At 64.4% G+C, this 57,671-nt stretch carries 42 protein-coding genes, 1 tRNA gene and 2 pseudogenes (1 of these 45 running past the window's edge); 31 read left to right on the top strand and 14 right to left on the bottom strand.

The window, feature by feature from the left end:
- The 19 genes from rsmH to AWC27_RS15300 form a co-directional block, all read left to right on the top strand.
- Positions 1-95, top strand: partial view of a 16S rRNA (cytosine(1402)-N(4))-methyltransferase RsmH gene (rsmH, locus tag AWC27_RS15390; RefSeq protein WP_139837031.1) — the 3' end only. Its footprint begins 1,012 nt before the window's first position; the window shows 95 of its 1,107 coding nt (coding positions 1,013-1,107); its start codon lies off the left edge, out of view; it ends in the stop codon at positions 93-95.
- Positions 95-1,369 (top strand): cell division protein FtsL, encoded by a 1,275-nt coding sequence (ftsL, locus tag AWC27_RS15385; protein ID WP_085671269.1) that lies wholly within the window; start codon positions 95-97, stop codon positions 1,367-1,369. Before rsmH ends, ftsL begins: the two co-directional genes overlap by 1 nt.
- Positions 1,370-1,497: 128 nt before the next feature.
- Positions 1,498-3,414, top strand: coding sequence for a peptidoglycan D,D-transpeptidase FtsI family protein (locus tag AWC27_RS15380; protein WP_264079429.1), 1,917 nt, complete (start codon positions 1,498-1,500; stop codon positions 3,412-3,414).
- 108 nt (positions 3,415-3,522) lie between these two features.
- A complete protein-coding gene (locus AWC27_RS15375) occupies positions 3,523-6,777 on the top strand; it encodes a helix-turn-helix transcriptional regulator (RefSeq protein WP_085671297.1) in 3,255 nt (1,084 codons plus the stop codon).
- Positions 6,778-6,850: 73 nt separating this feature from the next.
- Positions 6,851-8,410, top strand: a complete 1,560-nt coding sequence (locus tag AWC27_RS15370) for a UDP-N-acetylmuramoyl-L-alanyl-D-glutamate--2,6-diaminopimelate ligase (RefSeq protein ID WP_139837030.1) — start codon at positions 6,851-6,853, stop codon at positions 8,408-8,410.
- On the top strand, positions 8,407-9,909 hold the full coding sequence (locus tag AWC27_RS15365; RefSeq protein WP_085671267.1) for a UDP-N-acetylmuramoyl-tripeptide--D-alanyl-D-alanine ligase: 1,503 nt from the start codon (positions 8,407-8,409) through the stop codon (positions 9,907-9,909). Before AWC27_RS15370 ends, AWC27_RS15365 begins: the two co-directional genes overlap by 4 nt.
- Positions 9,906-10,985: a phospho-N-acetylmuramoyl-pentapeptide-transferase gene (gene mraY, locus AWC27_RS15360; RefSeq protein WP_085671266.1), complete on the top strand. Its 1,080-nt coding sequence runs from the start codon at positions 9,906-9,908 to the stop codon at positions 10,983-10,985. The genes AWC27_RS15365 and mraY overlap by 4 nt, the downstream gene beginning before the upstream one ends.
- Position 10,986: 1 nt before the next feature.
- Positions 10,987-12,438: a UDP-N-acetylmuramoyl-L-alanine--D-glutamate ligase gene (gene murD / locus AWC27_RS15355; RefSeq protein ID WP_085671265.1), complete on the top strand. Its 1,452-nt coding sequence runs from the start codon at positions 10,987-10,989 to the stop codon at positions 12,436-12,438.
- A gap of 55 nt (positions 12,439-12,493) precedes the next feature.
- The gene (ftsW, locus tag AWC27_RS15350; protein ID WP_276075991.1) at positions 12,494-14,077 is read left to right on the top strand and encodes a putative lipid II flippase FtsW; all 1,584 of its coding nucleotides are present in this window, start codon (positions 12,494-12,496) and stop codon (positions 14,075-14,077) included.
- Positions 14,074-15,249, top strand: a complete 1,176-nt coding sequence (gene murG, locus AWC27_RS15345) for an undecaprenyldiphospho-muramoylpentapeptide beta-N-acetylglucosaminyltransferase (RefSeq protein WP_085671263.1) — start codon at positions 14,074-14,076, stop codon at positions 15,247-15,249. The genes ftsW and murG overlap by 4 nt, the downstream gene beginning before the upstream one ends.
- Positions 15,246-16,724: a UDP-N-acetylmuramate--L-alanine ligase gene (gene murC, locus AWC27_RS15340; RefSeq protein WP_085671262.1), complete on the top strand. Its 1,479-nt coding sequence runs from the start codon at positions 15,246-15,248 to the stop codon at positions 16,722-16,724. The genes murG and murC overlap by 4 nt, the downstream gene beginning before the upstream one ends.
- Positions 16,721-17,680: a cell division protein FtsQ/DivIB gene (locus AWC27_RS15335; RefSeq protein WP_085671261.1), complete on the top strand. Its 960-nt coding sequence runs from the start codon at positions 16,721-16,723 to the stop codon at positions 17,678-17,680. Before murC ends, AWC27_RS15335 begins: the two co-directional genes overlap by 4 nt.
- 252 nt (positions 17,681-17,932) lie before the next feature.
- On the top strand, positions 17,933-19,078 hold the full coding sequence (ftsZ, locus tag AWC27_RS15330; RefSeq protein WP_085671260.1) for a cell division protein FtsZ: 1,146 nt from the start codon (positions 17,933-17,935) through the stop codon (positions 19,076-19,078).
- Between the two features lie 90 nt (positions 19,079-19,168).
- Complete coding sequence (gene pgeF / locus AWC27_RS15325; RefSeq protein ID WP_085671259.1) at positions 19,169-19,876, top strand: peptidoglycan editing factor PgeF; 708 nt, start codon at positions 19,169-19,171, stop codon at positions 19,874-19,876.
- Positions 19,877-19,881: 5 nt separating this feature from the next.
- Positions 19,882-20,658 (top strand): YggS family pyridoxal phosphate-dependent enzyme, encoded by a 777-nt coding sequence (locus AWC27_RS15320; protein ID WP_085671295.1) that lies wholly within the window; start codon positions 19,882-19,884, stop codon positions 20,656-20,658.
- Positions 20,659-20,722: 64 nt separating this feature from the next.
- Positions 20,723-21,403: a cell division protein SepF gene (locus AWC27_RS15315; protein WP_085671258.1), complete on the top strand. Its 681-nt coding sequence runs from the start codon at positions 20,723-20,725 to the stop codon at positions 21,401-21,403.
- 195 nt (positions 21,404-21,598) lie between these two features.
- Positions 21,599-21,898, top strand: a complete 300-nt coding sequence (locus AWC27_RS15310; protein WP_085671294.1) for a YggT family protein — start codon at positions 21,599-21,601, stop codon at positions 21,896-21,898.
- Positions 21,899-22,143: 245 nt separating this feature from the next.
- Positions 22,144-22,932, top strand: coding sequence for a DivIVA-like cell division protein Wag31 (wag31, locus tag AWC27_RS15305; RefSeq protein ID WP_085671257.1), 789 nt, complete (start codon positions 22,144-22,146; stop codon positions 22,930-22,932).
- A 104-nt stretch (positions 22,933-23,036) separates the two neighbouring features.
- Positions 23,037-23,366, top strand: a complete 330-nt coding sequence (locus tag AWC27_RS15300) for an SUR7/PalI family protein (protein WP_085671256.1) — start codon at positions 23,037-23,039, stop codon at positions 23,364-23,366.
- 6 nt (positions 23,367-23,372) lie between these two features.
- Here the strand turns inward: AWC27_RS15300 and AWC27_RS15295 are convergent.
- The 3 genes and pseudogenes from AWC27_RS15295 to AWC27_RS15285 form a co-directional block, all read right to left on the bottom strand.
- Positions 23,373-24,077, bottom strand: a pseudogene (locus AWC27_RS15295) (phosphoribosyltransferase); the annotation flags it as partial.
- A gap of 406 nt (positions 24,078-24,483) precedes the next feature.
- The gene (locus tag AWC27_RS15290) at positions 24,484-26,016 is read right to left on the bottom strand and encodes an AlbA family DNA-binding domain-containing protein (RefSeq protein WP_085671254.1); all 1,533 of its coding nucleotides are present in this window, start codon (positions 26,014-26,016) and stop codon (positions 24,484-24,486) included.
- Positions 26,017-26,499: 483 nt separating this feature from the next.
- Entirely contained in the window at positions 26,500-27,183 is a 684-nt protein-coding gene (locus AWC27_RS15285) for a hypothetical protein (protein WP_245847150.1), read from the bottom strand.
- A gap of 72 nt (positions 27,184-27,255) precedes the next feature.
- Between AWC27_RS15285 and AWC27_RS15280 the strand changes: the two genes are divergently transcribed.
- Positions 27,256-27,465, top strand: a complete 210-nt coding sequence (locus tag AWC27_RS15280) for a hypothetical protein (protein ID WP_085671253.1) — start codon at positions 27,256-27,258, stop codon at positions 27,463-27,465.
- Positions 27,466-27,617: 152 nt separating this feature from the next.
- On the opposite strand, the gene AWC27_RS15275 is transcribed toward AWC27_RS15280, so the two are convergent.
- The 6 genes from AWC27_RS15275 to AWC27_RS15250 form a co-directional block, all read right to left on the bottom strand.
- Positions 27,618-28,163: a hypothetical protein gene (locus AWC27_RS15275; RefSeq protein WP_085671252.1), complete on the bottom strand. Its 546-nt coding sequence runs from the start codon at positions 28,161-28,163 to the stop codon at positions 27,618-27,620.
- 47 nt (positions 28,164-28,210) lie between these two features.
- Complete coding sequence (locus AWC27_RS15270; protein ID WP_085671251.1) at positions 28,211-29,095, bottom strand: hypothetical protein; 885 nt, start codon at positions 29,093-29,095, stop codon at positions 28,211-28,213.
- Positions 29,092-29,670, bottom strand: a complete 579-nt coding sequence (locus tag AWC27_RS15265) for a DUF6036 family nucleotidyltransferase (RefSeq protein WP_085671293.1) — start codon at positions 29,668-29,670, stop codon at positions 29,092-29,094. Before AWC27_RS15265 ends, AWC27_RS15270 begins: the two co-directional genes overlap by 4 nt.
- The gene (locus AWC27_RS15260; protein WP_085671250.1) at positions 29,670-30,182 is read right to left on the bottom strand and encodes a helix-turn-helix domain-containing protein; all 513 of its coding nucleotides are present in this window, start codon (positions 30,180-30,182) and stop codon (positions 29,670-29,672) included. Before AWC27_RS15260 ends, AWC27_RS15265 begins: the two co-directional genes overlap by 1 nt.
- A gap of 644 nt (positions 30,183-30,826) precedes the next feature.
- Complete coding sequence (locus tag AWC27_RS15255) at positions 30,827-32,224, bottom strand: hypothetical protein (RefSeq protein WP_139837026.1); 1,398 nt, start codon at positions 32,222-32,224, stop codon at positions 30,827-30,829.
- Positions 32,225-32,738: 514 nt separating this feature from the next.
- On the bottom strand, positions 32,739-33,998 hold the full coding sequence (locus tag AWC27_RS15250; protein WP_245847147.1) for a hypothetical protein: 1,260 nt from the start codon (positions 33,996-33,998) through the stop codon (positions 32,739-32,741).
- A gap of 332 nt (positions 33,999-34,330) precedes the next feature.
- On the opposite strand from AWC27_RS15250, the gene AWC27_RS15245 reads away from it, so the two are divergent.
- The 4 genes from AWC27_RS15245 to AWC27_RS15230 all read left to right on the top strand — a co-directional run bounded on the left by AWC27_RS15245 (position 34,331) and on the right by AWC27_RS15230 (position 37,194).
- A complete protein-coding gene (locus tag AWC27_RS15245; RefSeq protein ID WP_085671248.1) occupies positions 34,331-35,404 on the top strand; it encodes a DUF3644 domain-containing protein in 1,074 nt (357 codons plus the stop codon).
- Between the two features lie 70 nt (positions 35,405-35,474).
- Entirely contained in the window at positions 35,475-36,146 is a 672-nt protein-coding gene (locus AWC27_RS15240; RefSeq protein WP_139837025.1) for a dual OB domain-containing protein, read from the top strand.
- Positions 36,143-36,757 carry a DUF488 domain-containing protein gene (locus AWC27_RS15235; protein WP_211281636.1) on the top strand — a complete coding sequence of 205 codons (615 nt, stop codon included), beginning with the start codon at positions 36,143-36,145 and terminating at the stop codon, positions 36,755-36,757. Before AWC27_RS15240 ends, AWC27_RS15235 begins: the two co-directional genes overlap by 4 nt.
- Positions 36,754-37,194, top strand: a complete 441-nt coding sequence (locus AWC27_RS15230) for a DUF488 domain-containing protein (protein ID WP_085671245.1) — start codon at positions 36,754-36,756, stop codon at positions 37,192-37,194. Before AWC27_RS15235 ends, AWC27_RS15230 begins: the two co-directional genes overlap by 4 nt.
- Before the next feature lie 222 nt (positions 37,195-37,416).
- Here the strand turns inward: AWC27_RS15230 and AWC27_RS15225 are convergent, their stop codons facing one another.
- Positions 37,417-38,535 (bottom strand): three-Cys-motif partner protein TcmP, encoded by a 1,119-nt coding sequence (locus AWC27_RS15225; RefSeq protein ID WP_085671244.1) that lies wholly within the window; start codon positions 38,533-38,535, stop codon positions 37,417-37,419.
- Between the two features lie 100 nt (positions 38,536-38,635).
- Positions 38,636-39,379, bottom strand: a complete 744-nt coding sequence (locus AWC27_RS15220) for a DUF5131 family protein (RefSeq protein ID WP_085671243.1) — start codon at positions 39,377-39,379, stop codon at positions 38,636-38,638.
- A gap of 521 nt (positions 39,380-39,900) precedes the next feature.
- Between AWC27_RS15220 and AWC27_RS15215 the strand changes: the two genes are divergently transcribed.
- Together AWC27_RS15215 and AWC27_RS15210 are read left to right on the top strand one after the other, a co-directional pair.
- A complete protein-coding gene (locus AWC27_RS15215; protein ID WP_085671242.1) occupies positions 39,901-40,581 on the top strand; it encodes a hypothetical protein in 681 nt (226 codons plus the stop codon).
- An 89-nt stretch (positions 40,582-40,670) separates the two neighbouring features.
- Positions 40,671-41,582, top strand: a pseudogene (locus AWC27_RS15210) (recombinase family protein); the annotation flags it as partial.
- Here the strand turns inward: AWC27_RS15210 and AWC27_RS15205 are convergent.
- Positions 41,564-41,649 (bottom strand) — tRNA-Leu (locus AWC27_RS15205). The pseudogene AWC27_RS15210 and the gene AWC27_RS15205 overlap by 19 nt on opposite strands.
- A 118-nt stretch (positions 41,650-41,767) precedes the next feature.
- Here AWC27_RS15205 and AWC27_RS15200 point away from each other — a divergent pair.
- From AWC27_RS15200 to AWC27_RS15190, 3 genes are read left to right on the top strand one after another with little or no spacing between them, the layout of a single operon-like run.
- Positions 41,768-43,114, top strand: a complete 1,347-nt coding sequence (locus tag AWC27_RS15200; protein ID WP_139837024.1) for a M20/M25/M40 family metallo-hydrolase — start codon at positions 41,768-41,770, stop codon at positions 43,112-43,114.
- Positions 43,115-43,146: 32 nt separating this feature from the next.
- Positions 43,147-43,677: a YbhB/YbcL family Raf kinase inhibitor-like protein gene (locus tag AWC27_RS15195; RefSeq protein ID WP_085671240.1), complete on the top strand. Its 531-nt coding sequence runs from the start codon at positions 43,147-43,149 to the stop codon at positions 43,675-43,677.
- 30 nt (positions 43,678-43,707) lie between these two features.
- Complete coding sequence (locus AWC27_RS15190; RefSeq protein ID WP_245847144.1) at positions 43,708-44,301, top strand: alpha/beta hydrolase; 594 nt, start codon at positions 43,708-43,710, stop codon at positions 44,299-44,301.
- A 5-nt stretch (positions 44,302-44,306) separates the two neighbouring features.
- Here AWC27_RS15190 and AWC27_RS15185 read toward each other — a convergent pair whose 3' ends face one another.
- A complete protein-coding gene (locus tag AWC27_RS15185; protein ID WP_264079435.1) occupies positions 44,307-44,963 on the bottom strand; it encodes a GntR family transcriptional regulator in 657 nt (218 codons plus the stop codon).
- A gap of 135 nt (positions 44,964-45,098) precedes the next feature.
- Here AWC27_RS15185 and AWC27_RS15180 point away from each other — a divergent pair, with 135 nt between their 5' ends.
- Positions 45,099-46,127 carry a cupin domain-containing protein gene (locus AWC27_RS15180; protein ID WP_085671237.1) on the top strand — a complete coding sequence of 343 codons (1,029 nt, stop codon included), beginning with the start codon at positions 45,099-45,101 and terminating at the stop codon, positions 46,125-46,127.
- Positions 46,128-46,145: 18 nt separating this feature from the next.
- Here the strand turns inward: AWC27_RS15180 and AWC27_RS15175 are convergent, their stop codons facing one another.
- Positions 46,146-56,237: a PPE family protein gene (locus tag AWC27_RS15175; protein WP_085671236.1), complete on the bottom strand. Its 10,092-nt coding sequence runs from the start codon at positions 56,235-56,237 to the stop codon at positions 46,146-46,148.
- A 431-nt stretch (positions 56,238-56,668) separates the two neighbouring features.
- On the opposite strand from AWC27_RS15175, the gene AWC27_RS15170 reads away from it, so the two are divergent.
- Positions 56,669-57,671 (top strand): PE family protein (locus AWC27_RS15170; RefSeq protein ID WP_139837023.1); only part of this gene is annotated, 1,003 nt, incomplete at its 3' end.

The following is a 57,671-nucleotide window of genomic DNA, read 5'->3' as shown; positions in this document are numbered from 1 at the left end:
GCGCCGAACGGGCAGATGCTGCCGAGATCGAACGCAATGCCCGCAGTGCGCCGGTGCGGTTGCGTGCTCTGCAACGAGTTGGGGAGGGCGATTGATGAAGGTGAAGCGCGACACGCCAAAGCGGCGCGGCGGTGATCGCCGCGCCGGGCGCGAGGGGGCTACCCGGACGCGCACGGCTGAGGCGGCGTCCCGGCGCACCCGCAAGAGCACCGCGCCCAGCCGCGAGGTGCGCGCGCCGAAGTCGGGACCGCAGACCAGCCCGATTCCCCGGCCCGTCGACCGGCCCGCCCCGGCCAAGAACAGCAGTCAGGCAAAGGCCCGGGCAAAGGCACGGAAAGCCAAGGCGCCCAAGGTTATTAGAGCCAAACTGAGTGAGCGGTTGGCCGCTAGGCTGGCATCCATCGACCTGCGGCCGCGCACCTTGGCGAGCAGGGTTCCCTTTGTCGTATTGGTGATCGGTTCGCTGGGCGTCGGCTTGGCTCTGACGCTGTGGTTGTCCACCGATGCCGCCGAGCGTTCCTACCAACTCAGCCATGCCCGCGAGCGGACCCGGATGCTGCAGCAGCAGAAAGAGGCGCTGGAACGTGATGTGCGCGAGGCGCAATCGGCGCCGGCACTGGCAGAGGCGGCCCGCAAGCAGGGCATGATCCCGACGCGAGACACCGCCCACCTGGTGCAGGCCCCGGACGGCAACTGGGTTGTCGTGGGCACCCCCAAGCCGGCCGACGGAGTTCCGCCGCCGCCACTGAACGCCAAGCTGCCTGAAGAGGGGCCACCGCAGCCACCGAAGCCGGTGGCTCCTCCGCCGGAGGTTTCGGTCCGGCTGTCGCCCGGTCCCGGTGATCCCGCGGCGCCCGCTCGGCCCGGTCCGCAGTTGTTGCTGCGCGCGCCGGACGGTGCGTCGACGCTGGGCGGCACGCAATTGCCGGCCCCAGGCGGCCAATTGCTGCCGGGTCAGGCGCCGGTGATCCCCGGTCAGGCACCGGTGATCCCTGGTCAGGCGCCGGTGATTCCCGGTCAGGTGCCGGGGATCCACGATCAGGTGCCAGGCCAGCTGCCGCTGGTCCAGGTGCCGCCGGGCCAGGTGACCGCACCGTTGGGTGCGACGCCCGCCCCGGCACCGGCCGAAATCCCGGTTCCGCAGCAACCCGCGCCGGTCCCGGCCGCACCCCACGCGTTATCGCCGGGCACACTGCTGGCCCCGCTGGCTCCGATCCTGGGGCCGCTAGTCCCGGCGCTGGCGCCGCAACCGGCGCCGGCACCACCGGCCGTTGCACCGGCGCTGCCGCCACCGGCGGTCGCACCGGCACCGGCCACCGGTGAACAGTTCGGGCCCGTAACCGGAACGCCGCCGGGAGCCCCGAGGTGAGCCGCGGCGACTCCCGGCGGCCCCGGCCGGCGCAGTCGGAGCGGCCGTCGCGCGCCGGCCGCAAAGCCCCAAAGCCGCAAAAGCCCCAGAAGGCCCAGCGGGTCAAGGAAACCCGCGAGCCCACCCGGATGCGGAAAGCCAAAGAAGCCAAGAAGTCTCGTCCGGTGGTGCGCACAGAGGACGCCCAGTCGGGTCGCTCAGCCCGGGAGCGGCGCACCCGTCAGGCGGTGGAGGTGGCCGGCCGTGGCGCCTCGTTCGTCTTCCGGCACCGGGCCGGCAACGCGGTGATTTTCGCGTTGATCATGGTGGCCGCGACTCAGCTGTTCTTCTTGCAGGTATCCAATGCCGCGGACTTGCGTGCCCAGGCGGCGGGCCAGCTCAAGGTCACCGACGTCGAACCCGCAGTGCGGGGCGCAATTGTCGACCGTCACAACGACCGGCTCGCGTTCACCACCCAAGCGCGCGCGTTGACGTTTCAGCCAAAGCGGGTTCGCCAGCAGCTGGACGAGGCCAAGAAGAAGTCTCCGCACGCGCCAGACCCGCAGCAGCGGCTCAAGGACATCGCCAAGGAGATCTCGGGCAAGCTGAACAACAAGCCCGACAGCGCAACTTTGTTGAAGAAGCTGGAAAGCAACGAATCGTTCGTCTATTTGGCGCGTGCCGTCGACCCCGCCGTAGCCAGCGCCATCTCGTCAAAGTATCCCGAAGTGGGTTCCGAGCGGCAGGACCTGCGCCAGTATCCGGGCGGATCGCTGGCGGCCAACATCGTCGGTGGCATCGACTGGGACGGCCACGGCCTGCTCGGTCTGGAGGACTCGCTCGACGCAATGCTTGCTGGAACCGACGGTTCGGTCACCTACGACCGCGGTTCGGACGGCGTCGTCATTCCCGGGAGTTACCGCAACCGGCATAAGGCGGTGCACGGCTCGACCATCCAGCTGACGCTCGACGACGACATCCAGTTCTACGTGCAGCAGCAGGTGCAGCAGGCCAAGAACCTGTCTGGGGCGCACAACGTTTCGGCGGTGGTGCTCGACGCCAAGACCGGCGAAGTGCTCGCCATGGCCAACGACAACACCTTTGACCCGTCCCAAGACATCGGGCGGCAGGGCGATAGGCAGCTGGGCAACCTCGCGGTGTCCTCGCCCTTCGAGCCGGGATCGGTGAACAAGATCATCACCGCCGCCTCTGTCATCGAGTACGGGCTGTCCAATCCCGACGAGGTGCTGCAGGTCCCGGGTTCGATCCAGATGGGCGGGGTCCCGATTCATGATGCCTGGGAGCACGGCGTGATGCCTTACACCACCACCGGTGTATTCGGGAAGTCGTCCAACGTCGGCACGCTGATGCTGGCCCAACGGGTGGGCCCGGAGCGCTTCTACGACATGGTGCGCAAGTTCGGGCTGGGGCAGCGCACCAGTGTGGGGCTACCCGGTGAGAGCTCCGGGCTGGTGCCGCCCATCGACCAGTGGTCGGGCAGCACCTTCTCGAACTTGCCTATCGGACAAGGCCTTTCGATGACCCTGCTGCAGATGGCCGGCATGTACCAGGCCATCGCCAACGACGGTGTGCGGATACCGCCGCGAATCATCAAGGCCACCATCGGCGCCGACGGCACCCGGACCGAGGAGCCGCGTCCCGACGGCATCCGGGTGGTGTCTCCGCAGACCGCCCAGACCGTGCGCCAGATGCTGCGTGCGGTTGTGCAGCATGACCCGATGGGCTACCAGCAGGGCACCGGGCCTGCCGCCGCGGTGCCGGGCTATCAGATGGCCGGCAAGACCGGCACCGCGCAGCAGATCAATCCCGCCTGCGGCTGTTATTTCGACAACGTCTACTGGATCACGTTCGCCGGCATGGCCACCGTCGATAATCCCCGCTACGTCATCGGCCTGATGCTGGACAACCCCGAGCGCAACGCCGACGGCACCCCCGGACATTCGGCGGCTCCGCTGTTCCACAACATCGCGGGCTGGCTCATGCAGCGTGAGAATGTTCCGCTGTCACCGGATCCCGGCCCACCACTGCTGCTGCAGGCAACGTAGAAAAAATTTGCGGGCGCGCCCATAACGCCTTTTGCTCGGCCGCCAGTATTTTATGTTTCACGGTGGCTGGATGCTGGCTAGCATGAGTGCGACCGAGGAGCGATGGGCGTGAGCGAGTTGCTGCCGCAGGGCACGGTGACATTGCTGTTGGCCGATGTCGAGGGCTCGACGCGGCTGTGGGAGGCCCAGCCCGACGAAATGGCCGCAGCGATGCAGCGCCTCGATACCGTGGTGTCCGACGTGATCGCCGCCCATGACGGAGTCCGCCCGGTCGAGCAGGGCGAGGGTGACAGCTTTGTCGTGGCGTTCACGCGTGCCTCTGATGCGGTGTCGGCCGCGCTGGACTTGCAGCGAGCGCCGCTGGCTCCGATCCGGTTACGCATCGGCGTGCATACCGGCGAAGTGCGGCTGCGCGACGAGGCCAACTACGCCGGACCGACCATCAACCGGACTGCGAGGGTGCGTGACCTGGCGCATGGCGGTCAGACGGTGCTATCGGGCACGGTCGAGAGCCTGGTCGCCGATGCGCTGCCGGAGGGTGCCTGGCTGACCGATCTTGGTACCCACCAACTGCGTGACCTACCGCGTCCGGAGCGGGTGGTACAGCTTTGTCACCCCGATCTGCGAAACGAGTTCCCGCCGCTGCGGGCTACCAATGAGGTTGTCGCCCAAGGCCTTCCGGTACACCTGACGCGCTTCGTGGGGCGCGGCGCGCAGATCAGCGAGGTGCACCGGCTGCTCACCGAAAACCGGCTGGTGACGTTGACGGGCCCCGGCGGTGTGGGCAAGACGCGGATGTCCGCACAGCTCGCCGCCCAGACGGCGGGAGAGTTCGGCGGGGCGTGGTTTGTGGACCTGGCGCCGATCACCCACCCCGATCTGGTGCCGATCACGGTGGCGCGAACGCTGGGTCTACACGACCAGCCCGGCCGCTCCACGACCGACACCGTGCTGCGTTTCCTCGGTGCGCGTCGGGCCCTGGTGGTCCTGGACAACTGCGAGCACGTGATGGATGCGGCCGCAGCCCTGGTGGTGGCGCTGGTGGAGACGTGCCCGGGGGTGCGAGTGCTGGCGACCAGCCGGGAGCCGATCCGGGTTCCCGGCGAGGTGAGCTACCGGGTGCCGTCGCTGTCGCTCACTGATGAAGCCATTCAAATGTTCAGCTTCCGCGCTCAGCGCGTTCGGCCCGATTTCTGTCTGACCGATGACAACCGAGCCGTGGTGACCGAGATCTGTGACCGGCTCGACGGTTTGCCGCTGGCGATCGAGCTGGCTGCCGCGCGGGTGCGGGCGCTGTCGCTCGAGGAAATCCTGGACGGGCTGCGGGATCGGTTCCAGCTGTTGACGGGTGGGGCGCGCACCCTATCGCGCCGTCAGCAAACGCTGTGGGGCTCGGTGGAGTGGTCCTACGACATATTGACCGATCACGAACGCGCGTTGTTCCGCCGGCTCGCGGTGTTCGCCGGCGCCTTTTCGCTCGATGACGCGCACGCCGTCAGCGGTGGTGATGTACCGCGCTACCAGGTCCTCGACGACCTCACCCTGCTGGTGGAGAAGTCGCTGGTGGTAGCCAGCGAAACCGGCGGCCGGACGCGCTACCGGCTGCTCGAGACGATGCGTGAGTACGCACAGGAGAAGCTGGCCGAGGCCGGCGAAGGGGACGCGGTGCGGACCCGCCACCGCGACCACTACACGGCGCTGGGCACCCTGCTCGACGACCCCGGCCGTACCGACTACGCCCAGCGTCTCGATCAGGCCGAGGCAGAGATCGACAACATGCGGGCCGCCTTCGCGTGGAGTCTGCAGCAGTCCGATACCGAGACGGCGTTGGCGCTGGCGTCTTCGCTGCTGCCCGTGTGGATGACGCGCGGCCGGATTCGGGAGGGTCGGGCCTGGTTCGACATCGTCCTGCAAGTCGTCAGTTCCCAACAGATCGAGGTGTCGCCCGCGGTGCGGGTGCGTGCGCTGGCCGACAAGGCGCTGCTCGATATGTTCGTCGACGCCGCTACCGGCATGGATCAGGCCCAACAGGCGCTGCAGATGGCGCGTGCAGTCGGCGACCCTGCGCTGCTGGCCCGGACCCTGACCACCTGCGGTCTGATCGCGGTAGCGGTGGCGCAGGCGCAGGTCGCGGCGGGTTACTTCGCTGAGGCGATCGACCTTGCGCGCGCCGTCGATGATCGCTGGCGGCTGGCCCAGATCCTCACCTACCAAGCGGTGGACGCGGTCGTGGCAGGTTTCCCGGTCGCAGCGCGCGCCGCCGCCCAAGAAGGCCGCCAGCTGGCCGACGCGATCGGTAGCCGGTCGGATTCGCTGTGGTGCCGTTGGTGTCTTGGGTTCGCACAGTTGATGCGCGGCGATCTCGCCGACGCCGTCGCCCAGTTCGGCGAGGTCGTCGAAGAGGCTGAGGCGGCGCAGGAAATCATGCAGCGAGCCAACAGCGTGCAGGGCCTGGCCATTGCCCTCGCCTACCAGGGCGATGTAAGTGCCGCTCGAGCCGCGGCCGACCTTGCCCTCGATGCGGCGGAGTTGGGCGAATACTTCGCCGGTATGGGCTATTCGGCGTTGGCCACCGCGGCCCTGGCCGCCGGTGACGTGGAGACGGCTAAAAGCGCCAGCGAAGCGGCCTGGACGAACCTGGGCTCGGTGTTGCCGCAGATCGCGGCGCCACAGCGGGCTTTCAATGCGCAGGTGGCGCTGGCGGCCGGGGATGTGGCCGCGGCGCGCCGCTGGTGCGACGACGCCATGAAATCGATGACCGGCCGCCACCTGATGAGGGCTCTGGCAACGCGCGCCAGGATCGCGAAAGCCGAAGGTAAGCGGGAGGAGGCCGAAACCGACGCCCAGAACGCGCTGTGCTGCGCTGCGGACAGCGAAGCGCATGTGGACCTGCCCGACGTGCTCGAATGCCTGGCCGGTATGGCGGTCGAGGACGCCATGCACACGGGTGCGGCGCGCCTTTACGGCGCGGCGGACGCCATCCGCAAGCGCCTCGGGGTAGTCCGTTTCATGATCTACCAAGCGGAGTATGAGGCGGCGCTGGCTGCACTGCGAAATGCCATGGACCAGAACGCTTTCGACACCGCCTGGGCCGAAGGTGCGGCGTTGACCACCGAGGAGGCGATCTCCTATGCCAAGCGCGGGCATGGCTGGCGTAAACGACCGGCCACCGGTTGGGAGTCGCTCACGCCGACCGAGATCGATGTGGTGCGACTGGTAAGCGAGGGACTGGCCAACAAGGACATCGCCACGAGGCTTTTCGTGTCACCGCGAACCGTGCAAACTCACCTGACGCACGTGTACACCAAACTCGGCCTCACCTCTCGCGTCCAACTCGCACAAGCGGCCGCCAGCCGCGTCTGAACGCCTCACCCCCGCGGGCTAGGTAGGGTGTCAGGGCCGATCATGGCGGCAGCGCCGGATCGGGTTGAGTTGGATGGAGGTGCTGGCAGACGTGGAGTCGACCCCCGCTGACCTGCGCCCCCACCCCGGCGCGGGCGTACAGCTGGTGACGCTGGCAGACCAGGTGGGGGCGGTCCTGGCCGACACCACGGCCGCGCGCGCAACCGTTCCGGATGTGCCGATCACCGGTATGACGCTGCGCGCCCAGGCGGTGCGGCCCGGAGACTTGTTCGCCGCCCTGGCCGGCTCGGCCACTCACGGCGCCCGCTACGCCGGCGAAGCGATCGACCGTGGCGCCGTCGCGGTGCTCACCGACGCAGCCGGGGTGGCCGAGCTGGGTGCGCGCGCGGACGCGGTGCCGGTACTGGTGCATCCCGCGCCCCGAACCGTGCTGGGCGCTCTCGCGGCCACCGTGTATGGACATCCGTCCGAGCGCGTGACGGTGATCGGAATCACCGGGACCTCGGGTAAGACGACCACCACTTATATGGTCGAGGCCGGGTTGCGCGCCGGTGGCCGGGTCGCCGGCCTGGTCGGCACGATCGGCGTTCGCATCGACGGAGCCGATATTCCCAGCGCGCTCACCACTCCCGAGGCCCCCGCCCTGCAGGCGATGCTGGCGGCGATGTCCGAACGCGGGGTGGACACGGTGGTCATGGAGGTGTCCAGCCACGCCCTGACGCTGGGTCGGGTGGACGGCACCGAATTCGCGGTCGGCGGCTTCACCAACCTGTCGCGCGACCATCTCGACTTTCACCACACGATGGCGGATTACTTCGAGGCCAAGGCACTGCTGTTCGATCCGGGCTCGGCGTTGCGTGCCCGCCGAGTGGTGGTATGCGTCGACGACGAGGCCGGGCGCGCGATGGCCGCGCGAGCCGGCGACGCGATCACCGTCAGCGCCGCAGACCAGCCCGCTCACTGGCGGGCCACCGACATCGCGCCGCTGGGCGCCGGTGGACAAGAATTCAGCGTCGTGGACCCCGCCGGCGTGCGGCACCGGGTCGGCATCCAGTTGCCGGGGCGCTACAACATAGCCAATTGTCTTGTGGCGCTTGCCATTCTAGATTTGGTCGGGATATCGCCCGAACAGGCAGCGGTTGGCCTTCGCGATATCCGGGTACCGGGGCGCCTCGAGCGGGTCGACCGCGGGCAGGATTTCTTGGCGCTTGTCGATTACGCCCACAAGCCCGAAGCGTTGCGTGCGGTGCTGACCACCTTGCTGGGCGCCGACCGCCGGCTGGCGGTGGTTTTCGGCGCCGGCGGCGATCGCGACCCGGGCAAGCGAGCCCAGATGGGCAAGATCGCGGCAGAACTCGCCGATCTGGTCGTCGTCACCGACGACAACCCGCGCAGCGAGGATCCCGCGGCCATCCGTCGCGAAATCCTGGCCGGTGCCGAAAGCGGCGGGGCGAAGGTGGTCGAGATCGGCGACCGCCGCGAGGCGATCGGGCTAGCGGTGGCCTGGGCGAGGCCGGGCGACGTGGTACTCATCGCCGGCAAAGGCCACGAAACGGGTCAGCGGGCGGGCGACCAGGTGCGCCCGTTCGACGACCGGGACGAACTCGCCCGGGCGCTGGAGGCCCGCGAATGATCGACCTGACCGTCGCCCAGATCGCCGAGATCGTCGGGGGGCAGCTGGCCGACATCTCGCCGGAAGATGCCGCGCAACGCCACGTCACCGGCACCGTGGAATTCGACTCACGTGCGGTGGGTGCGGGCGGGCTGTTCCTGGCGTTGCCCGGCGCGCGCGCCGACGGCCACGACCACGCGGCCTCGGCGGTGGCCGCGGGGGCGGTTGCGGTGCTGGCCGCGCGGCCGGTCGGTGTTCCCGCGATAGTCGTTGCGCCGCAACCAGGTTCGGCCAGGGATGCGCTCTCCGGTGTGCTCGAGCACGATGCCGACGGATCGGGTGCGGCGGTGCTGGCCGCGCTGGCCAAGCTAGCCCGGGCGGTGGCCGCGGAATTGGTGGCGGGCGGGCTGACCATAATCGGAATCACCGGCTCGTCGGGCAAGACGTCGACCAAGGACCTGGTGGCCGCGGTGCTGCAGCCGCTGGGTCAGGTGGTGGCCCCGCCCGGATCGTTCAACAACGAGCTGGGCCACCCCTGGACTGTGCTGCGCGCGACACGCGACACCGACTACCTGGTTCTGGAGATGTCGGCCCGCCATCCCGGCAATATCGCGGCGCTGGCCGAGATCGCGACGCCGTCGATCGGAGTCGTGCTCAACGTGGGCACCGCGCACCTGGGCGAGTTCGGCTCCCGGGAGGTCATCGCGCAAACCAAATCCGAACTGCCGCAATCTGTTCCGTCATCGGGTGTGGTCATCCTCAACGCCGACGACCCAGCGGTGGCCGCGATGGCCCAGGTGACCGCGGCCCGGGTGGTCCGGGTCAGCCGCGGCGAGGGCGGTGACGTCTGGGCCGGACCGGTGTCGCTGGACCAACTGGCCCGGCCACAGTTCACCATGCACGCCGGCAGTGACGCGGTGAACATACGGCTCGGTGTGTACGGCGACCATCAAGTCAGCAATGCACTGACCGCCGCTGCGGTCGCCCTGGAATGCGGCGCCGGGCTGCAACAGGTGGCGGACGCCCTTGCCGTGGCGGGCCCGACGTCGCGGCACCGCATGCAGGTGACCACCCGCCCCGATGGCGTGACGATCATCGACGACGCCTACAACGCCAACCCCGACTCGATGCGCGCCGGTCTGCAGGCGCTGGCCTGGATCGCCCACGGCGAAGCGCAGCGGCGCAGTTGGGCGGTGCTGGGCGAGATGGGCGAACTCGGTGACGACGCGATAACCGAGCATGATCGCATCGGCAGGCTCGCGGTGCGCTTAGATGTGTCTCGACTCGTTGTCGTGGGAACCGGGAGGTCGATGAGCGCCATGCACCACGCTGCGGTCCTGGAAGGGGCGTGGGGGGCTGGAGATGACAGGGGAGCCGTCAGCGTCCCCGACGCCGACGCCGCCCTGGCGCTGTTGCGGGCCGAGGTCCAGCCCGGGGATGTGGTCTTGGTCAAAGCCTCCAACGCGGTCGGGTTGGGGGCGCTGGCCGACGCGCTCGCCAGCGAGGGCGCCGCAACATGAGACAGATCCTGATCGCTGTCGCCATCGCGGTGACTGTGTCCATCCTGGCGACCCCGGCGCTGATCCGGTTGTTCACCAAGCAGGGATTCGGCCACCAGATCCGCGAGGACGGTCCACCCAGCCACCACACCAAGCGCGGCACCCCCTCGATGGGCGGCGTGGCGATTCTCGCCGGCATCTGGGCCGGTTATTTAGGCACCCACCTGGCGGGGTTGGCGTTCGACGGAGAAGGCATATCCGCCTCTGGATTGCTGGTACTGGGCCTGGCCACCGCGCTGGGCGGCGTCGGATTCATCGACGACCTGATCAAGATCCGCCGGTCGCGCAACCTCGGCCTGAACAAGACGGCCAAGACGATCGGGCAGATCACCGCGGCCGTGCTGTTCGGGGTGCTGGTGCTGCAGTTTCGCAATCCCGCCGGGTTGACGCCGGGCAGCGCGGATCTGTCCTATGTGCGTGAAATCGCCACCGTCACACTGGCTCCCGCGTTGTTTGTGCTGTTCTGTGTGGTCGTCGTCAGCGCCTGGTCCAACGCGGTCAACTTCACCGACGGTCTGGACGGGCTGGCCGCGGGCTGCATGGCGATGGTTACCGCCGCCTACGTGCTGATCACGTTCTGGCAATACCGCAACGCGTGCGTCACCGCGCCCGGCCTGGGCTGCTACAACGTGCGCGATCCCCTGGACCTGGCGCTCATCGCGGCCGCAACCGCCGGCGCCTGCATCGGCTTTCTGTGGTGGAATGCCGCACCCGCCAAGATCTTCATGGGCGACACCGGCTCGCTGGCGCTGGGCGGCATCATCGCGGGGTTGTCGGTCACCAGTCGCACCGAAATCCTCGCGGTGGTGCTGGGTTCGCTGTTCGTCGCCGAAGTCACCTCGGTGGTCTTGCAGATCCTGACCTTCCGCACCACCGGCCGCCGGGTGTTCCGGATGGCGCCCTTTCATCACCATTTCGAGTTGAGTGGCTGGGCAGAGACAACGGTGATCATCCGGTTCTGGCTGCTCACTGCGATCACCTGCGGTCTTGGTGTAGCCCTGTTCTACGGTGAGTGGCTCGGCGCGATCGGTGCCTGACGTGCTTGGCCCCCTGGCTGCGGGCGCGCCCGTATTGATCGCCGGTGCCCGGGTGACCGGGCGCGCGGTGCTGGATGCGCTGACCCGCTTCGGAGCGGCGCCCACCCTGTGCGACGACGACCCGGCCATGCTGCAGCCCTATGCCGAACGCGGCGTGGCGACGGCCGACACCTCGTCGGCGATCCAGCAGATCGCCGACTACGCGCTGGTCGTCACGAGTCCCGGCTTTCGTCCCGAAGCGCCCGTACTGGCAGCGGCAGCGGCGGCCGACGTGCCCATCTGGGGCGACGTCGAGCTGGCGTGGCGGCTGGACGCGGCGGGCAGTTATGGGCCGCCGCGTCGCTGGGTGGTCGTGACCGGCACCAACGGCAAGACCACCACGACGTCGATGCTGCATGCGATGTTTACCGCGGGGGGCCTGCGCAGCGCGCTGTGCGGCAACATCGGCAATCCCGTGCTGGAGGTGCTCGCCGAGCCCGTAGACCTGTTCGCCGTGGAATTGTCCAGCTTCCAGCTGTTCTGGGCGCCGTCGCTGCGTCCGGAGGCCGGAGCGGTGCTCAACATCGCCGAAGACCATCTGGACTGGCACCCCACGATGGCTGAATACAGCGCCGCCAAAGCCCGGGTACTCACTGGCCGGGTGGCGGTGGCGGGGCTGGACGACGCGCGGGCGGCCGCACTGCTGCATAGCGCGCCGGCGCAGGTGCGGGCCGGTTTCCGGCTCGGCGAGCCGGGTGCGGGCGAACTCGGCGTGCGCGACGGCATCCTTGTCGACCGTGCCTTCGCCAACGACCTGCCCCTGTTGCCGGCCGCTTCGATACCGGTGCCCGGGCCGGTCGGGGTGCTCGACGCCCTGGCCGCGGCGGCGCTGGCCCGGTCGGTTGGGGTATCCGCCGACGCGATCGCGGCGGCGATCGCGTCGTTCCAGGTCGGTCGGCACCGGGCCGAGGTGGTGACCGTTGCCGATGGCATCGCGTACGTCGACGACTCCAAGGCCACCAACCCGCACGCCGCCGAGGCATCTGTGCTGGCTTACCCGCGGGTGGTGTGGGTGGCCGGTGGTCTGCTCAAGGGTGCCTCTTTGGACGCAGAGGTGGCCCGGATCGCGTCTCATCTGGTCGGAGCCGTTCTGATCGGTCAGGACCGAGCAGAGGTTGCCGAGGCGTTATCGCGACACGCCCCCGATGTCCCCGTCGTCCAGGTTGTGACAGGCGAGGATGTTGGGATGCATGCGACTGCTGAGGTTCCTGTTACTAATGTGACTCGAGATGATAACGCCGGGGAAACCATCGGCACTCGCGTGATGGAAGCGGCGGTGGCCGCTGCCCGCCAGCTGGCCAAGCCCGGCGACACCGTGCTACTGGCACCGGCCGGCGCATCGTTCGACCAGTTCACCGGCTACGCCGACCGGGGCGACGCGTTCGCCGCCGCCGTGCGTGCCGCGGTTCGGTAGGCGGGTGGCTAGCGCACTGACCCGGCTGTTACGCCGGGGCAAGGGGGATCAGGCCATGAGCGGGGCCAGCAGCGACGGCGACCCCGAGCAGGACGAGGTGGCCGAGGCCCCGGCTGAGCCGCCGGCGCCCACCGAAGCGGCCGGTCCCGCCGAAGCAAAGGCCCAGCCGAAATTCGACGGGCCACGCACTCGCTTCGGCGCCTGGCTCGGCCGGCCCATGACGTCGTTTCACCTGATCATCGCCGTCGCCGCGCTGCTGACCACGCTGGGTCTGATCATGGTGCTGTCGGCGTCGGGGGTGCGGTCCTACGACGACGACGGATCGGCGTGGGTGATTTTCGGCAAGCAGGTGCTGTGGACCGTCGTCGGGCTGATCGGCTGCTATGTCTCGTTGCGGATGTCGGTCCGGTTCATGCGACGCATCGCTTTCTCCGGCTTTGCCATCACCATCGTGTTGCTGGTGCTGGTGCTGGTTCCCGGAATCGGCAAGGAGGCCAACGGTTCTCGCGGCTGGTTCGTGGTCGCGGGCTTCTCCATGCAGCCCTCCGAGCTGACCAAGATGGCGTTCGCGATCTGGGGCGCACACCTGCTGGCGGCCCGGCGGATGGAGCGGGCCTCGCTGCGCGAGATGCTGATTCCGCTGGTGCCGGCGGCCGTCGTGGCGCTGGCGCTGATCGTGGCGCAGCCCGACCTCGGGCAGACGGTGTCGCTGGGCATCATCTTGCTGGGCCTGCTCTGGTACGCCGGCCTGCCGCTGCGCGTCTTTCTCACCTCGCTGGGCGCGGTCGTAGTCTCCGCAGCGATCCTTGCGGTGTCCGCGGGTTACCGATCCGACCGGGTGCGGTCCTGGCTGAACCCCGAAGACGACCCGATGGACTCCGGCTACCAGGCCCGGCAGGCAAAGTACGCACTTGCCCACGGCGGAATCTTCGGCGACGGGCTGGGCCAGGGCGTCGCCAAATGGAACTACCTGCCCAACGCTCACAACGACTTCATCTTCGCCATCATCGGCGAGGAGCTGGGCATGATCGGCGCACTCGGGCTGCTCGGACTGTTCGGGTTGTTCGCCTACACGGGTATGCGGATCGCGCGCCGCTCGGCCGACCCGTTCCTGCGGCTGCTGACGGCCACCACCACGCTGTGGGTACTGGGGCAGGCGTTCATCAACATCGGCTACGTCATCGGCCTACTGCCCGTCACTGGCTTGCAGTTGCCGTTGATCTCGGCCGGTGGAACCTCCACTGCGGCAACACTTACCCAGATCGGCATTATCGCCAGCGCCGCGCGGCACGAACCCGAAGCGGTGGCCGCGCTGCGGGCCGGACGCGACGACAGGGTGAACCGGTTGCTGCGGTTGCCGCTACCCGAACCGTACGTCCCGTCGCGGATCGAGGCGTTCCGCGACCGCAAACGCCCACAATCGGGCAAGCAGCCGGTCGACCGCAAGGCTCCCCGGCAAGCCCCTCGGCAGGCTCCACGGCAGCTGAAGAAGCCCCCGCGACCGGCATTTCCCCGAACGGCTGATCGCACGGCACGGCGGTCAGTGCATCATGGATCTGGCCAGCGCCGCAGTAGCGAGGCGGCCGGTCAGCGTCAAACACGGCGCGTTCGCGCACTGGAAGGTCAACGTTACGGGTGAACGACACCGTCAATGAGCCGGCCGGCGGGCAGGGGGCAAGTCCCCGGCCCGCCGGTATCGCGTTGTCGGTTGTGCTCGCCGGTGGGGGCACCGCCGGCCATGTGGAGCCGGCAATGGCCGTCGCCGACGCCTTGACCGCTCTGGATCCGCAGGTGCGGATCACTGCGCTGGGCACCGCACGCGGGCTGGAGACCCGGCTGGTGCCCGAGCGGGGCTACCAACTCGAGTTGATCACCCCGGTCCCGTTACCGCGTAAACCCAGCGGTGATCTGGCCCGGCTGCCACCACGAGTCTGGCGCGCCGTCCGGGAAACCCGGGCGGTGCTGGACACCGTCGACGCCGACGTGATCATCGGATTCGGCGGATATGTGGCCCTACCGGCCTATCTGGCGGCCCGCGGGTTCGGCCGACGGCGCCGCATTCCAGTGGTGATCCACGAAGCCAACGCCCGGGCCGGGCTGGCCAACCGGGTCGGCGCCCGCACCGCCGATCGGGTGCTTTCGGCGGTACCGGGTTCCGGGCTGCGGCGCGCCGAGGTGGTCGGGGTGCCGGTCCGCGCGGCGATCACATCGCTGGACCGCGCGACACTGCGCGCCCAAGCCCGGGCCCACTTCGGGTTCGACCCGGACGCGCGGGTATTGCTGGTGTTCGGCGGCTCGCAGGGTGCGGTCTCGCTCAATCGGGCGGTAGCGGGCGCCGCCGCAGGCCTGGCCGCCGCGGGCGTATCCGTGCTGCACGCCCATGGCCCCAAGAACATCCTCGAGCTGCGCACTCCCGGCCCTGGTGACCCGCCGTACGTCGCGGTGCCTTACCTGGACCGGATGGACCTGGCCTACGCCGCCGCCGACATGGTGATCTGCCGCTCCGGAGCGATGACGGTGGCCGAGGTGTCGGCCGTGGGCTTGCCGGCGATCTATGTTCCGCTGCCGATCGGCAACGGTGAGCAGCGGCTCAACGCCCTGCCGGTGGTCAACGCCGGTGGTGGCATGGTGGTGGCCGACGCCGCCCTGACACCGGAGTTGGTAACTCAGCAGGTAGCCGGGCTGCTCACCGATCCGCCTCGACTGGCGGCAATGACGGCCGCCGCCGCACAGGTCGGGCATCGGGATGCGGCACAGCATGTGGCACAGGCGGCGCTGGAAATCGCGCGCACGGTGGGAGGGCGCCGATGACCGCCGAACAACTACCGCCCGAACTGCAGCGGGTGCACATGGTGGGCATCGGCGGGGCCGGCATGTCGGGCATCGCCCGCATCCTGCTGGATCGCGGCGGGCTGGTGTCGGGTTCGGACGCCAAGGAATCGCGTGGTGTGCACGCGTTGCGAGCGCGCGGTGCGGAGATCCGGATCGGCCACGACGCGTCGTCGCTGGACCTGCTGCCCGGTGGTGTCACAGCCGTCATCACCACCCATGCCGCCATTCCCAAAACCAACCCCGAGCTGGTCGAAGCCCGCCGTCGCGGCATCCCGGTGATACTGCGACCAGTGGTGCTGGCCAAGCTGATGGCCGGGCGCACCACCTTGATGGTCACCGGCACGCACGGCAAGACCACCACGACCTCGATGCTCATCGTTGCGCTGCAGCACTGCGGGCGGGATCCGTCCTTCGCCGTCGGCGGGGAGCTGGGGGAGGCCGCAACCAACGCTCACCACGGCAGCGGCGAATATTTCATCGCCGAAGCCGACGAAAGCGACGGCTCGCTGCTGGAATACACCCCCGACGTCGCCGTTGTCACCAACATCGAGTCCGATCATCTGGACTTCTACGGCAGTACCGAGGCATACGTCGGCGTGTTCGACTCCTTCGTCGAGCGCCTCGCGCCCGGCGGTGCGCTAGTGGTGTGTACCGACGACCCCGGCGCGGCAGCGCTGGCCCAGCGCACCGACGAACTGGGCATCCGGGTGCTGCGCTACGGCTCTGCCGGTGCGAACCTGGCCGGCACTTTGCTGTCCTGGGAGCAGCAGGGTACTGAAGCGGTTGCCCACATCCGGCTGGCCGGTGAAACCCAGCCGCGGGTGATGCGGCTCTTGATACCGGGTCGGCACATGGCGCTCAATGCGTTGGGTGCGCTGCTGGCGGCCATCGACATCGGCGCCCCGGCCGACGAGGTGCTCGACGGTCTGGCCAGCTTCGAGGGTGTGCGGCGCCGGTTCGAACTGGTCGGTACCTCGGGAGTCGGCGACGCCTCGGTGCGGGTGTTCGACGACTACGCCCACCACCCGACTGAGATCGGCGCCACCCTGGCCGCGGTGCGCCAGGTGCTCGAGCAAGGCCCGAAGCCACATGCCGGTCGGTCGCTGGTGGTGTTTCAACCCCATTTGTATTCGCGGACAAAGTCTTTCGCCGCCGAGTTCGGTCAGGCCCTGGATGCCGCGGATGAAGTGTTCGTATTGGACGTCTATGGCGCGCGCGAACAGCCGCTGGCCGGTGTCAGTGGCGCCAGCGTCGCTGAGCACGTAAGCGTTCCGGTGCGCTATATGCCGGATTTCTCCGCGGTCGCCGAGGAAGTGGCTGAAGCCGCCGGCCCTGGTGACGTCATCGTGACGATGGGCGCCGGCGACGTGACCCTGCTGGGTCCGGAGATTGTGACCGCACTGCGGGCGCGCGCCAACCGCAGTACGCCGGGTCGTCCGGGAGTCGTGCAGTGAGCGAGCCGAACGAGGGCCGCCAAGGCTTGGCTGAGGACCAAGGAGCCGAGGTTGCAGCCGAAGGTCCTACCGAGCCCATCGCTGCTCAGTCGCAGGAGGCCCCGGAACAGCCGGAACCGGAAGAGGACGAATTCGAGGGGCCGCGGCGGCGCGCTCGACGGGAACGTGCCGAACGCCGCGCCGCGCAGGCTCGTGCGACCGCGATCGAGGAGGCGCGCCGCGAGGCCAAGCGACGTGCCCGTGGGCTAAGCGCTGCCGGGGCAAACCCTCCCAAGAACACTGCGCGGGGCGTGGTTCGCGGCTTGAAGATGCTGCTTGCGACGGTGGTGTTGGCCATCGTCGGGGTCGGCCTGGCGCTGATCCTGTATTTCACGCCGGTGATGTCGGCACGCAATATCGTCGTCACCGGGATCGGCGCGGTAAGCCGCGAGGAGATCCTCGACGCGGCTCAGGTGCGGCCGGGCACGCCGCTATTGCAGATCAACACCGACCAGGTCGCCGACCGGGTGGCCGCGATCCGCCGAGTTGCCAGCGCACGGGTTCAGCGGCAGTACCCGTCGGCCTTGCGGATCACCATCGTGGAGCGAGTTCCGGTGGTGGTCAAGGACTTTCCCGATGGACCACACCTATTTGATCGCGACGGCGTCGACTTCGCGACCGATCCGCCGCCACCGGGGCTGCCCTACATAGACGTCGAAAATCCCGGGCCGACCGATCCGCCGACCCTGGCCGCGCTGCAAGTGCTGACCGCGCTGCGTCCGGAGGTGTTAGGGCAAGTGGGCAGGATCGCGGCCCCTTCGGTGTCCTCGATCACTTTGACGTTGTCTGACGGCCGGGTGGTGATCTGGGGGAGCACCGACCGCGCCGAGGAGAAAGCCGAGAAGCTGGCGGCGCTGTTGACCCAGCCGGGCCGGACTTACGACGTGTCCAGTCCCGACCTGCCGACCGTCAAGTGACGATATCGCTGAGCGTCACGCCAGCGTGACGCTCAGCGCCGGATGCCACGCTGGCGTGACGCTCGGCGCTAGGCGCGAAAAAAATGCCCGCGGCGCGTCGGCGCGCCTGCGCGTTAAGTCCGCGTCATACCCATACGGTTCTGGTTACGCGGAACTACTTGACATAACTCTAACTCTATGGTTGAGGTTGAGAGTTTTGCAAGCAGACACACCGCAGCGAGAACTGAGCCCACTCAGGGAGGAAGACGAATGATGACCCCCCCGCATAACTATCTGGCAGTCATCAAGGTCGTGGGTATTGGCGGCGGCGGCGTCAACGCCGTCAACCGGATGATCGAGCAAGGTCTCAAAGGCGTGGAGTTCATCGCCATCAACACCGACGCGCAGGCGCTGTTGATGAGCGATGCCGACGTCAAACTCGACGTCGGCCGCGACTCCACCCGCGGCTTGGGCGCCGGCGCCGACCCGGAAGTCGGGCGAAAGGCGGCCGAGGACGCCAAGGACGAGATCGAGGAGCTGCTGCGCGGTGCCGACATGGTGTTCGTCACCGCCGGGGAGGGCGGTGGTACCGGCACCGGCGGGGCGCCCGTCGTCGCCAGCATCGCGCGCAAACTGGGGGCGTTGACCGTCGGCGTCGTCACCCGGCCGTTCTCCTTCGAGGGCAAGCGGCGCAGCAATCAGGCCGAGAACGGTATCGGCGCGCTGCGGGAGAGCTGCGACACCTTGATCGTGATCCCCAACGACCGGCTGCTGCAGATGGGCGATGCCGCGGTCTCGCTGATGGACGCGTTCCGCAGCGCCGACGAGGTGCTGCTCAACGGCGTGCAGGGCATTACCGACCTGATCACCACGCCGGGCCTGATCAACGTCGACTTCGCCGACGTCAAGGGCATCATGTCCGGCGCGGGCACCGCGTTGATGGGCATCGGCTCGGCCCGCGGCGAAGGCCGCTCACTCAAAGCCGCCGAGATCGCCATCAACTCCCCGCTGCTGGAGGCCTCCATGGAGGGCGCGCAGGGCGTCTTGATGTCGATCGCCGGCGGTAGCGACCTGGGGCTCTTCGAGATCAACGAGGCAGCCTCGTTGGTGCAGGACGCCGCTCACCAGGACGCCAACATCATCTTCGGCACGGTCATCGACGACTCCCTGGGTGACGAAGTTCGGGTTACGGTGATTGCTGCCGGCTTCGAGGCCAGCGGGCCCGGACGCAAGCCGTTGGTCAGCGAAAGCAGCAGTGGCGGTGCGCACCGGATCGAGACGGCCAAGGCCGGCAAGCTCACCTCGACGCTGTTCGAGCCGGTCGACGCCGTGAGCGTGCCGATTCACACCAACGGCGCGACCTTGAGCATCGGTGGCGACGACGACGACGTCGACGTGCCGCCATTCATGCGCCGCTGAGGTCTCAATTTGCTTGCCAGTGCGCGACAAACCGGCCGCGCTCGGACAGCGTTGCGGCCTGGCCGCCAAGACATTCCGGATACTGGCTACGTGAGCGTTCACATCCGCCGAGTGACCACCACCCGGGCTGGCGGTGTGTCGTCGGCGCCGTTCGACTCTTTCAACCTGGGCGACCACGTCGGTGACGACCCGGCCGCGGTCAAGGCCAACCGGGCTCGGCTGGCCGCGGCCATTGGGCTGCCCGACGATTCCTTGGTGTGGATGAACCAGGTCCACGGTGACCGGATCGAGGTGGTCGAAGGGCCGCAGAGTGCCGCGGTCGACAACACCGACGGCCTGGTAACCAACACGCCACGACTGGCGCTTGCGGTTCTAACGGCCGACTGCGTGCCGGTCCTGCTGGCCGACGCGCGTGCCGGTGTAGTGGCCGCGGTTCACGCCGGTCGCGTCGGGGCCCAGCATGGGGTGGTGACCCGCGCGGTGGAGACGATGCTGGACCTCGGTGCGCAGGCCGGCGACATTTCGGTGCTGTTAGGGCCGGCGGTCAGCGGTCGCAACTACGAGGTGCCCGCCGCGATGGCCGACGAGGTCGAGGCCGCATTGCCCGGCAGCCGCACCACCACCGCCGCCGGAACTCCCGGTCTGGATCTGCGAGCCGGAATCGCTTGTCAGCTACGCGATTTGGGGGTGACGTCCATCGAGGTCGATCCACGTTGCACGGTGGCCGACCGGTCCCTGTTCAGCCATCGACGCAGCGCGCCCACCGGGCGGCTGGCGTCGTTGGTGTGGATGGAATGAACGCGATGACGGTGGATCTTTCCGGGCAAGCGGATCGCCAGTCGGAATTGACGCATGCGTTGGCTGCGGTGCGATCTCGGCTCTCGGCGGCCGCCGAGGCCGCCGGGCGCAATGTCGGAGAAATTGAACTTCTCCCGGTTACCAAATTCTTCCCAGCAACCGACGTAGCGATTTTGTCGCGATTGGGTTGCCGCTGCGTTGGCGAATCGCGAGAACAGGAAGCTTCGGCGAAGGTAGCCGAAGTCGCTCGGTTGCAAGCCGCGTCACCGTGGGCGGGTTCTCGCGATTTGCACTGGCACATGGTGGGCCGGATCCAGCGCAATAAGGTTCGCTCGGTGTCGCAATGGGCGCACACGGTTCACGCGGCCGACAGTTCGGCGGTGGTGACCGCGCTGGATCGAGCGGTAGCGGCAGCCCTCGACGAGCACCGCCGCGACGCCTCGATGCGGGTTTATGTTCAGGTCAGTCTCGACGGCGATGCGTCTCGCGGCGGCGTCGACATGACGGACCCGGGCGCAGTGGACCAGATCTGTGCTCAGGTGGAGGAATCGCAGAGCCTGGACCTGATCGGATTGATGTGCGTCCCGCCCCTGGGCTGGGACCCGGATCAGGCCTTTGAGCGGCTGAAATCCGAGCACAGCCGGGTGCTCGAAACCTTCCCGAACGCGCTGGGACTGTCCGCGGGCATGTCCGACGACCTCGAAATCGCCGTAAAACATGGTTCCACGTGTGTGCGTGTCGGTACCGCGCTATTGGGTCCGCGGCGGTTACGGTCACCGTGAATAGTCACTGTAGTCACACCTTCATCACAGACACCAACTTTCTCAGGGCTAGAAGGGGCACGCAATGAGCACACTGCACAAAGTCAAGGCCTACTTCGGTATGGCTCCGATGGAGGACTACGACGACGAGTACTACGACGACCGTGCTCCTTCTCGCGGTTATTCGCGTCCCCGTTTCGAGGACGATTACGGTCGCTATGAAGGGCGCGACTATGACGACCCGCGCCGGGACCCGCGCGGCGATCCGCGCGGGGATATTCGTGGTGATCTTCGTGGCGAACCGACCGATTACCCGCCGCCGAGCAGTTATCGCGGCGGTTACGACGAGCCGCGCTTCCAGCCCCGCGAGTTCGACCGGCCCGACATGGCGCGCCCGCGCTTCGGCTCGTGGTTGCGCAACTCCACTCGCGGCGCGCTGGCGATGGACCCACGCCGGATGGCGATGATGTTCGAGGAAGGCCATCCGCTGTCGAAGATCACCACGCTGCGGCCCAAGGACTACAGCGAGGCCCGCACCATCGGGGAGCGGTTCCGCGACGGTACGCCCGTCATCATGGATCTGGTGTCGATGGACAACGCCGACGCAAAACGCCTCGTCGACTTCGCGGCCGGGTTGGCCTTCGCCCTGCGCGGCTCCTTCGACAAGGTCGCGACCAAGGTGTTCCTGTTGTCGCCGGCTGACGTCGACGTCTCCCCGGAGGAGCGTCGCCGCATCGCCGAAACCGGTTTCTACGCTTACCAATAGACCAAATTCCGCTTGCGGGCCCGGCGCGCCACAGGGTGGATCGCCGGGCCGGGCGCTTGCCTGGCCCGGCCCGGACGGGGCCAACGGCGGCCACGCGATGTGTGCCGCCGGTTCGAGTCGGTAGGCTTGCGAGACGTCGCCCAAATGGCGGCGACAGACGTTCTTGACATCCTCATCGGTAAGGTCGGGCTTTCGTTGGTGCTGTTCTTTGAGATCCTTGGGTTCGCGCTGTTCGTCTTCTGGCTGCTGCTGATCGCCCGGGTCGTCGTCGAGTTCATCCGCTCGTTCAGCCGGGACTGGCGTCCCACCGGCATCACTGTGGTGATCCTGGAGATCATCATGTCGATCACCGATCCGCCGGTGAAGTTGCTTCGCCGGCTGATCCCGCAACTCACCATCGGTGCGGTCCGCTTCGACCTCTCCATCATGGTGCTGCTGCTGGTCGCGTTCATCGGCATGCAACTCGCGTTCGGTGCCGCGGATAGGCCGCATTAAGGTCACCGCGCGATGAAGTTATGAGACGATTCGGCTTCGTTTTGGCGACAGTTTCTAAGGCGTGATTTCAAATCTAAGGAATGTGATTTTATGTCCTTAGACATTGAATTTCGGCCTTATTTATTACTCCAATCGGCAACCGCCGAGTCTGGTGTGACAGGATGGACGCTAGTTGCGCGACGGCTACCAGTCCGTTCTACACTTTCCAGATCGTTTGACCGTCCAGGAACTCGAGGGGACAAAGAATGCCGCTTACACCTGCCGACGTCCACAATGTGGCGTTCAGTAAGCCGCCTATCGGCAAGCGCGGGTACAACGAAGATGAGGTCGACGCCTTTCTTGACCTGGTGGAGAACGAGCTGACGCGCCTCATCGAGGAAAATTCCGATCTGCGTCAGCGGATCAATGAACTGGATCAGGAACTAGCCGCCGGAGGCGGCGGTGGTGCCACTCCGACCATTGCCCAACCGGTTCCTACCTTCGAGCCCGAGCCCCCCGAGCCTGTCAAGCCGGCGCCGGTTGCGGCTCCCTCCGGCACGAATGAGGAACAGGCCCTTAAGGCTGCCCGGGTGCTGAGCCTGGCTCAAGACACCGCCGACCGGCTCACCGGCACCGCCAAAGCGGAGTCGGACAAGATGCTGGCCGACGCCCGCGCCAACGCCGACCAGATTCTCAGCGAGGCCCGCCACACCGCGGAGACGACGGTCGCCGAGGCACGCCAGCGCGCCGACGCGATGCTTGCCGACGCCCAATCCCGGTCGGAGAGCCAGTTGCGTCAGGCCCAGGAGAAGGCGGACGCTCTGCAGGCCGATGCCGAACGTAAGCATTCCGAGATCATGGGAACCATCAATCAGCAGCGCACCGTGCTGGAAGGCCGCTTGGAGCAGCTGCGCACGTTCGAGCGCGAGTACCGCACCAGGCTCAAGACGTACTTGGAATCGCAGCTCGAGGAACTCGGTCAGCGTGGTTCAGCGGCGCCGGTCGATTCCAGCGCCGACGCCGGCGGGTTTGAGCAGTTCAATCGGGGTAACTAGCCGCCGCAGGGACCGACACGCGCCGCGTTACGCGGTGGTACCGGAGTCAATGATTCGGCCCTGGTAGGTTGGCAGTCGCTGCTCAGGGGCTGGAGGATGACCGAATGCTGATCATTGCGCTGGTATTGGCCCTGATTGGGCTTGTCGCGCTGGTGTTCGCGGTGGTCACCAGCAATGAGCTGGTGGCCTGGGTGTGCATCGGGGCCAGCGCGCTGGGTGTGGTGCTGCTGATCATCGATGCGGTGCGTGAACGTCAGCAACGCGACGCCGGCGGCGAAGAGGCTGAGACCGAAGGCGGGGACGCAGCCGGTCCCGAAGCAGAAGCCGTCGACTACCCGGACGAAGTTCCGGGTGAGGACGAGCCGGCCACCGAGGAGACGGATTCCGAGGCGACCAAGGAATCCACCGTGTCCGGCGACGAGAGCGCCAAGTAGCGCCCCTCAGCCGCCTTTCATCGCTCCATCGGTGGTAGGTGTGTCGAGGAAGTCGCGTACCTCATCGTCGCTGACCTGGTGAAAGTCGGCGTAAACCTGTCCGACCGCCTCAAACGAGGGCGGCATGGTCGCGCAGACGACGTCGTCGGCCGCTGCGGCGAGCTCCCGGCACGCGGTCTCCGGCCCGACGGGAACCGCGACGACGATCCAGCGCGGGCCGGCCGCACGAACGGCCCGCACCGCAGCCAGCATGCTCGCGCCGGTGGCGATGCCGTCGTCAACCAAGATCACGCACTTGCCCGCCAGCTCGGCGACCGGGCGTCCGGCCCGGTACGCGTGCTCGCGGCGGCTAAGCTCGGCCGTCTCGCGTGCGATCACCCCGCGGACCTGCTCATCGGTGATCTGCAGACTCGACATCACGTTCTCGTTCATCACCACCCGGCCGCCGCTGGCCAGCGCGCCCATCGCGAGCTCGGGCCACTGCGGCACCCCGAGCTTGCGAACCAGGAATACATCGAGGTCGGCTTGCAACGCCGCGGCGACCTCCCAAGCGACCGGAACACCGCCACGGGCCAGTCCGAGGACGAGCAAACCCTGTTTGCCGCGGTAGGGAGCGAGGCCTTCGGCGAGCACCCGGCCAGCTTCGCGCCGGTCGCGGAACCTTCGCGTCGGCGTTCGCCGAAGAAAGCCATTCGATGGGGTCATGAGCCTCGCATTCCCGGCTACTGGCTCATCAAGCCTACGACCGGGTGAGCGGGTCCGGGAATCATAAAATGTGTCCGAGGGGGGACTTGGCCACTTGCGACACGGGTTGAGACCTTTCAACTGCGTCTCTGACCAGTGAGTTTACGGCGTTAGGCGTCTGGGGTGCAGTGGACGCAACGGAGCGATCTCTGGTGGTGTTGCAGAGGTGGCCGAGTTCGGTATTCGTGCGCTCGAACCGTCACGCGGTGCCGAGTTTGCGAGGGCAGGCAGTAACGATGTACACGCGACCGCCGAGGCGGCGGATAGGTAATTCAGCGGTCTTCACCGTGCCGTAGGCAGACGCCGTTCGCCAAGAAGAAGAGCCGGCACGGGGCCGTCAGTGTTCATCAAAGGCATCGTCGCGACTGGGTGGTCAGAAAGGTCCGCGGCGCAGCTGCGCGACGGTGGCCGTCCATACGGTGTCGACGGCTTCCTGTAGCCGTTTCTTTGATCCCCCGAACAGACCGGCTTCTACGGCTGGCCACTGGTCGCCCGCGTTTCGAGCATCCACCAACATGTGCGCGACCTCGGTCTCCTCGAAGGGGTAGCTCTCGGCCGCGTGCGCGACGAACAGCCCCAGCCAGGGCTGGTCGAGGAGGCCTGGGCTACGTTGAGCCGCGAGATCGGTGACTAGAAGGGCAAAAAGTAGCTCGCTGGCATCGAACAGCCTGATGTACTGAGAATCGGTGTGGTCGGGAAAGTACGACCGCAGCGCATCGAACAAGAAAGCCGAGACCGGGTAGACCGGTCGGCGCGGAAGTCGACCCGCTGCGAGGGCGTCCAGCAGCAGCTCGGTGAGTACACCTGTCTGGGCGGCACGCAGGGCAAGTCCGAGATGCCGCTCGCGGCCGACTATCTCCCAGGGGCCAGCCTTATCGAGGACCGCCACCTTGCGGTTCGTAAAATGGGACCAATCGACGGTGGCGTCGACGGTCAGAGCGCGGACGGCGCCATAGTTCTCGTGTTCAATTGCCGCGATTGTGCCGGCGTAGATCGTGAGCGTCGCTGGCAGCAATGCCAACGCCTCCAGCTGTTGGTTTCGGACAGCCGTGATGAGCGAACCACTGTCTTGGGCAAGCGGTCTCGGCTCGGCGAGCGCGGTGATGACCTGTCGATATTCGACTTCAAGCGTAGTGCTTTCGACCCGACAACCCTCGATGACGAGAGGAAGCAAAGGCGCCGCGGTCTTGCAGTAGCCATCAGCGATCTCGACGTATTGGGTGATCTGCTTCGTCGGCACTCGACTGGCGAAGCCGGGTGGGAACTGTTCAGGGTTGCTGCACGCGTCGATCACACCGCGGGCGGCGCTGCGCATCAGGCGGCCGGCCAACCGGTAGTTGCCGTTACCGATCGACTCGTCGAACGCGTCACTGTCAGAGACCGGAGGGTCCTGCAGGAGCCGGTTCTGCAGTTCGTTGAGCTCTCGATGGGTTGCCGGCTCGGAGCCGGAGATGCCGCGGCGGAAAACAGTTCCGGACTTGTAGCTCTCGTAGTCCTTGATCAGGGAGTGGATCCGGTGGCCGGGCTGCGGTGGTGCGACCGTGATGATCAGGACGTGTTGCCCGTGGAACTCGACGTAGTCGACGTCCCAGTGTGGTCCGTCGACGTAGGTTCGCAGCATCCCGGCGAGGTCCGCCGCGTCGTGCACCGCGACGGCGCCGAGCACGCCGTCAGGCGAAACGCCCACGACGAGGTACCCCTCGCCCTCGCACTCGCGGGCCGCGTTCGCCGGGTCGCGATTGGCCAAAGCGATGATCGCTTTGGCCGCGCTGACCTTGTCCTTGGCCTTGGAGAAATCCAGGGTGCTTTTCCACTCCACCCAATGGGTCTCGGGCGTGGTGGTCGAGGTGGCGTGATAAATCGCTTCGACGAGTTCGCCTAAGCGGTGGCTGCGTCGAAATGACATACTCGTGTCTAGGTTGAGACCCACAGCGGTCGAGCATATTCCCGACCCCGCGCTAGGAGCGTCGGCCTGGGGACTCTCGCGGGCGAGACCAACGGCGGAGCGGTCGGAATGTGGTGAGGCACCAGCGTGTGAAACCCCGGCTCTGCGAGCGCAGTTCCGAGCCGTCGAAAAAGTCGAACAAGATCTCTGGATCTGAACATCGCCCAGCCACGGGCGCGTCGGGCGATGTGGCGATTAACGGAGATCGCTGGCCAACGACGGGGTGCCCGCGATCGCCAGTTTCATCGAGAATCAGCGGGCAATCCGCCAGCCGCCAGGTTGAATGCGATAACCGCCAACTCCACTGACTCCGGACACAACCACCATCGCCCGCTGCCTATCTCCGTCCCGGGATGAATGTGCGCTTGACGGAGCCGAGGATTATCGGCCCTGTCGACGACGACCCGGTGCAGTGCGTCTTTCGTGGCCGGATGACGGCGGTCTTCAGTTGGATTGATCCTCTAGTCCGGCGATGCGTGCCGTCCAGGTTGACAGAAACTCGCGCCCTTCCGCAGTCGACAGCACAGACAGGAGCCCGGCATAGACATCGCAGACGGCCCCCACCAATCGCGGGCCAGCTGACTCACGATTCACGGCGTCGAAGACGTTGTTGAGTCTGGCGCGATCTTCAGCGCGCATGGCTTCGATCGCCTGTGCTGCATACCGGTTGTAGACATCAAAACTGTCCGCCGCCGGCGCAGTGCTGAACCGGTGGATCTGGCTGTCGATCGTTTGAACGTCTAGACCGAAATACTGGACTACGACTCGATAAGCGAAGTCGACTGCCCGTAGCAACTGCGCCAGCCGCCCGGATTCCGCCGCTTCAGTAAGCGACCAGTGCAGGCCGTCGGAATGGTTCGTTCCGCGGTGGGAGATCAGGGCGGCGGCGCGTCGGAGGTCGCTGAGGTCTGGATCATCACCCGTGACTACTGGCCAGCGCTCGACAATCACACCATCGCAACGTAATTGGACCGTCGCATACTCCAGCATTTCCGCCACACGAACCGTGTCAGCGAAGACCTGACGCGCAGCGGCCTCCGATGACTGATCCACGGCGACGGTGATATACCCCGCCGCAGGGTTGCGACGATCGTTCGGCTCGAGATGTGTCACAGTCCATTGGCTCATGAATGCGGATCATTCCATGGGGGTGCGACACAATCCTCGTCGTGACGGGACGGCTATAAGGTCAACACACTGGTGCGATCCACCTTCAGGTGCGCTTTCTTCGACGAGTGGACCCCAGCCGTCCTGATCTGCCGAGAGCTGCAGATATTCGAAGGTGTCTGCGAGCACCGCTCGCTGAAAGGCTTCGTCCGCCTGATCGCCAAGTGGCGTGAAGTGTGCACCAACGAGACGCCGATGCAGCCGCAGACCTTCCTAGACTTGACCGCCCTCGCCGCCCGATGAGCAACTACCTAGCCGTAGCGCCGTCGCGCCTCATCAAAGCGCTCCAAGGCGACGCTTAGAGCAGGCGAAGTTCGCCGCATCGTCGGGCTGTCGATAGCGTCAGCCAGCGCTGTTGTCCCAGGGTTGCTCACCAACGGAAGCGCCTGCCGCAGTCAGCTTGTGCGGCCGGGGTGGGCAGTGCGGCAGCCGCGGGCGATGCGCTGGAGCAATCGTTCGCGGTCGGTCAGGATGTCGAGGAGATACACCATGGGCACGAACACGATGTCTGCCGGCAGGCGGCCGGTGTGTTCGGCGAGGATCTCGGCGTTTTCGTTGAATCCGTGGGTGGTGTTGCGGCGGGCGTTCCATAGGTGAATCAGTCGCGACTCCGTTGTGGCGTCGGGGTTGGAGCTGGGGGCGAAGAACTCGTCGGAGACCTGCTGCGCTGCTGTGAGTGCGCGATAGGCCGGCGCCATGACGAGTGGTTTGATCCGGGTGGGTACGTGTTCTTCAATTGCGTTGATGCGCTTCGCGAGTCGCGTCGGTGTCATAAGTTGGCCGATGCCGTTGGCGCCAGTAAAGCTGTCGGCTAGAAGGTCCATGGCTGGGAACATGAGCATGAGTTGTGCTGACCGGTCGCGAGGATGGCTGAGGATCGCCCCGATGCGGGTAATCAATTGTTCGAGGTTCAGCATCCAGCGTTGGTGGGCCTCGGGCACGTAGGTGTTGTTAGCGTCGAGATACGTTGTGGGAGAAAAGATGTCGTTTATTGTCTTGTCGACACGTGAGGCCCACCAGTCAACGGTCTCAGAGAAGATCGCCTGTGCATGTCCGACGCGTCGGCGATTGTGTTCGCGAAGTCGTGGGTGGGGGAGTGGTGGATAAGCACCCGGAGGCAGTCGAGCGGGTCGCGGCTTGCTCCGAATCCTCTTCCGTTAATCAGGCGGCCGAAAGTGTAGACAATGACCTGTCCGACTCGTGGTACGCCTATTCCCCACATCGATGGACTCTGACTGCCGAGTAAGGGAGCAAAATAGAGGCCTCCGAAAACAGTGCCTTCTAACAGCGCTCCCGACGACTGGAACGTCGCCTTCTCGGGGTTTTGTTTGGACTCCTCGACCAGTTCGGCTGCGGTGGTGTGTCTGAGGCGTAGGAGCACCTGGGGGAGTTTGGACCAGCGGTAGGCGAGAGGGTCGATCCGGACGTCGTGGACGGAGAGGCGCGGGAACAATGGCTCAGTGGTGCCGTCAGCCCGTTCTAGGGGTATGCGGGAGAGCGCAGCGCTGCCCCATTCGATGGCGGCAGGGACTTGGTGGTCGGGGACGGCGATCAGCGTGGTGATGATGCGGTCAAGGCGGGCCGCCAGCGCGGGGTTTTCGTCGAGGGCTTGGGTGATCTTGTCGAAGGTGTCGGACAGTTTCGGTGGCATGCCTCCTGGCACGTCGGGGGTAGGTGCTGGCGAGACATCGAACCTGCTGCGTTTGAGGGCGGGGCCATGCAGGGTCTGCGCGGAGACGAGGTCGGTGTGCTTGGCCGATACTTCCCACACCGTGTCAGAGCCGATGGGGCGTCGCTGGACGACGAGGCCGAGGTGGTCGATGAATCCGGCCGGATCGTTGCCATACATTTCGGGCGGGACTTCGATGTTCATGATGGCCCGTTTTCGATTTGGTACGCCAGCCAGCGGGTGGCCGTCTCGATAGCTGTGGTGTAGCGGGCGTTGACGGTGCCTAATCGGTCAGTGATCACGACGGGGTCTACAAGGTGCTCTTGGATGAGTGCCTGAACGAAGTTCTGGTCCTTGGGACGGAATGCGCAGAGTTTGGCGACGCAGAGGTCTTCTTTGTCCAGGCACCAGCCGATGAATTGGGGATCACCGGAGGGGGCGGCGGTGTTGGCGTTCTGAATTTTGACGAGGCGGTCTCTCCAGCCCTCGGGTAGGGCAGCGGTGGTGAGGTCGACACCATCGATGCTGAATCCGTGCGTTTGTTCGAATGGTGAGAGTTCGCCGGCAACCCCGACGATGAGGTCGGCAAGTTCAATGGTGGTGTTGTTGTCGTCGGTGATGGGCAGGATGTCGACTTCCATTGAGCGGGTCGCAAGGTGCGGCAACTCGTATTCGGGGTAGGTGCCAAGGATGGCCTGAGAGCCAATCACGATGACTTCGGTTTGGCCGGTGATCTGGCAGGCGGTACGGATTGCGTGTTCCAGTTGGTCGCGGCGCATCACACAGCGTTTCGGAGTGCTTGCCGGCGTTCTTCGTCAGTGAGAATCCCGCCCATCGGTGTGACCTCGCGCATTTCGATCGAATGGCGGTCGACGCCGGTCAGGATGCGGCGCAGCGCGGGGACATCCTTGGTACTGACGAGATGCTGCCAGTGGTCGAGGTTGGCGAGATGCGGTTGGCCACGTACACCAGCGCGTAGGCGGGCTATGTTGGCAAAGATCGTTGGCTGCCAGGCAGTTAAGGATGTGGCATTCAGGTGCGTCGCCAATTGCCGGTGCATGCTCCAAGAGCGGCGCTCGGAACGCGTGAGGTTCGCGTTTACGGCCTGGCGGCTGACTTCGAGTCGATAGCCCATGCACGACAGCAGTCGGTCGATCTGGTCATCGCTGAAATCGATTGTGCCGCTTAGAAACTGGCTGATGCTGGGCTGTCGGACACCACTGATTCGCGCGAGCTGCGATTGGCTCATCCCGGTTGCAGCCATGACATGGCGAAGGTCACGGGGACCCATCTTGAAACTATAGCATCCAATACTATAGACGTAGCCACGCAGAGCGGGCATCTTTGCACAGGGGTGCCACCGTGGTGCAAGTGCGGAGCGAGCACAGGACGACTGCCGCGGTATCGCACCGCAATGGGATATTCTCCGTTCCTACCGTCGGGCAGAATTAGGACATCGACGCGATGCCCACTCGGCATCAGCAAATATTGGAAACTAGCTTCGACCGAGCTCAGAGCGGATATTCTATCCGTGCAGCTAAGAAATTGTGTCGGAGGGGACTTGGCCACCTGCGACACGAATTGAGACCTTTCAACTGAGTCGTTGACCAGCGATCTCACGGCTGGTGAAGGGACGTCCGGATACCTGGTGGTGACCTTAGAATGGTTCGACCAGGTTCCAACGCGGTTCAGTACCGCCTCGCGCCGCCGACCGAAGAAGGGTTCGTCACCATCGAACCCGGCGAAACCACGGACCGCGCTCGCCTGCATCATGCCTTCCTGGAGCAGCTACCCGGGATGCCTTCGCCGACTGCATGGGTGTCCACTGGACATACATGGGGAGGCGTCGAGCGAGGGGAGCCGAATATCACCTCGCGGACGCTGGAGAAGATCGCGGACTTTCTGGAGGTTGATCCGCGGGAGTTGCTGGGCGACCTACCTGCCGACGAGATTCTGATCGCGCTGAAGCTGGGCCCGCGCTGCGATGTCGTCGGCCAGCCACACCGACTCTTTATGCGTAGCACCGTGATCGAGTCGCCACGATGTCAGTACCCTTGTGACGTCGTAGTTCAAGGGAATCCGTTGGGTCTTTAGCTCGAGGGCCAGCACGGGATCGAATGGCAAGCGAATATCGATCAACCGTGCACTCGACTGTGCAGCAGCCTTGACGTGGCTCGTCACAGGGGTACTGAGAAGGATCAGCTCTTGGATCGGCGTTCTTAAAGTCAGTGCACGCGCCGCGATCTCGCCACCGTAACTGTGGGCGAATAATGACTGAATGCCGGCCGGCGCACGGTCGGTTACCCACTCGGCGAAGAACTCTGCTGCCCGGGCGCGGTGGCGCGCCCTGTAGTTGCCACTCCAATGAAAATGCGCGCCGCCGCTGTACAGGTTCCGCCGGTATTTGTCGCCGATGAATCGGTGGAAGTCGCCGACACGCGGTCGCCACCAGTCGCCCATGTATGCCCAGGTGCCGTGAATCATCGTTGATACCGAGGGTGATGTCGAAACTGCGTCTGACGGGGCCTGCAGATCGGGTTCCGATGCCGGTTCGTCCGCGTCAGCTTCACGAACTAAGGCGGCAGCCCCGAGCGATCGGGTGATGGTGTCGGGCGAGCGAAGCGCTTGATTGAGCCTGGCAAACGCCAGTGCTGCGATGAAGTAAGCATCGACGTCGCGGTCACCGGGCCCGAGTCGGTACGAAAATCGTTGGTAGGTTTCCGACCAACGGTCCGAATCCCATCGCACCGGCGCGTCGGAATCGACGGCCGACAGCGGGGGCTCCCAGAGCCCGGGCGGATACAGCGGCCAGAAGCCGCCGCGCCTGTCGAAGTCGAAATCCACGTCGAAGTACAGCGGCTCGAAAATCCGTCGGCGGGCGCTGGCCGACGGCGGCGGTAACTGCGTGGCCAGTCTCAATCCGCGCCAGAGGGCGGCGGCTGCTGCGGCCGACTCTCGTTCAAGCGCACTGCCGAGCATCGCGAAAAGGAAGCCGACCGCTCCCGCAGGATCGGCGTTCTCGTTCAGCTCGGCCCAGCCGCGCATCCGTATGAGGTCGAAGTTGGTGTCGGGCCTGGCCGTGTAGCTGCCCAGTCGGTCAAGTGGATTTTGACCCGCCCAGTCGCGGGCGTTGTCTTGGAGAACGAGATCGGAAAAGCCCAGCGCGCGCAGCTCGGTGGTGAGCCCGCCTGCCGCGGTCGCAGCTCCTCGAAGCAGGAATGCGAGCGCTGCCGCGCGGCACACGTTGCTGCCTTCATTTGGTGGGCTTGAACTGGCAGTTACGCCGTCGGCAAACGGCTCGAACACACCATCGTCGTCGCTGGGTGCTGTCATCTGACCGCCTTCGTGAGCATCGGCCATTTTCGCCGTTAATGGATGGAGCGCGCTTTCCGCATCTTGTCACCAATAGAGGTCAGGCTCGTCTGTTTCAACGCACACGGGGCGATGACGCTTCTGCCCTCCGACGTGAGTATCTGACTTGATCCAACGACATATAGAAAACGGCCACCGAGCTTCCCAATCCCGGTGGCGGTATTCCTTTGGTGGTGTTACTTGGATCCGGTGCCCGACTTGTTCTTCGGTCAGATCCGGCTTCTCGTAGGTCTCGGCGGGCCGCGAGGTCGGGGGCATTGGCCGCCCCAGTCGGCACGGCCGTCGTGATTGGCACCTCAAGTCGAGGTGACATCAAAATGCGGCATAAAGCACCGGCTCAGTCCGCGTCTACCGCCGGTACGGCCCGTACGTGCTCCAGCCATTCATGTGCGGCCCGAGTTCATCATGGCTGGCGGAAGTGACACGGAGAAGGCGGAGCGGCCTGTTGAGCAGATCGATACGGTCGGCATGCGCTCTAATCCACGCGGCCCACTCGGTGGATTCTGTCCGCGCTGGCTCGTCGAGTTCTTCCGCGCGATTCGATGTCCTCGGCGTACATTCGCATCGCGGCTGCAGCTTGCCTACGGTCAAGCTGCTCGTCGAGTTGAGCAGCGTTGCGGTCGTAGGCGACCTTGACGAGGGCTTCCTGTTTGACTTCTTCCCAGCGGACTTTGCGGATCTCAGCACGGCGCTCCTCCTCCTTGTGAGACCACTCCGCTTCTGCCTCGGCGATTTCGAGTGCGCGGATTAGCGTCGGCAGCTGGTCCTCGATCGGCGCACCAAGCTCGTCGCGCATCGCCAGAACCGTCTCGTCCTCCCATTTCCTCGATAGTTTGACCTCCAGCTTGCCGGAGGGCTCGAAGTGCTTGTTAGCGATCGTCCGAGTCGCACGCGTGTAGTAGTCCGTCTCGGTGATGAAGGCCGTCACTCGTCTTCCGCGCTGGTCCAGTTCCCGAATCGACACCACCAGTTCGCGCGAGGGAAGCTGCAAGATCAGATCCGGATCAGGCAGGTTTCGCCCGTACCCCTCGTTGCGTGGTCGGCCGGTGACCTTCCAGCCGACTGTTGTCGAGGCCGTAGCGAGGGCCTGCAAGATCCGGGCAGCGCGGCCGACCTCGGCCCTTGAGACGAGGTCCTTCTTGTCCCGAAACGCCGCAACCGCCGGATGCGGCTCGCGGAGCTGTCCTGGGACCGTGAAGGTACGACGGGCGGTCAGAGCCGCGAAGTCCGGCTCCAAGTAGACCGTGACGCCGAAGACCGGATCCATGCGCGTCGGCTCCTGTGCCAGTCGTTGCCCAACGGGCAGTGCACCCGACAATCGGAGACCGGTGCACAGCTTCGTGACCTCGTCGGCAGAAAATCGCGTTCCGACGTCGAGCCGTCCGCCAGCCGCAACGACTTCACTTAGCAGCTCGACCGCCTGCTCGCGGAGTTGCGCCTGCTCACGTTGTTTCTGCGCCGTGACTTCTGCCTCGCGGCGAACTCGTTCACGTTCGGCTTCGACGCGCTTCGCCTCGGCCTCGAGCATGCGGGTGCCCTCCGGGGTGATGCTCGCATTCCACGTCGCGCTCTTGCCCGTGACGCGCACCAGGCCGTGGTTATGCAGACTCCGCGCCGACACGCGGTGCGAAGTGCCCTCGTACACACCGTCCTTGCAGCCCCCGGATACCCAGCGCAGGAGGTCGAACTGGGCCACGGTCAGGCGAGGCGCGGCATTGGCCAGGGCTACTCCCATCTCAGTCCGACAGGTTCCATCTCACCACGTCAGACACCATCAAGCATCAGATCGTCCGGTCCGTCGCGGGGCGAACGAGGACGCTCCTGGCCACCGGGGCGTCAGAGCATTGATGGACGCGCATGTCCCGCTGTCCGGATGCAGCAACATGCAGACCCGCAGAGACACCGCCGGCGCCAGCTCCGGTCATGTGACCGAAGCCCCTCAGTATGGAGCTGCTCGCCCACAGACCGTCGGACGCAGCCCGCGACACGCCGGTAGTTACAGAATCAAATACCGCGCGTTGTCGGCGCGCCGCTGTACGCTGAGCAGCCGGAAGGAAGTGATCGACCGTGGCGCGCCCCGCACGTTGGAAGGCGTTGGTCGATGCCGCGCGCGCCGAGGCATGCCTTGCTGTTCGCCTGTACAACGACCCCTCGGAGCCGCGCTCTTTCGAGGGCTTCATCGTGCATATGCACCTGGCGTGGCTCTACGTGCTGCACGCCGAGTTTCAACGCGACGGCATCGACTATCGCTACCGCATGAAGGCCAACCCGCGACGCCTTGAGAAGGTCGATGGCGAGCCGAAGACGTGGGAGTTGGCCAAGTGTGTCATTGAACGCTGGCCTGACCAAACCGCCGTGCGGGCGAACATCGAGTTCTTCATCGCGCTGCGAAACAAGGTCGAGCACCGATTTACCAAGTTCCAGCAGGAACTCGCCCTGGCGGTTGGTGGACGCTCGCAGGCGCTGCTGCTGAACTTCGAGGAGGAGCTGACCGACCAGTTTGGCATCCGATTCTCGCTCGCAACCAAGCTGCGGTTCCCGGTCTTCATCGGTTCATTCACGGCCGAAGGCCAGCAGGCGCTCGAGCGGCTTCACTCCAAGCTGCCCAATGAGCTCAAGCGCTTCATCGTTCACTCCGCCGACAGCCTCCCGAACGACGTTCGGGACGACGACAAGTACGACATGCGGCTCCGCGTCTACCTAGAGCTTGTGAAGAACCCGGCGTCTGCCACGCCGATTCAGTTCGTACGCGCCGCCGATATGACCGACGAAGAGAAGGCGCTGATCAGGGACACGGGTCTGGTCATTGTCCGCGAACAACAGCGTGACGTGAGCAACTGCGGCTGGATGAAGCCGCGTCAGGTCGTCGAAGCCGTCGCCGCACGAATTCCGTTCGTGTTCAACATGGCCCACTTCGTGAGGGCGTGGAAGGCCGAAGCCGTACGCCCCGGATGGGGTGGCAACAACCCTGAACGGACAATTGAACAGTACTGCCGCTATGACGAGCCGCATCGGGACTATACATACAGCTCGGCATACGTGGAGCATTTGGTGCGTCGGCTCGAAAATGCTGACGGATTCCGGCAATTGGTGGGGATGACGCCCCAATCCCTCCCCACACGGCAGGCAGTCGCGTCATGACAACAGCCAAGAACCGCCGACGGATTCCGATCGCCTCTCGCGGATCGGTCGCAAGTTGCGAGGTGTTCCGATGGTGGAGCTGAAGATGATTGTGTGTCTAGCGAACTCCTACAAGCCTGATGGAAGATGTATCGCGGGAATCGACGGCGCGCGCCATTGGATACGCCCGGTGAGCGCTCCTCCCAGCGGTTCGGTCCCGGAACAGGTGCTCTCCGACGGGGCGGCCCTGCGGGTGCTTGACGTCGTTACGATCGGTCTCAGCAAACGAGTGCCGTACAACTACCAGACGGAGAATTGGCTTCTCGACGCAAGCTATTCTCCATGGCAGAAGGACGGACAAGCCGACTTGGAAATCCTTGCCGCACTTGAAGAGCACCCTGAATCGCTATGGACCAACAACGACAAAACTCAAACTGGCGTCAACGACCTGGTATCCCCAGAGGATGCGAGCAGCCTAGGGACATCGCTGACGTTCATCCGCGTCGAAAATGTTGACCTTAAGGTGTTCACCGACTACGGGAAGACGAAGATGCTAGCGCGATTCCATCATGCCGGCACCGAATACGCATTGAAAGTCACTGACCCTGTGTATTGGGAATCATATGGACAGTCGCTGGGCGTGCACCAGCTTGGCGAATCATTCTTGACTGTGAGCCTCGCGTTGCCATTCAGAGGATATTCTTCCAAGTTGGTGGCCGCTATCATCCAGAAGGCGAAAGTGCATGGGGGGAGCAACAATTGAACGCGAACAACGTGTTCACGATTGGCCACTCAACGCACGACTCCTCGACTTTCCTGAGATTGCTTCAGCGAAACCGGGTTACCGCGATCGCGGACGTCCGTTCGGTGCCTATGAGTCGGCATAATCCTCAGTTCAACAAGCAGGCAATTGAGGGCACGTTGGATGCAGCGGGCATCAGATATGTGTTCCTAGGAACGCAACTCGGCGCCCGTACCAACGACCCAGCTTGTTACGTAGACGGTCAAGTCCAGTACCAACGCCTATCGCATACTTCAGAGTTCCGCAACGGCATCGAACTCCTTCTCCGGGGCATCAAAGTGCATCGGATTGCGATCATGTGCAGCGAGGCGGAGCCACTCGACTGTCACCGAACGGTTCTCATCTCACAGGTTCTCATTCACCACGGGTTGACAATCGAGCACATCCACCGCGACGGGCGCACAGAGAGCCATGCGATGGCAATGCACCGGCTAATGATTCGATTTGGCCTCCATCAAGCCGACCTGTTCCGCTCGCCGGCTGAGCTCTTGCAAGAAGCTCTCACTCGGCAGGAACAGCGGATTGCTTACGTACAACCGGAATTTGGCGCAGAAGTAGCAGCCGATCGATGAAGCTGTACACGATTGGATTTACCAAGAAATCCGCTGAACGATTCTTCGGTTTGCTGAAGGAAGCGCAGGCCACACGGCTTGTCGACGTGCGACTGAACAATGTGTCGCAATTGGCAGGCTTCGCAAAGCGGGATGATCTGAAGTTCTTCCTCAGAGCGATCTGCAACATGGACTATGTGCATTGCCCGGAGCTGGCACCGACGCAAGAGATGCTCGACAGCTACAAGAAGCGCGGCGAAAGAACGTGGGCAGAGTACGAATCTCAGTTCACAGACCTGATTAAGGCGCGTCGCATCGAGGAGACGGTCCCGCAAGCACTGCTCGACAACGCGGTCCTGTTGTGCAGCGAAGACAAACCTCACCATTGTCATCGACGGCTCGTCGCCGAATACCTCGCACAACGTTGGGGCGACATGAACATCGAACATCTGGTCTGACTCATCCTGACAGGAGACTCTGCCCGCACAGCTGGATCTGCACCCACTTCGACCGTAGTTGTCGGTGAGTCTCAAAACAGCAGTGGATCTTCAGAGCTACGACACACGAGCCTCGTAACCGAGTGACGAGCCGGGATACCCATAATCGTCAATTTCTATGTACCGCAGCTTTTTCGCCGCGGCACCAAGCCTGTCGGCAGTACAGCTGATTGGGCCAGCGATCTATCCTGCGGTCGGGAGCGAGACGACATGCTGGAATGAAAGACCCGCGTCGGTAGGGACTCCGTCGGCTCTAATCAACAGACCGCTGGATACCATCTCGCGGACCACGACCATAGCCTGACTCTCTTTAAAAACGGTGTTGTAAAGCGCAAACTTTCGGATCTCGTGTATTGGAGATCGGTTACCCGGGAGCAGGTTCAAGTGATCTACTACCAAGCGACGCAGCGGGGCCGTGTGCGGCTCGAGTTCGATCGCCAACGTCTGTTGGGCAGGGTCGCGCGGGTCCCGATAGCCGATCCCCGCGATGTCATCGACCTCCCACATCGCTTCCTTCATCTTGGTGAGGCCCTTCGGGTGCGTCGTCCCGAAAACGAGAAATAGCGATTCTCCACGTGCGTCAACCAGCTCGAAGTCAAGAACATACGGGAAGCCGGCCGCATGGACCGAGCCTCGGTATCGCTGTAACAGCCAGCGCTCCTTTGCTTCGGATGACTGTTGCGCTACCTCGCGCCACGCCGTCCCGCCGAAGACTTTGTCGCCGTGGGTGATGTCGGAAGCGTTGGCGAAGCGTGAGAAATACTGAGGTTTCATTGTAATGATGACTTCGCTTCCAGGGTTGTCCGCTATGCGCCGCACCAGATCAAACGACACCGCTCCGCCCCAGGTGTCGAGCACAGCCAAAATTGGCCGCTTCCAGGCATTCTCTCGGGTCAGCACTTCCGCAAGCCGCGGTTCGCACTCTCCCTTTTCGATCGAGACATGCACCCCGTGTTGTGCCAGTTCATCGAGCGGTACTGGGGCTGCCGCCTTGGACAGCTCCCCGGGAAGCATGCTGATGCATCGCTGATCGTGATCGACGAAAATGAAGCGAATACCGCCGGTCTTGACCTTCGTCCTGATCTTGGGATTGCCGACAAGGGTTTGCAACGCAATCACGGGGGACCCAGGCGCGCCATCCAGGTAAACGCCGGGCCCGGCGAAACCCTCAGCGTAGGTGATGTTTGCTCCCCAACCGTTCACCATGATCGGCATCCATTTGCCAAGGTATTGTCTGTAGAGCGCGTGTTTGGTCTTGGTGTGTGGATCGGCTTCCCATGGCACTGGGTTCTTTCCCGACATGTCACGCTCCTTCGGTAACCGAGGTCTAACGCTCGGCCGACTGCTACCGACGCCCAGGACGTTCGACAAGATTCCCCGACATTCAGATCAACTGTGCGAATTATCCCGCAATCTGTGGCATTTCATTCCACATCCTGCCCTCGAGGATGCGACCGTTTGCTTTCGAGGTACGACCACCCCACTGCTTGAAGAAGAAAGCCACGTTGGCGGCAAGACACTGGTCACGGATTTCTGTAGCCCAAGCAGCGTCCATCGGTCGGGCGCGTGGCCCTGATTCGCCACCGACGATTACCCAATGAATGCCATCGAGATCCAGATTCGGAAGAGGACCCAACAATGGTTCGCAAGATAGGAATCGGCGAGCGCTCGGAACACTACGGAGCCGCTCTATTCGTCTGGTGACCTGGCAGGACTCGACTGACACACCCATCCATAAGTTTTCAGGCCATTCCAGGCGATCACTGACCCTCTCAAGTCGCTGAGCACGTTTGGTCAGGATTTGATATGTGTGCTGCGGGGTTTCCCGGACGACCTCAAAAACGTTACGTATGAAGCTAATTGGAACCTTGGCATGGAAAAGGTCACTCATCGAGTTCACGAATACCAATCGCGATCCTCCCCAACCGTAGGGCTCGCGGAGCGAATTGGGATGAACCGTCACGCCGAATCCGGGCCCACTAGTTCGGGCATCACCGTCATTTTGGTACTTAGCGACGCCCATTGCCTTGAGCCGCTTGGCCAAGGCCAGCGCATAGCAGTTATCACATCCAGCTGCCACCCTGTCGCACCCTGTGACAGGGTTCCAGGTGGTCTCGGTCCACTCGATCGCGCTCTTGGTGGCCACCTTTGCTCCTCGTTGTTGTGGGCAGCACTGACAGGGTATTCACATGAGCCGAACGTGACCAGTGTGACAGGTGCGACTCGTCGTGCGGCAATAAATCAACATTGCGGAATCGCTTATCGATACTGATCGACGCGCTGTTCAGCCTGACTTGAACGCGTTCACATTCTGACGTGCGGCCGGTTGTAGATAGAAGCTTAGAGAATAGCCACATGAACAGAGGTCCCGAAATATCCGATGAACGCCCAGGCGCCGGCAGGTGGCGCCGCCTGGGAAGGGAGGGCACCGACCTGGCCACTGAAATCAGCGATCGAATCGGTGAATCGCCATCGTCTTCGTGTGATAGCAGTGTGCGATCGATACGAACCTCGCCCTCTCTTGCCCTGTTCAGCGACTACGGAGGAACACACAAAGACGCCCACTTTGAGGTCTTCTCGTTCTTGGCGACCACCCCTCGTGGACTTTCAAGTTGGCGGAGCCTACGTCAGCAGTTGCGTGAAGGCGAGCTAGGAACGCAGCGTCGGATGTCGTACAAACGACTCAACGACAAGGTGCGGCTAAAGTCTCTGCCCAACTATTTGGAGGCTGCAGATCAGCTTGAGGGCCTGTTGATCAACTTCGCTGTCGATAAGAACGCGACGCACCGCCTCAGCGAGGAGCCCTGGACCGAGACAGCATTCGGACGAATAGGGCTCTGGGCGCCACGGGCTTTCCGAAAGCTGACGGTAATTGGCCATTTGGCTGGGATCCTTGTTGAAGGCGTCCGGGCCGACGGCCAGAACTTGCTTTGGATCACCGACGAAGATGACATCGCACCGAATCCGGACAAGCACGCAGAGGCGACCCGCCTCCTCGCCCACTACATCAGCTCCTACTGCACAGGGCCTTTGGGGCACTTCCGATTTGGCACGACAGCATCAGATCCGGGAGATCTCCACATCGAGGACCTCGCTGCAGTGCCAGATCTCGCCGCGGGCGGCCTCAACGACATACTGACAGAAGTCTTCCCGCACCCACAGTCGCAGTCGGTCGAGAGACTATTTGTCCCTGTCGGTGTTCAAACGCCTGCGAAGGTTGGACTCGTGGCCGGTTGGCTCGCAAGAGTCGCAAGTCCACTGGCGAAGATCAACATCGTCGTCGACGAGAGGGCTGGTCTTTGCTCAGTTAGACGCTTCGCAGTGGTCACAAACCTGACAGAACTCTAAGCTTCGCAATCCCGGAGTTAGCCTTGATACCAGTAAAGAAAGTTCTCACATCGCAGGTCAGAGGCCATCGATTCGTGTTGATGCACCTGTCCCATTCGGCAATCCGCGCGATACTCGACAACCCGGCGTATCGCGGTATCCGTGTTTGGGGCAAGCAGGAGAAATACGAGGTCCTGGTCAACCCCGACGATGTCGCGGCGGGGTATAAGACCCGGATGCGGTGGCGTGATGAGGCCGACTGGATCGCACCAGACCGCCGCACGCACGAAGCGCTGATTTCCGATGAACTGGTGCAGGCTGTTCTTCTTCGGACGCAGGCACGGCGTGGTCCCGGTCTTGTGTGTAGCAGAGAATCGACGGTGCCGTATGCGCTGCGCGGGCTGCTGTTCTGTGCCGCGTGTGGACGGCGAATGCAGGGCGCCGCTCGCCTGGGGAAACGAACGACCCGCATCCTCTACCGTTGTGAACTGGGTAAATCACGTTCTGTGCCTGTGGACCTGAGTGATCATCCGCGCACCGTCTATCTCCGCGAAGAGGAGGTGACAGCGCGACTCGACGAATGGATCGCCACCCTGGCGGATCCGGAAGACCTCGCACGCGGACAGGAGATGGACCCGGCAGCAGGCAGTGGGTATGCCGCTCTGCAGCGCCAGCTCAGCGAGGCCAATGGCAAGGTCGCTGCGCTAGTTACCGCGCTGGAGTCTGGCGTCGCCGTGGAGGACCTGACCGCCGCATTGCGTCGCCGCACCGCCGAGCGCGACGAGCTGAAGGCCCGTCTTGAGCAAGCGGAGCGGCCCCGCGTCATGTCTGCCGCACAGATCAGCGAATTGGTCGAGGAGTTGGGCGGGCCGTCTGCCGTGCTCGGTCAGGCAACCGGGGCGGAACGCGCACAGGTGTACGCGAGCCTGGGACTCCGCCTTGACTACGATCCGCATCTGAGACAAATCAAGGCGACGGCCGATCTGAGTCGTGTCGCCGGATGTGTCCGAGGGGGGACTTGAACCCCCACGCCCATTAGTAGGGCACTAGCACCTCAAGCTAGCGCGTCTGCCATTCCGCCACTCGGACAAAGCAACCACATGAGTTGGCAGCTAAGGCTATCGGATAGGTCTGCGCAGGCCCAACCCGGCTCGGCGATCATCATCAGTCACACCAGCACCGCCATCAAGTGGTAGGAAAGGTGACTGTGACCCGTGAGACTGAGGCGCCAGCCCGCCCCGCCGATGACGTTGCCGAGGTTGTCAGCAGGCTGATCCGGTTCGATACCTCCAATACGGGTGAACCCGAGACGACCAAGGGCGAAGCCGAGTGCGCGCAGTGGATCGCTGAGCAGCTCGCCGAGGTCGGCTACCAGACCGAATACGTCGAGTCCGGGGCGCCGGGCCGGGGCAATGTGTTCGCCCGCCTCGAGGGCGCCGATCGCTCGCGGGGCGCCCTGCTGATCCACGGCCACCTCGACGTGGTGCCCGCCGAAGCGGCCGATTGGAGTGTTCACCCGTTCGCCGGTGCGATCGAAGACGGGTATGTGTGGGGCCGCGGTGCGGTCGACATGAAGGACATGGTCGGCATGATGGTCGTGCTGGCGCGGCATTTCCGGCGCGAGGGCATCGTGCCGCCCCGCGACTTGGTGTTCGGATTCGTCGCCGACGAGGAGCACGGCGGTACCTACGGTGCCCAGTGGCTGGTCGACCACCGGCCCGATCTTTTTCAAGGCATTACCGAGGCAATCGGTGAAGTCGGCGGCTTTTCCCTGACGGTGCCGCGCCGCGACGGCGGCGAGCGCCGGTTGTACCTGATCGAGACGGCCGAGAAGGGCATCAATTGGATGCGGCTGACCGCGCGGGGCCGGGCCGGCCACGGCTCGATGGTGCATGACCACAACGCGGTCACAGCTGTCGCGGAGGCGGTCGCCCGGGTGGGTCGCCATCAGTTTCCGCTGGTGCGTACCGACACCGTGGTCAGCTTCCTCGCCGCGTTGAGCGAAGAGACCGGCCTCCCGTTCGACATCGACTCACCCGATCTGGACGGATTGATCGAAAAGCTCGGCCCCGTGGCTCGCATGCTCAAAGCCGTCCTGCACGACACGGCCAACCCGACGATGCTCAAGGCCGGATACAAGGCCAATGTGGTTCCCGCCGTCGCCGAAGCAGTGGTGGACTGTCGCATCCTGCCCGGTCGCAAAGCGGCGTTCGAAGCCGAGATCGACGCGCTGATCGGCCCGGATGTGGCACGGGAGTGGGTCAGGGATCTGCCGTCGTACGAGACCAGTTTCGACGGCGAGCTGGTCGATGCGATGAACGCCGCGGTGCTCGCGATCGACCCGGATGGCCGCACGGTTCCATACATGCTTTCCGGGGGTACTGACGCAAAGGCGTTCGCGCGCTTGGGTATTCGGTGTTTCGGCTTCAGTCCGCTGCGGCTGCCGCCGGATCTGGATTTCTCATCGCTGTTCCACGGCGTCGATGAGCGGGTACCCATCGACGCGTTGAGGTTCGGCACCGACGTGCTGGCGCACTTCCTGACACACTGCTAGAGATTCCGCCCGATTACCCGAGAGGACTGTCCATGGCATCGCCGTCCGACCCGTATGACGCACTGCCCAAGCTGCCGTCTTTCACGTTGACTTCGAACTCGATCACCGACGGGCAGCCGCTGGCCACTCCGCAAATCAGCGGAATCATGGGCGCCGGTGGCGAAGACGTCAGCCCGCAGCTGAGCTGGTCGGGATTCCCCGAGGAGACCCGCAGTTTCGCGGTCACTGTCTATGACCCCGACGCGCCGACGTTGTCCGGCTTCTGGCACTGGGCGGTCGCCAACCTGCCCGCCGACGTCACCGAATTGCCCGAGGGGGCCGGCGACGGCGGGGAGTTGCCTGGGCACGCGCTGACCCTCGTCAACGATGCGGGCATGCGCCGCTATGTGGGGGCCGCGCCGCCGGCGGGGCACGGACCACACCGCTACTACGTTGCGGTGCATGCGGTGAAGGTGGAAAAGCTCGATCTCACCGAAGACGCCAGTCCCGCCTTCTTGGGGTTCAACTTGTTCCAGCATGCGATCGCGCGGGCGGTCATCCACGGAACGTACGAGCAGACCTAACCACACCGCCGTCGGCTCCGAATCACCATCGTGACGCGACGCAACCAGGGGTGCGTATTGGTTCTGCCGGGCGGCAAGGTGCGCAGCGATGAAGCGTCGCACTGGTGGCAGCTGGCCAACCTGCGGATGATGTTCGTCGCCCGCGCGCTGCGCCGGCGACTGGGCCCCGATGTCGTCGTGCGACGGGTACAGTACCGCCGTCGCGGATGGAACAGTCCGAATCTGGACGCTGTACGCGACGCCGATCGGGCGCTCGACGAGCTCAGCGAGCGATGCGCTCCGAAAAACATTGTCCTGGTTGGACATTCGATGGGCGGCCGGGTCGCGGCGCGGTTGGCGGCGCGCAGCGACGTCGGTGCCGTCGTCGCGCTGGCGCCGTGGTGGGTGAACGGGGCCGGCGATCGGATCCCGGCGCACACACGCCTGCTCGTCGTGCACGGGACCGGCGACACCTGGACGGATCCGACCGATTCACGTGCCCAAACATGTCGCGCACGCGCTCGCGGCCTCGATGCGCACTGGGTCGGAATCGAGGGCGCCGGTCACTACATGGTGCGGGGGTGGCGTGAATGGCATCGTTGCACAACGGATTTCGTTGCCGGCTACCTCGCGGGCAGTGGATGAGCGTCTTATCGAGGCGTGTCGTCGTCGCTGATAGGGGAGAGCGGGTCGATGGCAAGACCAAGTGCGCGTACCGTGCTGGCGAGGTGGGTTCGCACTGCGGCCAGGGATCGTTGCAGATCCCCGTCGCGCAAGGCCTCGGCGATCGTGCGGTGTTCGTTCATGATCGTGGCCATGCGGTGCGGATCGCCCATTGCCGATTCGCGGATCATGCGCATCTGACGATCCCGCAGCGACGAGTAGAAGCCGGCCAAAATGGTGTTACCCGACTCTTCGAGGGTGATGCTGTGAAACTCGCGGTCGGCAGCTAAGAATTCCTGCCAGTCCGACGCCTCGGCGGCATCGTGTTGCCGTCGCAACGCCCCGGAAAGTCGCTCGAATACCGCTGAACAGGCAACGGGACCACGCCTAACCACCTGGAGTGCGGCGAATTGCTCCAAAACCAGCCGGGCCTCGATGACCGCCCGGACTTCTTCGGGGGAAACCGGCACCACGAGGGCCCCGCGCTGCGGATACAAGCGCAGCAACCCTTCGGCTTCGAGTCGCAAGAATGCCTCCCGGACCGGGGTGCGTGACATTCCCAGCGCCGTCGCGACATCACCCTCGCTTATCAGTTCGCCGCCCGGAAGTGCTCCGGTGAGCACCTGGGTCTTCACGTAGTGCAAAGCACGGTCCTTGGCCGTACCTCGCGGCGGACCAGACACCTTGGCTGCCACAAGCCACCCTTTCTTGCAACTGAGATACAAGATAGATACAGTCAAAGTATAAGTCGTATTTTGCCTGCGAGGGAAGAAGGTGGCATGGCGATACCAGAGGTCGGCGCCGGGCCGGTGGACCTCGACCCGACGATTCCGGCGCCGATGACCAATGTGGCTGAGTACGGGTTCGAGGGCCGGTTTGTCAGCTGGGCTGATGATGCGCGTCTTTTCGAGTACTCGAAGGCGGCCAACCCCATCGGGTCGGGACACATGCCGGGAATGCCCATCGTCCAATTCGGCCCGGAGATCTACCTGGATCAACCCACCGGCGTGCTGCCGCTGGATTTGTCCGCCGAACTCGGGATCACCACCACGGCAACCAGCCCCGCGCTATTGGCGAACTTCCTGCGCATCCGCGACGGCGAGCAGATCGAAACGGTGGTCAACGCCACCTCCCAGCTGTACTACGTACTCTTCGGGCGCGGTTTCGCAGCAATCGATGGCCGGCTGGTCGAGTGGGAGAAGGGCGACTTCTTGACCCTGCCCGCGGGATGCCGCTCGGTGTTCTATGCCGGCGCGGAAGCGGCCATGTATTGGGTGCACGACGAGCCGCTGCTGCGCTACCTGGGTGTCGACGCGACCCGGCCCAAGTTTCGGGCCACTAAGTTCCGCCGCTCGGACGCGGTGGCCAAGCTGGAGGAGATAGCCGCGCGCCCCGGCGCCAACGACAAGAGCCGGGTGAGCGTCCTGCTCGCCAATGCCAACCAGGAGCAGACGTTGACCATCACTCATGTGCTGTGGGCGATGTTCGGTGTCCTGCCCCCCAATCAGGAGCAGCGGCCGCACCGCCATCAGTCGGTCGCTTTGGATTTGATCCTCGATGCACCGCCGAAAGGCTGCTACACGCTGTTGGGCACTCGCCTGGACGAGCGGGGCGAGATTGTCGACCCGATTCGGGTCGACTGGCAGGCCGGTGGGGCTTTCACCACTCCGCCGGGGATGTGGCACGCCCATTACAACGAGACCGATGCGCCTGCGCACCTGATTCCGGTGCAGGACGCCGGATTGCAAACCTACCTGCGCAGCTTGGACATCAAATTCACCCAGCGCCGGGATCTGGTCGCCGGCTGACGGCTGGACGGCTGGCCCTTAAGACACAAAGACGTTGTTGAAGAGGCCGGAGAGGCTGGTGCCGATGTTTGCGATGCCTGAATCAAACGCGGCCTCGGTGAGGTCGAGGGTGCTCGTGTTGAACAATCCCGACATGGTGTTGCCCAGGTTGGCGAAGCCCGACTCCACCGCGCCGTAGTTTATGTAGCCCGAATTTCCTGCGCCCCCACCATTGCCGATACCTGAGCTGTAGGCGAAATCATTCGCCAGACCCGACACGGGGCCCGCCGCGGAGTTGAAGAAACCTGATCCGTTGCCACTGCCGGAGTTGAAGAAGCCGGATGAGGGGTCGGTGGTCGAGTTGAAGAATCCCGGGTTCTGCTGGTAGCCAAAGCCGAACGTGGACGGTCCCGACGTTCCGCTGCCCGAGTAATCGATTGTTTGGCTGAGGACCGTGTCCACGGTGACCGCGGATTGCAGAGCGAACGCATCGATTGTCCAGCCACCGATGGTGCCGTCGTACGCCGTTGTCGTGATGGTCCAGCAAATTGATGTCCCCGGGATGCAGATCTTTTGCTTCAATTGGACCTTCACGGGGATGTCGGAAATGTGGAATGTTTCCATCGTGATCTCGTTGATGGAGCCCGTGATCGGTATATCGATGGGGGCGCTCACGTCGTAGTACCAAGGGATTTCGGGAATGGTCGACGAGTACGAAACAGAAATCAGACCCTGGTAGTCGCCTCTCCAAAAGGCGCCGTTGCTGTAGTTCCCCGAAATGAAAGCGCCTGTGTCGACATTGCCCGAGTTGGCCAGGCCCGTGTTGGAGTTACCGGTGTTGAACAAACCGGTGTTGAAGTCGCCCGGGTTGAACAAGCCGGTGTTGTAGTTGCCCGGGTTGAAGCTGCCGGTGTTGGTGTTACCCGCGTTGTAGCTGCCGGTATTGGTGCTGCCGACGTTAGCGATTCCGGTGTTGGCGATGCCGGCGTTGAACAGGCCGGTGTTGGTGCTGCCGGTGTTGCCGATGCCGGTGTTGTAGCTGCCGGAGTTTCCGATGCCCCAGTTTCCGGTGCCGGAATTGCCGATGCCGATGTTGTCGGTGCCGGAGTTGAACAGGCCGATGTTGCCGCTGCCCGAATTCAGCGCGCCGAAGCCGGTTTGGCCGTTGCCGCTGAGCCCAATGCCGATGTTGCCGTCGCCGGTGTTGCCGAAGCCGATGTTGCCGTCGCCGCTGTTGCCGAAGCCGATGTTGCCGCTGCCCGTGTTGGCGAACCCGATGTTGTGGACGGCCGCCGACGCGGACGGGCTCGCGTTGGCGAAGCCGATGTTGTCGTTGCCGATGTTGCCGCTGCCCAGGTTGTGCTCGCCTAGGTTGCCGCTGCCCAGGTTGTAGCTGCCGACGTTTGCGTTGCCCAGGTTGTAGCTGCCGACGTTTCCATTGCCGAGGTTGTAGGTGCCCACATTTGCAAAGCCCACGTTGAGGTGACCCTCGTTTCCGAGGCCCACGTTGAAAATCGTCCCGGTTGCGCTGTCCCGCAGCACACCGGCCAGATTGGCGCCAACGTTTGCAAAGCCCGAGACGTTGCCCGTCGACGCCAGGCCCTGCGTGCTCGTGTTGTAGAGGCCGGAAACGGTATTGCCATAGTTGGCCATCCCGGACTGTAGAGATCCCCAGTTTTGCAGCCCCGAATTGCCGGCAAGTCCGGAAGAAGAGTTGAGAATGCCCGAATTGTTGGGGCCGAAATTCCCGAGGCCGGACGCGCTGCCGCTGCCGGAGTTGAAGAAACCCGAGGACGGGCTGCTCGTGGAGTTTCCGAAGCCCGCAGCCGCCGGGACATCGATGATCGGGATGGTGACGGGGCCGACACCACCCGTTCCACCGATTTGGATCACCGTTGAACCGTCCGGGCTGCCCACATTGATCCCCACCGCGGGTTGATCGCCGAAGGAAATTATCAGCGGATCGCCGGTCTGGGCACCGTAAACACTAATGGGGCCGAGATAGCCGACGACTTCACCGCCGATACCGTCGTCCAAGCCACTGAAGTTGATCTTGGGAATAGTGAAAGCGTTGATAGAGACGTCGGTGACGTTGACGGTGATGGGGATATTGATCGGGATCCGGACGTCGAAGTATCCGGGCATTTCGGGGATGGTAATTGCGTAATACGCACCAATCAGGCCTTGGCTGTCGCCCCGCCAGAAGAGCCCGTTGTTCATGTCGCCGGTGTTGAAGGCGCCGGTGTCGATGTTGCCGGAGTTGGCCAGGCCGGTGTTGTAGTCGCCGGTGTTGAGCAAGCCGCTGTTGTAGTTGCCGGGGTTGAAGCTGCCGGTGTTGGTGGTGCCGATGTTGTAGTTGCCGGTGTTGGAGCTGCCGAGGTTGGCGATGCCGGTGTTGGCGATGCCGGCGTTGAACAGGCCGGTGTTGGCGCGGCCGGGGTTGGCCAGGCCGGTGTTGTAGCTGCCGGAGTTGCCGATGCCCCAGTTGCCGGTGCCGGAGTTGGCGATGCCGATGTTGTTGGTGCCGGAGTTGAACAGGCCGATGTTGCCGCTGCCGGAGTTCAGGGCGCCCACGCCGAGTTGGTTGTTGCCGGTGAGCCCGATGCCGATGTTGTTGTTCCCGGTGTTGCTCAAGCCGATGTTGTGGTTGCCGGTGTTGGCGAGCCCGAGGTTGTTGCTGCCGAGGTTGGCCAGTCCGAAGTCGGCGTTGCCGGTGTTGGCGAAGCCGACGTTGCCGCTGCCGATGTTGGCGCTGCCGAGGTTGTGGTCGCCGAGGTTGCCGCTACCGACGTTGAGGTCACCGAGGTTGCCGCTGCCCAGGTTGGCGAAGCCGACATTTCCGAAGCCCACGTTGAGCTGGCCCGCGTTTGCCCAGCCGAGGTTGACAACTCGTCCGGCCGTGACGTCGCTGTTGTGGAACACGCCGGTCAGGTTGGTGCCGACGTTCGCCCCGCCGGAGACGTTGGCCGCGGCGGCGAGGTCTTGGGTGCTGGTGTTGTAGATGCCGGAGATGGTGTTGCCGAAGTTGGCGACGCCTGACCCGAGGGAGCCGACGTTTCGGTAGCCCGAGACGCCTGCGCTGCCGGATGAAACATTGCGGAAGCCCGAATTGTTGGCGCCGACATTGCCGAAGCCGGATGCGCTGCCGGTGCCGGAGTTGAAGAAGCCCGATGACGGGCTGGTCGTCGAGTTCCCGTATCCCGGCGCCGCCGGTATGTCGATGAATGTGATGTCAATGGGGCCGTAGCCGCTGGAGATCGAGATGGGTATCGACGTATCGGGTCCACCGATGAGCGCATTGACCGTGGGCAAGATGCCGGTGAGGGTCGGGATGGAAATGGTGTCGAAGGTGATGCTCAGATATGACGAGCCGAGGACGCTGACCGTGATCGGTTGAATATTGAAGGGCGCGATGACGATGTTCGCGACATCGAGTGTGATCGGGATATTGACGGGGATCGCGATGTCGGCGTTGAGAACCGAGAATTCAGGAATATGGATTCCAGCGTGGAAGCCGTGCAGGCCCTGGTAGTCGCCCCGCCAGAAGAAGCCGTTGCTGTAATTGCCTGCATCGAAGGCGCCGGTGTTGACGTTGCCGGTGTTAGCCAGGCCGGTGTTGTAGTTGCCGACGTTGAGTAGCCCCGTGTTGTAGTCGCCGGCGTTGAAGCTGCCGGTGTTGGTGCTGCCCGTGTTCGCCAGCCCGGTGTTGTAGCTGCCCGGATTGACGATGCCGGTGTTCGTGCTGCCGGTGTTGTAGCCGCCGGTGTTGTAGTTGCCCGCATTGGCGATGCCGGTGTCGCCGGTGCCCGGGTTCCACAGTCCCGTGGTGTAACCGCCGGCATTCTCCAAGCCGGTGTTCGTCATGCCTGTGTTGGCGATACCCCAGTTGGCGGTGCCCGCGTTTGCTACGCCGATGTTGCCGGTGCCGGAGTTGAATACGCCGATATTGCCGGTGCCCGAGTTGAATAGGCCGATGTTGCCGCTGCCGGAGTTCAGCGCGCCGAACCCGATCTCGCCGTTGCCCGTGAGCCCGATGCCGATGTTGTTGCTGCCGGTGTTTGCAAAGCCGACGTTTGCGCTACCGGTGTTTGCGAAGCCGGTGTTGGCATTGCCCGCGTTCCCGAACCCGCGGTTGCAATCACCGAGGTTTGCCGGGCCGAGGTTGTGGTCGCCCAGGTTTCCCGAACCGACATTGTGTACGCCGTGGCTGCCGAAGCCGACGTTGAAGCTGCCGATATTGGCCCCGCCGACGTTGTGATCGCCGACGTTTCCGCTGCCGAAGTTGTATTCGCCGACGTTCCCGCTGCCTAGATTGTGGCTGCCGTTGTTGGCCACGCCCACGTTTGACACCGCGAAATTGCCGAAGAAGCCCGAGAGGTCCGTGCCTCTGTTTGCGACGCCGGAGACGTTGGCGGGCGTCGCGAGGTCCACGGTGCTGACGTTGAGGAATCCGGACATGGTGTTGCCGAAGTTCGCCATGCCCGACACCAGGTCGCCGACGTTCTTATAGCCCGAGATTCCCGAGCCGCCGGAGGCCGAGTTGAAGAAACCTGAGTTGTTGGTGCCGACATTGCCGAAACCTGATGAGCTTCCCGCGCCGGAGTTGAAGAAGCCCGAGGACGGGGTGCTGGTGGTGTTCCCGTAGCCGGGCGTCGCCGGATTGTCGATGACTGGGATGGCGATGGGGCCGATTGCGCCGGTGCCGTCGATCGTTATCGCGGTCGTTGGTCCGCCGATGGTGGTCTCGATGGGCGGAAGGGAGATTTTGATATCCCCGAAAGTGATGGGGCCGATACTGATGGCTTGGCTAGTTCCGGTGCCGAGGACATCGATGTCGGCGGTGTACTTGGGAATGGTGAAGCCCTGAATGGTCAGGTTGCCCAGGGTGGCGCTGATCGGGATGTCGATGGGGATGCTTACCGAAACGTTCACCGGGATAGCGGTATCCGGGATCGAGATGGTGCGGTTGTAGCTGCTGAGGCCTTGGTAGTCGCCCAGCCATAAGACGCCATTGTCATAGCTGCCGGAATTGAGCAAACCTGTGTCGACGTTGCCCGAGTTCGCAAAGCCGGTGTTGTAGTTGCCCGTATTCGCGTAGCCGGTGTTGTACCACCCCGGGTTGAAGCCCGCGGTGTTGAAGCTGCCGGCGTTGAAGCTGCCGGAGTTGTAGTCGCCGGCGTTGCCGAGCCCCGTGTTTGCGATGCCGGAGGTAACGAAGCCCGTGTTGAGCTGGCCGGAGTTCAGCAAGCCGGTGTTGGTGTTGCCGCTGTTGCCGACGCCCCAGTTTCCGGTGCCCGAGTTAACGATGCCGACATTGCCGGTGCCGGAGTTGAACAAGCCGACGTTGCCAGTGCCGGAGTTGAACAAGCCGGTGTTGTCACTGCCGGAGTTGAGTGCGCCGAAACCGATCTGGCCGTCGCCGGTGAGCCCGACGCCGATGTTGTTGCTACCGGTGTTGGCAAAGCCGACGTTGCCGGAGCCGGTGTTCGCCCAGCCGCTATTGGCGTCGCCCGCGTTTCCGAAACCGCGGTTGTGGTCGCCGAGGTTCGCGGTTCCGATGTTGGAGTTGCCGAAGTTTCCCGAACCGAGGTTGTGTGAGCCGTGGTTTCCGAAACCGACATCGAAGCTGCCGATGTTCGCGCCGCCCACGTTGTGGTTGCCGACGTTTCCGCTGCCGAGGTTGGCGTCACCGATGTTTGCGCTGCCGAAATTGTGCGAGCCGAGGTTGGCGAAGCCGATGTTCAGGGAGCCATCGTTGGCCAGGCCCACGTTGAAAGCCGTTGTCCCCGTTGCTCCGTCACGGAATAGGCCCGAGAGGTCGGCACCGATGTTTCCCACGCCGGAGACATTGGCCGGTGACGCGAGACTCGCTGTGCTCGTGTTGAGAAATCCGGAAACGGTGTTACCCCAATTCGACGCGCCCGATATCAAGGCGCCCACATTCTTGTAGCCCGACAGCCCTGAGCTGTCCGAGGCCAAGTTCAACAAGCCCGAGGTGTTGGCGCCGACGTTGCCCAGACCCGAGGTGCTGCCGGTGCCGGAATTGAAGAAGCCCGACGACGGACTGGTTGTCGAGTTTCCATATCCCGGAGCACCGCCGAAGTCGATGACTGTCCAGTTGGCGGGCCCCACACTGGCGGAAATGGGGATGACGATGACCGTCGAGCCGTCGGGGCTGCCAATCTGGATCGTCGGCGTGGGGCCGCTGGCGTACAGGGGCGGAATGGTCAGCGAATTGATGGTTCCGTCCAGAACGGGGATGGGACCGAGGCTGGCGGTGGTTCCGAACGGGATGTCGTCGATCGTTATCCCGCTGTAGACGGTGGTGGTGAAGCTGGCCGCGATGGGGATATCGATCGGAATGGTGGCGACCATGTTCAACGGGATCTCCGACATGTGGATCGTGTAGTCGAAGCCCATCAGCCCCTGGCTGTCGCCCCGCCACAACAGGCCGTTGTTCATGTCGCCGGTGTTGAAGGCGCCGGTGTCGATGTTGCCGGAGTTGGCCAGGCCGGTGTTGTAGTCGCCGGTGTTGAGCAAGCCGCTGTTGTAGTTGCCGGGGTTGAAGCTGCCGGTGTTGGTGGCGCCGATGTTGTAGTTGCCGGTGTTGTAGCTGCCGAGGTTGGCGATGCCGGTGTTGGCGATGCCGGCGTTGAACAGGCCGGTGTTGGCGCGGCCGGGGTTGGCCAGGCCGGTGTTGTAGCTGCCGGAGTTGCCGATGCCCCAGTTGCCGGTGCCGGAGTTGGCGATGCCGATGTTGTTGGTGCCGGAGTTGAACAGGCCGATGTTGCCGCTGCCGGAGTTCAGGGCGCCCACGCCGAGTTGGTTGTTGCCGGTGAGCCCGATGCCGATGTTGTTGTTCCCGGTGTTGCTCAAGCCGATGTTGTGGTTGCCGGTGTTGGCGAGCCCGAGGTTGTTGCTGCCGAGGTTGGCCAGTCCGAGGTCGGCGTTGCCGGTGTTGGCGAAGCCGACGTTGCCGCTGCCGATGTTGGCGCTGCCGAGGTTGTGGTCGCCGAGGTTGCCGCTGCCCAGGTTGTAGTTGCCGACGTTTCCGCTGCCAAGGTTGTAGGCGCCGACGTCTACGAAGCCCAGGTTGAAGACCATGCCGGTTGTGCTGTCGCGAAGCACGCCCGCCACGTTCGTCCCAATGTTCGCGAACCCGGAGACATTGGCTGCGGTCGCGACGTCCTGGATGCTGGTGTTGTAGAAGCCCGATACGGTGTTGCCCAGGTTGGCCACGCCCGATTCCAGCGAGCCGACGTTTCGGTAGCCCGAGACACCAGAGCTGCCCAGCGACACATTGCGGAAGCCCGAATTGTTGGCGCCGACATTGCCGAAGCCCGAGGCACTGCCGGTGCCGGAATTGAAGAAGCCCGACGATGGGCTGGTGGTCGAGTTCCCGAATCCCGGCGCCGCCGGGATATTGATGAACTGGATTGTGCCGCCCTCGAAAGCTCCGACGAGTGTGGCGTCTACGGATGTGGTCGGTCCGCCGATATCGATTGTCACCGTGGGAGCGGTGAGCGTGGACGACGAGATGTCGACCGGCCCCAAATAAAAGTCACCACCCAAGAAATACGTTTTGGGGTACGTGTAGCCCGGGATTGTGTACACCTGTCCGCCGACGACCATTATTTGGTCTATGGGATTGACGGACTCTATGTCGATGGGCATAGCCGGAATGTCGATCGCGACATCGGCGCTGATCTGGCCTTGGTTATCGCCGGCTACGAAGAAGCCGTTGTTGTAATTGCCCGTGTTGAAGGCGCCGGTGTCAACGTCGCCTGGGTTGTAGTGCCCCGTGTTGTAATTGCCCGGGTTGAACCCGCCCGTGTTGTGCCCACCGGCGTTGTAGCTGCCGGTGTTTGTGGCGCCCGCGTTGAAAACGCCGGTGTTGTAGTTGCCGGCATTGGCGATGCCGGTATTGGCGGTGCCCGCGTTCCAGGGGCCGGTGCTGTAGCTGCCCGTGCTGTCGAGGCCCGTGTTGCCAGTGCCCGCGTTGCCCGTGCCCCAGTTTCCGGTGCCCGAGTTTCCAATGCCGACGTTGGAAGTGCCGGAGTTGAACACGCCGATATTGCCGGTGCCGGAGTTGAACACGCCGATGTTGCCGGAGCCGGAATTCAATGTGCCAAAGCCGACTTCGCCGCTGCCGGTGAGCCCGATCCCGATATTGTTGCTGCCGGTGTTGGCAAGGCCGACATTGTTATCGCCGGCATTGGCGATGCCCAAGTTGGCGTCACCCACGTTCCAGAATCCCCGGTTGTGGCTGCCGAGGTTTCCGCTGCCCAGGTTGTAGTCGCCGAAGTTACCGAAGCCGAAATTTGAGATGCCTTGGCTTCCGAAGCCCAGATTCTCGTCGCCGATGTTCCCGCTGCCGATATTTGTGTCGCCGATGTTGCCGCTGCCCAAATTGGAGCTGCCGACGTTTCCTCTGCCGACGTTCGCGTTGCCGACGTTTCCGCTGCCCAAGTTTGCGTCGCCGATGTTTGCGTTGCCGATGTTTCGGCCGCCCTGGTCGGCGAAGCCGAGATTGAAGGATGACGGTCCGCCGAGGATTCCCGCCATATAACTGCCGGTGTTGAGAGCGCCGGAAATAAAGGCGGGTGTCGCGCCGCCCAATAAGCTCACATTGAGTAACCCCGACAGGGTATTGCCGGAGTTCACCAGGCCAGAGGCCAGCCCGCCGGAGTTGTAATAGCCCGAGACTCCAATGTTCGATGAATTGAAGAATCCGGAATTGTTCGCCCCGGAGTTCGCGACTCCCGAACCGCTTCCCGAACCGGTGTTGAGGAAGCCCGACGACGGGATATCGGTCGAGTTTCCGAAGCCCGGACCCCCGAACCTCAGGCCTTGATAGTTTCCTCGCCACAGCAGGCCATTGCTGTAATTACCCGAGATCAACACGCCGGTGTCGACGTTGCCGGTGTTTGCCAGGCCGGTGTTGTAGTCGCCCCTGTTGAAGAAGCCGGTGTTGTAGCTGCCACTGTTGAAACTGCCGGTATTGGTTCCGCCGGTGTTGTAGTTGCCCGTGTTGTAGCTGCCGGCGCTGGCGATGCCGGTGTTTGCTGTCCCGGAGTTGAACAAGCCCGTGTTGGCTTCTCCGGAATTGCCGAACCCGCTGTTATAGCTATTGCCGGAGTTGCCGATGCCCCAGTTCCCGGTGCCGGAGTTGCCGATACCGACGTTTCCGGTGCCGGAGTTGAACAGGCCGACATTGCCAGTTCCCGAGTTCAGGCCGCCGAGACCGGTCAACCCCGACCCCGTCAGCCCGACGCCGATGTTGCCATCGCCGCTGTTGCCGAAGCCGATATTGCCGTCCCCGGTGTTGCCGAAGCCGATGTTGTTGCTGCCGGTGTTGCCGAAGCCGACGTTGTGAATGGCGGGAGCCATCGTAGGGCCGGTGTTGCCGAAACCGAGGTTTCCGCTGCCGATGTTTCCGCTACCGATATTTCTGCTGCCCACGTTGCCGGAGCCGAGATTGAAGTCGCCGATGTTTCCGCTGCCGATGTTTGCGCTGCCCACGTTCGCAAAGCCCAGATTCAAGCCCACCCGATTGAGCGGGCCGACTGCGGTTTCGGCTGCTGCCGCCGCGGGTGCAGCACTGACCGGCGCGGGCATGGCCGAAGCGAAAGGAGTCAATACCGAAGTGATCGCGGATGCCTGCGCGTGATAGTCGAGCAGGGCGGCCACATCTTGGGCCCACATCAGCTCGTATTCAGCCTCAGCTGCGGCGATGGCCGGCGTGTTTTGGCCTAACAGGTTGGAGGTCACCAGCCACACCAACCGCGCGCGGTTGGCCGCGATTACTTCTGGGTGCACTGTTGCGGCTTGCGCCACCTCGAATGCGGCTGCCGCTAACCGCGCTTGGGTAGCTGCCTCCTCAGCCCGCACTGCCGCCGCACTCAACCAGCGCGCGTAGGGTGCGGCTGCGTCCACCATGGCCGCTGAAGCCGGGCCCTGCCACGCTGAACCAGCCAGTCCCGAGGTCAGCGATGAAAATGCGGCCGCGGATGACCCGAGCTCGGCCGCTAACCCCTGCCAGGTCGCCGCGGCCGCCAGCATGGGCCCCGATCCTGCGCCAGCAAACATCTGCCGCGAGTTGTGCTCCGGCGGTAACCTCGCGAAATCCATCGCGTCTCCCTAGGTCGAAGCCGATGGCCGCGCCGCAGCGACAGCCGGTAGTCTGCTGCCCTGCTGCAGTAGGCGTCTCACCCCAACCATTGCTTAGCTGCATCAGCCAGGATCGCCTCCAATTCATAGTGAATTTCCAGGAATCGGCAAGCGGTCTCGTTGTTGGACTTCGCCTCGAAATGGGACTGTCAACGCGGTCGGCCCGAGTCTTCTAAACGTGCCAAACATGCACTGATGCAGCCTATTTAAACCAAGTGCGCAGGCAATTCGTCGATATTGACAGCCTCGCTGTTCTCCCCCAATCGGGGGAGGGAATTTCATCCGTTGAATCCGCCATGCGGCCGAGGGAGCTGAAGTGCCCGGTGAGCCAGATTGATTGCTGGAGGATTCGCTTTAGCGCGAAGCGGTCTCGGACAAAGGGGATCGAGATGATGTCGTTCACGGTGGCCAGCCCGGACGTGTTGCGGGCGGCAGCGGCCGATGTGTCAGGTATCAGTTCATCGTTGCGCTCGGCAAATGCGGCCGCAGCGGTCCCGACGACGACCATATTGGCTGCCGCTGCCGATGAGGTGTCGGAAGCGCTGGCCTCACTCTTCTCCGGACACGGCCAGGCCTACCAACGGTTGAGCGCTCAGATGGTGGCGTTTCATGATCAGTTTGCGCAAACGCTGACCTCTAGTTCGGGCGCATATGCCGTGGCGGAGGCCACCAACGCAGCGCCTTTGCAGCCGTTGCTAAACATCATTAACGCGCCGACTTACGCGCTGGTGGGACGTCCACTGATCGGCAATGGCACCGACGGGGCGCCGGGGTCGGGGGCAAGTGGCGGCTCTGGCGGGATCTTGCTGGGCAATGGCGGCGCCGGGGGCTCGGGTGCGGCAGGGCAAGCCGGCGGCACCGGTGGCGATGCTGGGCTAATCGGCAGAGGCGGAAGCGGTGGCGCCGGCGGAGCCGGTGCGGTCGGCGGGGCCGGTGGTCGTGGCGGTTGGTTGTCGGGTTCTGGCGGGTCAGGCGGGGCCGGTGGCAGTGGCGCTGCCGGTGGTGCGGGTGGCCTCGCGCCGCTGATTGGGCACGGCGGTGCGGGCGGAACAGGTGGCAGCGATGCGACGGCTGTTGGCGGTAACGGTGGCACCGGCGGTCGCGGCGGCGTGTTGTTGGGTGACGGTGGTTCCGGCGGTGCAGGCGGCACCGGCGCTGTTGGTGGTCGGGGCGGGGCCGGCGGTGATGCCGCATGGATCGGGTCTGGCGGCGCCGGTGGAGTCGGTGGGGCGGGCGTTGTCGGTGCGACCGGTCTCAGCGGCGGCGACGGGTCGGTCGGAGGGGCTGGTGGGGCCGGGGGTGCCGGCGGCAACGCCGGCGTGATCGGGTTTGGCGGTCACGGAGGGGCTGGCGGTGACGGCGGCGCTGGCGGTGACGGCGGCACCGGTGTGGCGG

The sequence above is a fragment of the Mycobacterium szulgai genome (assembly GCF_002116635.1).
In the GTDB taxonomy this organism is placed as follows: Bacteria; Actinomycetota; Actinomycetes; order Mycobacteriales; family Mycobacteriaceae; genus Mycobacterium; species Mycobacterium szulgai.
Note: the sequence above shows the minus strand (reverse complement) of the source record. Positions and strands in the feature narration are given on the sequence as shown.

What these genes read in the sequence shown, in the direction of transcription:
- ftsL (WP_085671269.1), top strand. Translation starts at nt 95, where the DNA reads ATGAAGGTGAAGCGCGACACGCCAAAGCGGCGCGGCGGTGATCGCCGC.
- AWC27_RS15380 (WP_264079429.1), top strand. Translation starts at nt 1,498, where the DNA reads ATGCGGAAAGCCAAAGAAGCCAAGAAGTCTCGTCCGGTGGTGCGCACA.
- AWC27_RS15370 (WP_139837030.1), top strand. Translation starts at nt 6,851, where the DNA reads ATGGAGGTGCTGGCAGACGTGGAGTCGACCCCCGCTGACCTGCGCCCC.
- AWC27_RS15365 (WP_085671267.1), top strand. Translation starts at nt 8,407, where the DNA reads ATGATCGACCTGACCGTCGCCCAGATCGCCGAGATCGTCGGGGGGCAG.
- mraY (WP_085671266.1), top strand. Translation starts at nt 9,906, where the DNA reads ATGAGACAGATCCTGATCGCTGTCGCCATCGCGGTGACTGTGTCCATC.
- ftsW (WP_276075991.1), top strand. Translation starts at nt 12,494, where the DNA reads ATGAGCGGGGCCAGCAGCGACGGCGACCCCGAGCAGGACGAGGTGGCC.
- murC (WP_085671262.1), top strand. Translation starts at nt 15,246, where the DNA reads ATGACCGCCGAACAACTACCGCCCGAACTGCAGCGGGTGCACATGGTG.
- ftsZ (WP_085671260.1), top strand. Translation starts at nt 17,933, where the DNA reads ATGACCCCCCCGCATAACTATCTGGCAGTCATCAAGGTCGTGGGTATT.
- AWC27_RS15320 (WP_085671295.1), top strand. Translation starts at nt 19,882, where the DNA reads ATGACGGTGGATCTTTCCGGGCAAGCGGATCGCCAGTCGGAATTGACG.
- AWC27_RS15315 (WP_085671258.1), top strand. Translation starts at nt 20,723, where the DNA reads ATGAGCACACTGCACAAAGTCAAGGCCTACTTCGGTATGGCTCCGATG.
- wag31 (WP_085671257.1), top strand. Translation starts at nt 22,144, where the DNA reads ATGCCGCTTACACCTGCCGACGTCCACAATGTGGCGTTCAGTAAGCCG.
- AWC27_RS15300 (WP_085671256.1), top strand. Translation starts at nt 23,037, where the DNA reads ATGCTGATCATTGCGCTGGTATTGGCCCTGATTGGGCTTGTCGCGCTG.
- AWC27_RS15290 (WP_085671254.1), bottom strand. Translation starts at nt 26,016, where the DNA reads ATGTCATTTCGACGCAGCCACCGCTTAGGCGAACTCGTCGAAGCGATT.
- AWC27_RS15285 (WP_245847150.1), bottom strand. Translation starts at nt 27,183, where the DNA reads ATGAGCCAATGGACTGTGACACATCTCGAGCCGAACGATCGTCGCAAC.
- AWC27_RS15270 (WP_085671251.1), bottom strand. Translation starts at nt 29,095, where the DNA reads ATGAACATCGAAGTCCCGCCCGAAATGTATGGCAACGATCCGGCCGGA.
- AWC27_RS15265 (WP_085671293.1), bottom strand. Translation starts at nt 29,670, where the DNA reads ATGCGCCGCGACCAACTGGAACACGCAATCCGTACCGCCTGCCAGATC.
- AWC27_RS15260 (WP_085671250.1), bottom strand. Translation starts at nt 30,182, where the DNA reads ATGGGTCCCCGTGACCTTCGCCATGTCATGGCTGCAACCGGGATGAGC.
- AWC27_RS15255 (WP_139837026.1), bottom strand. Translation starts at nt 32,224, where the DNA reads ATGACAGCACCCAGCGACGACGATGGTGTGTTCGAGCCGTTTGCCGAC.
- AWC27_RS15250 (WP_245847147.1), bottom strand. Translation starts at nt 33,998, where the DNA reads ATGGGAGTAGCCCTGGCCAATGCCGCGCCTCGCCTGACCGTGGCCCAG.
- AWC27_RS15240 (WP_139837025.1), top strand. Translation starts at nt 35,475, where the DNA reads ATGGTGGAGCTGAAGATGATTGTGTGTCTAGCGAACTCCTACAAGCCT.
- AWC27_RS15230 (WP_085671245.1), top strand. Translation starts at nt 36,754, where the DNA reads ATGAAGCTGTACACGATTGGATTTACCAAGAAATCCGCTGAACGATTC.
- AWC27_RS15225 (WP_085671244.1), bottom strand. Translation starts at nt 38,535, where the DNA reads ATGTCGGGAAAGAACCCAGTGCCATGGGAAGCCGATCCACACACCAAG.
- AWC27_RS15215 (WP_085671242.1), top strand. Translation starts at nt 39,901, where the DNA reads ATGTCGTACAAACGACTCAACGACAAGGTGCGGCTAAAGTCTCTGCCC.
- AWC27_RS15195 (WP_085671240.1), top strand. Translation starts at nt 43,147, where the DNA reads ATGGCATCGCCGTCCGACCCGTATGACGCACTGCCCAAGCTGCCGTCT.
- AWC27_RS15180 (WP_085671237.1), top strand. Translation starts at nt 45,099, where the DNA reads ATGGCGATACCAGAGGTCGGCGCCGGGCCGGTGGACCTCGACCCGACG.
- AWC27_RS15175 (WP_085671236.1), bottom strand. Translation starts at nt 56,237, where the DNA reads ATGGATTTCGCGAGGTTACCGCCGGAGCACAACTCGCGGCAGATGTTT.